This window comes from Streptomyces peucetius, from assembly GCF_025854275.1.
GTDB lineage: Bacteria > Actinomycetota > Actinomycetes > Streptomycetales > Streptomycetaceae > Streptomyces > Streptomyces peucetius_A.
Genome location: NZ_CP107567.1, coordinates 5010886 through 5067338 on the forward strand (window position 1 = coordinate 5010886; position 56453 = coordinate 5067338).

The following is a 56453-nucleotide window of genomic DNA, read 5'->3' on the forward strand; positions in this document are numbered from 1 at the left end:
CGACACGGGTCGCGGAGATGCTGACCCAGCACGCGAAGGTCACCGAGGTTCTCTACCCGGGCCTGCCCGAGCACCCGGGGCACGAGATCGCGGCGAAGCAGATGCGGGCGTTCGGCGGCATGGTGTCGTTCCGTGTGCAGGGCGGCGAGCAGGCGGCGGTGGAGGTCTGCAACCGGGCGAAGCTCTTCACGCTGGGTGAGTCGCTGGGCGGTGTGGAGTCGCTGATCGAGCACCCGGGCCGGATGACGCACGCGTCGGTCGTGGGCTCCGCGCTGGAGGTGCCGGCGGACCTGGTCCGGCTGTCCGTGGGCATCGAGGCGGTCGACGACCTGCTGGCGGATCTGCAGCAGGCCCTGGGCTGACCGTCGGCCCGACGGCCCCACGTCCCGTCAGGTCCCCGGTGCGCGTGCGTGCACCGGGGACCTGCCGCGTCGGGGAACTGATGCGCTCCGCGCAGGGACGGGTCAGACGGCGGCCTTCTCGTCCTGGAGGGATTCGCGGATCATCTGCCGAAGCTCGGGGCTGTCGGCGTGCTCGTGGACGGATACGGCGTGCTCCGCGGCCGCCCGTACGACTTCCTCCTCCTCACCGCTGATGGTGAGGGTGCATCCGGAGACGCTCGGGGTGTTACGGCAGTCGGCGACTTTCCTGGTCATGACGGCCTCCTGGGCTCTCGCATGTGCCGCTCGTACCAGGATAGATCCGCACGAGTCCGTCGCTACCGGCCTCTGTCACCAGCCTTCGAGGGGCGGCGTCGTCTCCGACGGGGGCACCGCCCACGGCTCCGTCGCCGCCGCCCACACCGTGCACGCGATCATCGCCGCGATCAGCAGCAGGAGCCACGCCCTGCGTGTGATCCGCGAGCGGCGCAGCATCCGCGCGCCGAGGGCGGCCGCGCGGGGGCCGAGGTCCGCGGGCACCACCGGGTGGGGGGTGTCCATCATCCGCCGGACCTCGTCCTCCTTGCGCCGGGGGCCGTTCACGACGCCGCCCGCAGTACGGCCCGGCGCGGAGGGCGCGGGGCGCTGCGCATGGTGGAGACGGCCCGGTTGCAGATGGCCCGCACCCGGTCCGCCGGTAGTCCGATGATCGCTGCCGTCTGCTCCTCCGCGACGCCCTCGTACAGGCGCAGTACGAGGATGAGACGTTCCTGCGGGGAGAGGCGGTCCAGCACTCCGCCGCGCACCCGGTGGTAGCGCCAGGCGCTGCGGGCGAAGCGGACGGCCAGCTCCTGGCGGGTCCGGTTGTACGGGTCCTCGCCCCGCAGCCGGTCCCACTCCGCGTACGTACGGGCCAGGGCGCCGGTCAGCAGCCGTTGGGCCTGCGGGTTGGCGGTGGCGGGCTCGGCGGTGAGGAGCGTCGCCGCGTGCAGCAGCCGGCCGGCCGCGCCCGCCACGAAGGCCTGGAACTCCTGGGCACGGCAGCGGTCCATGGCTGAATTCCGCTCGCTCACGTCCTCATTAGGGCCAGACGACGGCCCGGGGTCAAGAGGTCGGAGGCGTATCCGTCTCACCGGCGCCGAGGCCGGCCGCCCGGGCGGAGAGCGAGTCGTTGAAACGGGTGAGCAGGCTGCAGAACGATTCCCGTTCGCTCTCCGTCCAGCCGTCCGTGACCTGGGCCATCAGCTCGCGGCGCGAGTCGCGGACCTCCTGGAGCCGGGCGAGGCCGCGCGGGGACAGCTGGAGCACGACGGCGCGGCCGTCCTCCGGGTGCGAGGTGCGTTTGACCAGGCCGCTGTCGACCAGCGGCGCCACCTGCCGGGTCACGGTCGAGGAGTCGATACCCATCCCGGCGGCCAGTGCCTTGACGCCCATGGGGCCTTCGAGGTCGAGGCGGTTGAGGAGCAGGTACGCGGCACGGTCCATGGAGTTGCGGACCTGGCCGACTCCGCCGAGCCGTGTCTGTTCCGCGCGGCGGGCGAACAGGGCCACCTGGTGCTGAAGGGCATCGAGGAGACCGGGGCCGCCGGGCGGTTCGGAGGAGGGGGTCCCCCGAGAGGCAGACGCAGTGGTCGTCATGTCCTGAGAAGTGGGCATGGCTGCGGGGGCTCTCTTGTGCGGTGGTCGGTTGGTGGGGGACAGAGTACGCGGCCCCGGGGCCATGCGTACCTGCGCTGCACAATCCCGTGCGGGCCCTCGTTCCGGCGGCGGCGCGGGGCATCGTCACAGGGGGCGTGGCCCGCGATGCGGACGCCACGGCTCCAGGGCGCCCGGACTGTCAGACTTGGCAGCATGAGCTTCCGTACGCCCGAGATTCTTCCTTCCGTGATCCTCGACGACGTCCGGGGGGCGCAGAAGATGCTGTCCGGCGTCGCCAGAGTCACGCCGATGGAGGGCAGCAGGCATCTGTCGCAGCTGGTGGGGGCGCCGGTCCACCTCAAGTGCGAGAACCTGCAGCGCACCGGGTCGTTCAAGCTGCGCGGCGCGTACGTGCGGATCGCCGGCCTGCGGCCCGAGGAGCGGGCGGCGGGGGTCGTCGCCGCGTCCGCCGGCAACCACGCGCAGGGGGTGGCGCTGGCGTCGTCGCTGCTGGGCGTGCACTCCACGGTCTTCATGCCCGTCGGCGCCCCGCTGCCGAAGGTCGCCGCGACCAGGGAGTACGGGGCCGACGTCCGGCTGCACGGGCAGGTGGTGGACGAGACGCTGGCCGCCGCGGAGGACTACGCGCGCGAGACGGGCGCCGTGCTCATCCACCCCTTCGACCATCCGGACATCATCGCCGGGCAGGGCACGGTGGGCCTGGAGATCCTCGAGCAGTGCCCCGAGGTGCGGACGATCGTGGTCGGGATCGGCGGTGGCGGGCTGGCGGCCGGCATCGCGGTCGCGGTGAAGGCGCTGCGCCCCGATGTGAAGGTGATCGGTGTGCAGGCGGAGGGTGCTGCCGCGTATCCGCCGTCGCTGGCGGCGGGGCGTCCGGTGTCGATCCGGCAGCCGTCGACGATGGCGGACGGCATCAAGGTGGGTCGCCCCGGTGATGTGCCCTTCAAAATCATTGGCGATCTTGTGGACGAGGTCCGTACGGTCTCGGAGGACGCGCTCTCGAGCGCGCTGCTGCTCTGCCTCGAGCGGGCGAAGATGGTGGTCGAGCCGGCGGGGGCGAGCACGGTGGCGGCGCTGCTGAGCGATCCGAGGTCCTTCGAGGGCCCGGTCGTCGCGCTGCTCTCGGGCGGCAACGTGGACCCACTGCTGATGCAGCGCATCCTGCGGCACGGCATGGCCGCGGCGGGCCGGTACCTGTCGCTCCGGCTGCGCCTGACGGACCGGCCGGGGGCGCTGGCCGGTCTTCTCGGGCTGTTGTCAGTGGCGGATGCCAATGTTCTCGATGTGAGTCATGTACGGACGGACCCCCGGCTCGGGCTCACGGAGGTGGAGGTGGAGCTGCACCTGGAGACCAAGGGGCCCGAGCACTGCGAAGCGGTCGCGGCGACGCTTCGCGCCGAGGGTTACACGGTCATGGGCTGAGCACTTCCGCGGTCCCGTCGGGGAAGAAGCGGAAGGCCGAAATCCATATCGCGATACCCATCGCGGACCCGTCGCGGAGCCGACGCGACACATCTTGAGAAACCGCTTGAGCAACGCGATGTATCGCGTTACGGTGAGCGTCCTGTCATGCTCCGCCGGGCGCGGGCCGCGCATCAAGTCTTTCGCTGCCTTTCGTCGCTTGCGTCATCTTTCGTACGGAACCATCTGTTCACCTGTCACCTTGGGAGAGCCCTATGCCAGGCGCCATCTACGCCGAGGGTCTTGTGAAGACCTTCGGCGATGTACGGGCACTGGACGGCGTCGATCTCGACGTCCCCGAAGGCACGGTCCTGGGACTTCTCGGCCCCAACGGCGCCGGCAAGACCACGACCGTGCGTGTACTGACCACGCTGCTCCAGCCCGACAGCGGCTCCGCCGTCGTCGCCGGCATCGATGTGCTCAAGCACCCCAACGAGGTGCGCAGGTCCATCGGCCTCTCCGGACAGTTCGCCGCCGTCGACGAGTACCTGACGGGCCGTGAGAACCTCCAGATGGTCGGGCAGCTCTACCAGTTGAGCGCCCGCGACGCGAAGGCGCGAGCACTCCAGCTCCTCGAGCGCTTCAACCTGGCCGACGCCGCCGACCGTCCCGCCAAGACGTACTCCGGCGGTATGCGCCGCAGGCTCGACCTGGCCGCGGCCCTGGTCGTCTCGCCGCCCGTGATGTTCATGGACGAGCCGACGACCGGTCTCGACCCGCGCAACCGGCAGCAGTTGTGGGAGGTCATCCAGGAACTCGTCGGCGGCGGTACGACCCTGCTGCTGACCACGCAGTACCTGGAGGAGGCCGACCACCTCGCCGACGACATCTGCGTCGTCGACCACGGCAAGGTCATCGCCCGCGGCACCTCCGACCAGCTCAAGGCCCGCACCGGCGGCGAGCGCGTCGAGGTCGTCGTGCACGAGCGCGAGCAGATCGACCCCGCCCGGGAGGTCCTCGCCTCCTACGGCAAGGGCGACGTCGCGATCGCCGAGCACACCCGCAAGCTCACCGTCCCGGTCACCGGCGGCGCCAAGCTGCTCGCCGAGGTCATCCGCGACCTCGACGCCCGTGGCGTGGAGATCGACGACATCGGTCTGCGCCGCCCCACCCTCGACGACGTCTTCATCTCGCTGACCGGTCACGCGGCGGAGGTCGTCGGCGAGGGGGAGGGCGTCATCGCCAAGCCCGTCCATGGCAGGAAGTCCAGGAAGGAGACCGCGGAGTGAGTCTCAAGGTCGAAGCCGCCGCGATCACGGCCCCTAAGCCCCGCGGGGGCGTAGGGCAGTCGCTGAACGACTCGCTCGTGGTCGCCAAGCGCAACCTGATCCGGATGACCCGGATCCCAGAAATGATCATCTTCGGGATGATTCAGCCGGTCATGTTCGTGGTGCTGTTCAGCTACATCTTCGGCGGCTCCATGCAGATCGGGAGTTCCACCTCGCCGGAGGTCTACCGCGAGTTCCTGATGGCCGGCATCTTCGCCCAGACCGTCACCTTCGCCACGGCGGGCGCGGGCGCGGGCATCGCCGACGACATGCACAAGGGCCTCATCGACCGCTTCAGGTCGCTGCCCATGGCGCGCGGTGCAGTGCTCACCGGCCGGACGCTTGCCGACCTCGTACAGACGGCGCTCACCATCGTCGTACTCGTCATTGTCGCCCTGCTGGTGGGCTGGCGGGTCCATGAGGGCGTCCCTAAGGCACTGGGCGCGTTCGCCCTGCTGCTTCTGCTCGGGTACGCCTTCTCCTGGATCGGCGCGCTGATCGGTTTGACGGTGCGAACGCCGGAGGCAGCCACGTCCGGTGGACTGATCTGGCTCTTCCCGGTCACGTTCATCTCGAACGCGTTCGTAGACTCCAGCAAGCTCACGCCATGGCTGCAGCACATCGCCGAGTGGAACCCATTCAGTGCCACCGTCCAGGCCTGCCGCGAGCTGTTTGGGAACCCGGGCGTCTCGCCGTCGGATGCCTGGCCGATGCAGCACCCAGTGCTGGCGTCGGTCATTTGGTCCGTACTGATCACCGTGGTCTTCCGTACGCTCGCGGTCCGCAAGTACCGCTCGGCGACAGTCTGATCCTTCGGACAGAGGCTGGACCGCGTCATCATGGGTTCCAATTAGCCAGCGCCCAGCTAGCCGAAGAGGGTCTCCAGACGATTACGGAGACCCTCTTCAGGATAAGGGGATTAGCAGAAGGTAATGTATGGAGATGAAGCCTGCCACGTCATGCGTCCATTGACCGTGGCGGCGGTCCATGTCTGAACCGTCGCGCAGTTCGGCCTAGTGGTGGATACCCTTACAGTGCCGGCGTAGGTGTTTATGCACTTCGATGCGAGCGTCACATCGGGCCCCATCGGGTGAACCTGATTGATGTACACGCAGAGTTTGCTCAGCGCGTTAGGGCCATACAGCGTGGCTTCGCCGTAGATGTTGCTGCCGGACTGCCACGGCGTCTTGACCGAACCCGACGCCTGTGCCGCCGCTTCAGCGGTGAACGCGCTACCCAGAACCAGAGTTGCTGCCGCAACTCCCATTCCGAGAACTTTACTTGCCTTCATCGACAATCGACTCCATAACCAGCCGCCATGATTCGGCTTCTAGTGGCCACCTGAGACTTCAGTCAGGCGTCATGCTAGCCGCTTGCGCTCAAGCGGACGCGGGGGTTTCCGGCCCATGCCATGGCGCATTTTTGCAGCTTGCCTCAGTGAACGCTTCTCATCCTGAGCTCCAGGCGATCTCGATGGCGTGAACGGCGGCGACCGTGCGGCCGATGCGGTTGGTGCTGCAGCGGGCTTTGCGGAGGATCCGCCATTGCTTGAGGCGCGCAAAGGCACGTTCGCCCGGCGCCCGCAGCCGGGCGTGGTCCCGGTTGAACTGGGCGTACTTCTCGGGAAGGTCTCGGCCGTAGTAGGGGGTGCGGACGGTGGCTCCGGCTCCGCGGTAGGCCCGGTCGGCAAGGACGAGGAGCTGACGGGACAGACAGGCTTGGATCACACCGTGTGCGCGGGCTGCGGTCAGGTCGTGCGTGCGGCCGGGCAACGCTCGCGAGAACCACAGCGGTGTCCCGTCCGGCGCGGCCACGACCTGCACGTTCATCCCGTGACGGCGGTGCTTCATCGAGTAGTACGGCTCGTCCGCCGCGATGCGGTCGGTGGCGATCAGGGTGCCGTCGAGGATGACGAACCCCTCCGGCGGCAACTCGCGCAGGGCCTCGTGCAGGCTCGGGGCGCGCTCGGCGAGGATGTCGACCGTTTCGCTCACGTAGCGGCCGGCGGTCGCGGTGGAGACGCCGAACCCCGCTGCGACCTGGGCCAGAGTCTCGTTCTTGCGCAGGTGCACCAGGACAAGCAGGGCCTGCCGGAAGCAGCCCAGCCTGCGCCAGCGGGAGTTCAGCTCACACCTTCGGGCGTAGATGAGCCAGGAAACGTGCTCCACGACCTCGTGCGGGACGTCGAGCATGGCACGATGCGGGACCAACAGGGCTCCTGTGTCGAGACGTTGGCGAGTGAGATCACCAGCCGAAACGACCAGGAGCCCTGCCGCGTTACGGCCCCCGACCGCCAGCCGTCATCACCCGCGAACCACAGGATGAGAAGCGTTCAGTGAGGCCTTCTGGTTGTCGCTTGTCGCTTCAAGGCGTCGGAGGCATGGCCCATGCAGCACCCGATCCTGGCCTCGGTGCTGTGGTCGGTGCTGATCCTGCTGGTCTTCCGGACCCTGGCGGTCCGCAAGTACCGTTCGGCCATTGCCTGATCCGCGCGCGGAAGAGGTCGGACCGTCAAGCGGTCCGGCCCCTTTTTCGGCCGTGAGGTCGGTTCTTCGTCATTTCTCGGCAAGATCGGGTCGCGCAGACGTTCGTACGAGAGCCTGCTTCAGGCGCCGGACCGCGTCGGGCCACCGCCGCGGAGCCACCGGCGACGGCATCCTCGCGATCGATCGGAGCGAAGCATTGGCCGCAGGTCTCGCCCACAGACGAACCGTCCGAGCACGCGTCACCGCGCTGTTCGCCGTCCTCACCGCTGCGGGAGCGCTGGTGACGGCCGCCCCCGACCGGGCGGCGGCCGCCGACGCGGTCGCCTCCGCCCGGGTCCCCGCGATCGACCTTCCGGGAGCGGCCGGCACGTCCCGTGCGGAGGCCGAGAAGAACCTGCTCCGGTACTGGACGCCGGAGCGGATCGCGGAGGCGGTGGCGAACGGCGACCGCCGCGCCGCCCCCGTGAAGAGCGGCGGTCCCACGGCCGCGCAGGCCCTCGCACCGGTCGAGGGGCCCGTCCTGGAGCCGGTCGGCAAGGTCCTGTTCACCTACGAGAGCGGGTCACCGGGGTCGTGCACGGGCACGCTGGTCAACACCCCTTCCGGCCGTCTGGTGGTCACGGCGGGCCACTGCATCGAGGAAGGCGGGCCCGAGGGCGAGTGGCACCGGAACATCGCCTTCGTCCCGGGCCACGGCGGGCCCGAGGAACTCGGCGTGTTCACCGCCGCCAACGTCGCGGCCGACGGTCTGTGGGCCAGTGACGCGGACGAGCGGTACGACGTCGGCCTCATACAGCTGAACGACAACGCCGCCGGGGAGTCGGCCGCCGACGTGGCCGGTGCCTTCGACATCCGCACCACCCCCAGCACCACGGCGGACGTGCACATCGTCGGCTACCCCGCCGCCGGCGGCCACGACGGGAACCACCAGGAGCACTGCGAGGACATCACCGAGCCGACTCCGCCTCCCCGTGAGCTGATCATGGCCGAATGCCCGAACATGTACGAGGGGTCCAGTGGTGGACCCTGGCTGTACGAGTTCGACCCGGTCGAGGAGGTGGGTGACATCTACGGAGTGAACGGGATCTTCGACGGACGGTTCGTCGCCACGCCGAAGTTCACCAGCCGGACCCTCCAGCACGTCGCCTGGATGGAGATGGCCGCCTCCCAGGCATGAATGGCGCTGCGCCGGGGACCGGGCGCGAGCGGTCGGTGGAGGGGAAGCCGGGGGACCGGGCCGGGGAGAGGAGTGACGGCCATGCAGGAGGAGCCGCCCCCGAGGGGCCGCAGGCCCCGCCGGAAACGGACGACGGCCGCAGCGGCGTCCGATCCCACCGGCCACTGGACGCCCGAACGGATCGCGGCCGCTCCCGGCGCCGCCTACCCCGGGACCGCTCCCCTCCGGCAGGCCGCTCCGGAGCAGCCGCGCCTGCTCGACACGGCTGCCGGTGTGCCGCCCGGGCCGCCCCCGGGGGACCGGCCCGCGTTCTGGCTGGCGCACGTCGCAGAGCAGGACCACGCGGCGGTCCGCCGGGGGCTGCTGCTGCTCCTGGCGGCGGCACTGGGTCCGGACGCCGGCGACCCGGTCGTCGACGCCGGACGCTGCGAGGAGTGCGGCGTTCCGCACGGCTGCAGCGCCGTCGGCTCGCGCAGCGGCGACCGCCGGGTGTACTTCGGCAGCGCGGCAATGGGCGGGGCGGTGGTCCACGCCCTGGGCCGCACACCCGTCGGCGTCGGCCTGGCGCGCTGTGACGGGTCCGAAGAGGAGGCCGCCCATCGGGCCCGGGCCGCTGCCAGGCGTGCCGCCTGGCAGCAGGCGGCACCCCGTGGAAGGTGCGGACCGCGCGGGCGGACCGGGGAGGACGTCACCCACGATCTGGCGTACATCGCCGTACCGGATCATCTCCGGGCCGCCGCCGTCTGGCAGCGGCCCGGGGACACGGCGCCGGAGTGACGCATGCGGCCCCACGCGGAAGGGGCCGGACCGCGTGACGCGGTCCGGCCCCCTTCCGCCGGTTCTGTCTGCTGCGGCTCTGCTGCGGCTCAGCCGGAGTAGGGCTTGGCCGCGAGGATCTTCACCGAGGCCGTCTTGCCGTTCGGCAGCTCGTACTCCGCGTCCTCACCGACCTTCTTGCCGTTCACGCCGACGCCCAGCGGCGACTGCGGCGAGTACGTCTCGATGTCCGTGCTCGCGTACTCGCGGGACGCCATCAGGAACGTCAGGGTGTCGTCCTCGTCGCCGTCGAACGCGATGGTGACGACCATGCCGGGCTCGACGACGCCGTCGTCCGCCGGGGCCTCGCCGACCTTCGCGTTGTCCAGGAGCTGGGTCAGCTGGCGCACACGGAGCTCCTGCTTGCCCTGCTCCTCCTTGGCCGCGTGGTACCCGCCGTTCTCCCGCAGGTCGCCCTCCTCACGCGCAGCCTCGATCTTCTTGGCGATCTCGGTGCGCGCGGGACCAGACAGATACTCCAGCTCGGCCTTGAGCTGGTTGTACGCCTCCTGGGTCAGCCAGGTGACGTTGTCGCTGGTCTGGGTCACAGGTGCTCCTCGTAGGTACTGGGAATACAAAGCATCGCCCTACCAAGAAGGATGTTCCTCCCTGGGCGGGCGAAACCACGAGCCTAACAATTCCGGCGCGAAAGGGGGAGGACGAAACCCGGCGGGGACGGAGAATCCCGGTTCAGCGCGGCGTGCCCGGTGTCACGCGGCGCCGCAGCCCATCAGTTCTGCCGCCGTGGCCTGCCGGGTCGTACGGATCGTCACGACCTCGTCGAGGCGGCTCTCGCCCGCGTGGCCGATCCGCACGTCCAGCCGGCCCACCTCGCCGCCGTCCTCCGCGAGGGCCCGCAGCGTGCAGCTGCCGGTGGCCTGTTCGTCCTTGCGCACCTCGAGATGCACCTGGACCTCGTCGGCGCCCTCCGTCACATCGAACTTGATCACTTCGGCGCTGATCTCGGTTCCCGCGACGTAGTCGTAGCCGAACCAGCCGACGACGGCGAGCATGCCGGCACCGAGCACGGCGCCCACGGACCGCAGCGTGCGGTCCGCGCGTTCGTCCGCGGACCGCCCGTAGCGCCCCTGGGGGAGCTTGTCGCCGGCAACCGCCATGATCGTTCCTTTCGAGCGCCGGAGGCAGGAATTTTCCCCCCACCGATTCCGTCACTATAGAAGTTGCACGACGCGACTATTCATTGAGGATCGAGTCTTGACTGAGCAGCTGCGACTGATGGCCGTGCACGCCCACCCCGACGACGAGTCGAGCAAGGGCGCGGCGACGATGGCCAAGTATGTGTCCGAGGGGGTGGACGTGCTGGTCGTGACCTGCACCGGGGGCGAGCGCGGCTCCATTCTCAATCCCAAGCTCCAGGGTGACGCGTACATCGAGGAGAACATCCACGAGGTCCGCAGGAAGGAGATGGACGAAGCCCGCGAGATCCTGGGCGTCAAGCAGGAGTGGCTCGGCTTCGTCGACTCCGGCCTGCCCGAGGGCGACCCGCTGCCGCCGCTCCCGCAGGGCTGCTTCGCCCTCGAGGACATCGACAAGGCGGCCGGCGAGCTGGTGCGCAAGATCCGTGCCTTCCGTCCGCAGGTGATCACGACCTACGACGAGAACGGCGGCTACCCGCACCCCGACCACATCATGACCCACAAGATCACGATGGTGGCGTTCGACGGAGCGGGCGACGCGGAGAAGTTCCCCGAGTCCGAGTACGGGCAGGTCTTCCGGCCCCAGAAGCTCTACTACAACCAGGGATTCAACCGGCCCCGCACCGTCGCCCTCCACGAGGCACTGCTGGAGCGCGGCCTGGAGTCCCCCTACGGCGAGTGGCTGGAGCGCTGGAAGGAGTTCCAGCGCGAGGAGCGAACGCTGACCACGCACGTGCCCTGCGCCGACTTCTTCGAGACCCGCGACCGTGCGCTGATCGCGCATGCCACGCAGATCGACCCCGAGGGCGGCTGGTTCCGCGTCCCGATGGAGATCCAGAAGGAGGTCTGGCCGACCGAGGAGTACGAGCTGGCCAGGTCACTCGTGGACACCTCCCTCCCCGAGGACGACCTCTTCGCGGGCATCCGGGACAATGCCTGACATGAGCGCAAGCGCACACCTCGCAATGACTCACATGGCCACCCTCGCCAAGGAGCTCGACGAGAACAAGGTCACCCCGGGTGTCCTGGGGTTCCTCGTCTTCGCGGCGCTGGCGGTGGGTGTGTGGGCCCTGATGAAGTCCATGAACCGCCACATGGGCCGCGTGAACTTCGAGGAGGAGCCGGAGCCGGACACCGCCGGTGCCTCGAGGAAGCAGACCGGGGGTTCGGCGGCCTGACGGGCCCGACGGACTTCGCACCAGCGTGACTCCACGGCACCGCCCGGTGCCGTGGAGTCACGCCGTGTGCCGTTCGGACCGCGGATCCTCGCCGGGCACGACGGCGTAGCCGGGCACGGACGGCCAGCGCACCGTGAGGACCACCGACTCCTCCTCCGCGGCCCATGAGTGGTCGGTCCCGCGGCCCCACACCACGTAGTCCCCCTGCTCCGTCAGCAGGACGTCCCGGCCGGGGAGCCGGACCCGGAAGCGGCCGCTGATCAGGACGAGCAGCGCCGTCCGCAGCTCGCCCGTCACCCACCGCGCACGTTCCTCACCCGCCGGGTGGACGCCCCACTTGATCTCCACGGCTTCGCTGTGCCGCGGATCGCCGGCGTCCTTGAAGTGCCCCAGCAGCCAACCCCGGTCCAGCGCGGCGTCCTTGCCCGCGTTGCCCGTGTACACGCCGTCGTCCGCGTCGCCGTCCTCCATGCGCGGGACGCCACCGCCGAGGTGGCGGAGTGGGTGGGCACGTCACATCACCGCCACTCCCATGACCTCCCGCGCGTGCCGGTCCGGGACCAGGTTCAGGTGCCAGGCCTGCCAGCCGTCCTCCAGGCGGACACCGCGTTCCAGCATCACCGCCAGCGTCTCCGCGCAGTCCTCCAGCTTGGTGTCGCGCGACGCGTGGCGGGCGCTCATCAGCCGGGACAGCTCCTCCTGGGCCACCACCGTGCCGACCTCGATGCCGCCCGGGGAGGCGTACGGGAGGAGGGTGCAGCGCAGGAAGCGGGCCCAGTCGGCACCGCGTTCGTCGCCGTACGAGGTGAACAGGGCCGCCGCCGTGTCGCACAGTTCCAGCGCCTGCGGGGCCCGGTTGTTGCCGGCGTCGATCATCGCCAGTTCCAGGCAGGTCCACGCCTCGCCGTGCGCGACGCCGATGCGGGCGAAGTCGGCGCGGGCGTCGACGAGGAGCTGGCGGGCGAAGCCCGAGTTGCGCAGGCTGCCCGTGCGGGCCGCGAGCTGGTCGCGGGTGGCGCGGCCGGAGTGGTGGCGGGCGCAGGCCAGCCCGTACACGTCCCGCATGCGGGAGAACATCGTGCGGGCGCGCTCCAGTTCGCGTACCGCCTGATCGCGGTCGCCGGACTCCTCCAGCGCCTGGCCCAGGTAGTACAGCGTCCACGCCTCACCGCGCGCGTCCTCGTTGTCGCGGTGCCGGGTGAGGGCGTCGCGCAGGCCGTCCACCGCGGGGGCCGGGTCGCCGTCGACCAGCCTGGCCCGGGCCAGCTGGGTCAGCGCCCACGCCTCGCCGCGGCCGTCACCGGTGCGGCCGTACAGGTCGAGCGCGTCCCGCAGGGACGACTCCGCGCCGGGCACGTCGCCCATGCGCAGACCCACCTGACCCCGGTGGTACAGCGTCCACGCCTCGCCGTGCAGGGACTCGCCCTCCCGGTGCAGCGCCAGCGCCGCCTCCAGCAGTTTCAGCGCCTCCGCGAGGTTCGCCCGGTCGCGTTCCACGGCGGCGAGGGCGTGCAGCGACCAGGCGCGGTCCTCGGCCTGACCGGGCGAGGACTGGAGCTGGATCGCCTCGTGCAGCTTGGCCGCGGCCTCGGTCAGGTTGCCCTGGTGGTGCAGCGTGATGCCCAGCGAGCACAGCGCGAGCGCCGTGCCCGCGTCCTGCTGCGCCTCCCGGTACAGGCCCACGACCGACGACAGCGTCGTACGGGCCGTGTCCAGCTCACCGAGCTGCCGTGCGGCGATACCCGTACGCCAGCGGACCGAGCGCTCCATCAGCCCCTGGTCGAGGCCTTGCGTCAGCTCACTGATCTCGCCCAGCCGGTAGAGGTCGCCGCGCAGCAGGCAGTAGTCGCACAGCGCGCCCAGCAGCCCGAGCACGGCCTGCTGGTCCACGCCCTCCGCGTGGCGCAGCGCCGAGGTGATGAAGCTCGACTCGTCGTCCAGCCAGCGCAGCGCCGCGTCGAGCGAGGGGAAGCCGTACGCGCCGAACTGACCGGCGCGTGTCGACATCTTGCCGTCGACCATGCGGATCACCGCGCCCGCCAGCTCCGCGTAGTTGCGGATCAGCCGCTCCTGCGCGGCCGCGCGGTCCGCGGCGTCCTCCTCCTCCAGGAGCCGGGCCCGTGCGAAGGCCCGTACCACGTCGTGCAGCCGGAAGCGCTCGGATCGCACATGGTCGACCAGACCGGCCTGCGCGAGCTCCGCCAGCAGCCGCTTCGCCTCCTGCTCGTCCGTCGCCAGCAGCGCCGCCGCGGCCGCGGGGCCGAGCGACGCCCGCCCCACCAGCGCCAGCCGGCGCAGCAGCCGCCGGGCCTGCTCTGACTGGTCGGTGTAGCGCAGCCACAGCGCCCGCTCGACCGGTTCGACCGGCCCGTACGCCCCGAGGTCCGCCGCCAGGCGGTCCGCGGAGCGCTCACCGAGCGCGGAGCCCGCGATCCGCAGCGCCAGCGGTAGTCCGCCGCACAGGTCCCGTACGGTGCCGGTCGACCGGGCGTCGTACGGCTTTGCCACCGGGTGCGGCGCGGCGGCCCTCAGCAGCTCCTCCGCACCCGCCTCGTCGAGCGCCTCGACCGGCAGCTGGTGGACCTGCGCCGGGAAGCCGTCGGGCAGGTCCAGCGGCGCGCGGGCGGTCACCAGCACCAGGCTGTCCGACCGCTCGGGGACCAGCGCGCGCACCTGCTCCGGGTCGCTCGCGTCGTCGAGTACCACCGTCACCGGCAGTCCGGTCAGATGCTGGTGGTACAGCTCGCCCAGCCGCCGCGCCTGCTGCTCCGCGGACGACCGCTCCCTGAAGAGCAGCTGCTCGCGCGGCGCGCCCAGCCGGTTCAGCAGATGCAGCAGCGCGTCACGGGTGGGCAGCGGCTGCTCGCCCCCGCCCCGCAGATCGACCACGCACGCGCCGCGGAACAGGTCCTTCAGCTGGTGTGCGGCACGCACCGCGAGTGTCGTGCGCCCCGAACCGGGGTCGCCGTGGAGCACGACCACGACCGGGCGGGTCCGCGTCGACGCGCGGGCCGCGTTCACCCACTGGGTGATCCGCGCCATCTCCTCGCGCCGGCCGGCGAACGGCCCTGCGGCCTCCGGCAGATGGCCGAACGACTGCTCCAGCACCGACCTGCGCCGGGCGGCGGCCGACCGGTCCGCGCCGCGCAACTGCGGCGCGGCGGCGGCCTTCTTGGCGGTGGCCGGCCGTGTCGAGGAGGCCAGCATCCGCTGCTGGTCCAGGAAGGGGCGGATGCCCCGTACCTCCAGGGCCGTCAGCCACTGCAGCCGCAGCTGCTCCGCGCCGCCCGGCTGCGCGAGCGCCCCTGCCCTGCGGTGCGCGGCGGGCCAGTGCGAGGCGGTCACTTTGGCGACGGTCGTGGCGGCCCCGGCGACGGCGACGGCCGCACCGGCGCCGACGGCGGTGCCCGTCGCCGTACCGAGCGCGACGTCCGCACCGAACGCGGCCACGGCCGCGACGGCGGTGACCAGGGCGGGCGCCCCGATGTGCCGACGGCTGAACCGCTCGGACAGCGGCAGTGCCCCGGCCTCGATCTCCGCCAGCGCCTGCTCGTACGCGGCGTACTCCTCGCCCGCGCTCGCCGCCATGGTGTCCAGGGCGGCCCGGCCGCGTGCCAGCAGCGTCCCCGCGTCGGCGCCCGCGCCCGTGCGCCGCACCTCCTCCTCCACCGCCCGTGCCAACAGCCGCTCCGCCTCAGCCCGGTGGCCGTCCCGCATGCGTGTCCCCCGTCCCCGTGGAAAGCCCGGATGCTGAGTCGCTACCCAGATGTCGCGCCGTCAAGTGCGGGGGCTCGGGGAGGATGTGCGCGAGGTTCCGGGGGAAGGTCGGGGCTGCTCGGGGGAGGCCGTGACCGGTCTCGACCCGGCGAAGGGAGTCACTGCCTCCACCGCGCCGGTGAGCAGACCCCGTCGCGGTGGATGCGGGCCACCGGAGCGAGGAGGTACGTGTGACCCAGCGGGACGCCGATCACTGTGTGTTTGCTCGACACCGTGCAAGGGACTGGTCTTCGCGGCAAGGCGGACGCGGTCCTTCCCGGCTCGGGTCGGGTCAGCGCCGAGGGGGACGGCGTCGCCAAGCAGCTCCCCGATACGGAGTGCGAGGTCGAGAAGCCATCAGTCGTTCTGGGGTTCGGCGGCTCAAGGTGCCGGCTGCCCATCTGTGCGCCCGCCTCCGTGGCGCGCAGGCAGGGGCCACCGCGTGTGCGCGAGGATGGAGGTATGGCGAACCGACTTGCGCAGGCCACGTCCCCCTACCTCCTCCAGCACGCCGACAACCCGGTCGACTGGTGGGAGTGGGAGCCCGAGGCGTTCGAGGAGGCGCGGCGGCGCGATGTGCCGGTGTTCCTGAGCGTCGGGTACAGCTCCTGCCATTGGTGTCATGTCCTCGCTCACGAAAGCTTCGAGGACGCCGAGACCGCCGCGTACATGAACGATCACTTCGTCAACATCAAGGTCGACCGCGAGGAGCGGCCGGACGTCGACGCCGTCTACATGGAGGCGGTGCAGGCGGCGACCGGGCAGGGCGGCTGGCCCATGTCCGTGTTCATGAACGCCGAAGGGGAGCCGTTCTACTTCGGTACGTACTTCCCGCCCGAGCCGCGCCACGGCATGCCGTCGTTCCGGCAGGTGCTGGAGGGGGTCGGCGCGGCGTGGACCGACCGGCGGGAGGAGGTCGGCGAGGTCGCGCAGCGGATCACCTCGGACCTCGCCGGGCGCTCGCTCGCGTTCGGCGGCGACGGCGTGCCCGGCGAGGACGAGCTCGCGCAGGCGCTGCTCGGGCTGACCCGGGACTACGACGAGCGGCACAAGGGGTTCGGAGGGGCGCCGAAGTTCCCGCCGTCGATGGTCCTGGAGTTCCTGCTGCGCCACCACGCGCGCACCGGGGCCGAGGGCGCGCTGGAGATGGCGGCGGACACCTGCGCGGCGATGGCCAGGGGCGGTCTCTACGACCAGCTCGGCGGAGGGTTCGCCCGCTACTCGGTGGACCGCGAGTGGGTCGTGCCGCACTTCGAGAAGATGCTCTACGACAACGCCCTGCTGTGCCGGGTCTACGCCCACCTGTGGCGGGCCACCGGCAGTGAGCTCGCCAAGCGCGTCGCGCTGGAGACCGCCGACTTCATGGTGCGGGAACTGCGCACGGCCGAGGGCGGATTCGCCTCCGCGCTGGACGCCGACAGCGACACCCCGGAGGGCGGGCACGCCGAGGGCGCCTACTACGTGTGGACGCCCGCGCAGCTGCGCGAGGTCCTCGGCGACGAGGACGCCGCACGGGCGGCCCAGACGTTCGGCGTGACGGAGGAGGGCACCTTCGAGGAGGGCGCCTCCGTGCTGCGGCTGCCGGGCGAGGAGGCGGACCCGGGCATCAGGAGCAGGCTGCTCGCGGCCCGGGAGCAGCGCCCGCGGCCCGGCAGGGACGACAAGATCGTGGCCGCCTGGAACGGACTCGCGATCGCCGCGCTCGCCGAGACCGGGGCGTACTTCGACCGGCCCGATCTGGTCGAACGGGCCGCCGAGGCGGCGGATCTGCTGGTCCGGGTACACATGGACTTCTCGGCCGGCGGCGTACGCCTGGCCCGTACCTCCAAGGACGGCGCGCCCGCCGCGCACGCCGGTGTGCTGGAGGACTACGCGGATGTCGCCGAGGGCTTCCTGGCCCTGGCGGCGGTCGCAGGCGACGGCTCCTGGCTGGAGTTCGCCGGTTTCCTGCTGGACATGGTCATCGACCGGTTCACCGGGGAGGGCGGGGCGCTGTACGACACGGCGCACGACGCGGAGCAGCTGATCCGCCGCCCGCAGGACCCCACGGACAACGCGGCCCCCTCCGGCTGGTCGGCGGCTGCGGGCGCACTGCTGCTGTACGCGGCGCACACGGGCTCCGAGGCGCACCGCAGCGCCGCCGAAGGTGCGCTCGGTGTGGTGAAGGCGCTCGGGCCGCGGGCTCCGCGGTTCATCGGGTGGGGGCTCGCGGTGGCGGAGGCGCTGCTGGACGGGCCGCGCGAGGTGGCGGTCGTCGGCAGGGCGGGCGACCCGGCGGCGCGCCAGCTGCATCTGACGGCACTGATGGGCACCGCCCCGGGCGCGGCGGTCGCGGCCGGGGAGCCGGACAGCGACGAATTCCCGTTGCTGCGGGACCGGCCCTTGGTGAACGGCAGTTCGGCCGCGTACGTCTGCCGCGGTTTCGTGTGCGATTCACCGACCACAAAAGCAACAGAACTTGCCCGGAAACTCACCGTCTGAGACCAGAACGGCTGAATTTATCGGACCGGCACCGGAGGGAAACCCTCCGCCTCTATTGTCCTGAACGCACAAGCGTTGCCGCGCGTACTGGGGAGTGACGCGCGTGGGGGAAGTACGTGCCGCCGGCCAGGGGGGTCCTGCCGCGGCGCAGAGGCAGGGGGGCCTTTTTCATGCTGTTATCGCTGTTCGTCGCTGCCATTTCACTGGCGCTGTTCTGGATGGCGGCGTTCACGCTGTGGTGGCAGATGCACGCCTGGCGCACGCCGGAAACGCTCGCGGCGACCCGTTTCGACCGGCCCGACGGCAGGGGCGTGCTGTCCTTCTCGCTGCTGCTGCCGGCCCGCCACGAGCAGGCGGTGCTCGAGCACACCATCGAGCGGCTGCTGGAATCCAGCCATTCCAACTTCGAGATCATCGTGATCGTCGGCCACGACGATCCGGAGACGGCCGAGGTCGCCGAGCGCGCCGCCGCGCGCGACCCGGTCCGGGTGCGCGTCATCACCGACATCCACGAGACCAAGAACAAACCCAAGGCGCTCAACACCGCGCTGCCGCACTGCCGCGGCGACGTCGTCGGCGTCTTCGACGCGGAGGACCAGGTCCACCCCGAGCTGCTGGCGCACGTCGACCACGCCTTCACCTCCACCGGGGCGGACGTGGTGCAGGGCGGGGTGCAGCTGATCAACTTCCACTCCAGCTGGTACAGCCTCCGCAACTGCCTGGAGTACTTCTTCTGGTTCCGCAGCAGGCTCCATCTGCACGCGCAGAAGGGCTTCATCCCGCTCGGCGGCAACACCGTCTTCGTCCGTACGACGGTGCTGCGCGAGGCCGGCGGCTGGGACCCGGACTGCCTCGCGGAGGACTGCGACCTGGGCGTGCGGCTGTCGTCCGTCGGCAAGAAGGTCGTCGTCGCGTACGACAGCGACATGGTCACCCGGGAGGAGACCCCCGGCACCCTGATGAGCCTGCTCAAGCAGCGCACCCGCTGGAACCAGGGCTTCCTGCAGGTCTACCGCAAGAAGGACTGGAAGCAGCTCCCGGGCCGCGGGCAGCGCATGCTCGCCCGCTACACGCTGATGACGCCGTTCCTGCAGGCGTACTCCGGCGTCGTCATCCCGCTCAACGTCGCGGTCGCGCTCTTCCTCGACGTCCCGGTCGGGATCGCCATCGTGACCTTCCTGCCGCTGATCACGGCGATGGTCACCTTCGTCTTCGAGATCGTCGGACTGCACGACTTCGGCAAGCAGTACGGGCTGAAGGTCCGCGGAGTCCACTACCTCAAGCTCATCGTCGGCGGCCCGTTCTACCAGGTCCTGCTCGCCGGCGCCGCCGTGCGCGCGGTCTGGCGCGAGCAGCGCGGCCGCAACGAGTGGGAACTGACCAGCCACGTCGGCGCGCATCTCACAGCGGCCACCGAGACCAGAGAGGACGCCCGCCGGTGACGACGATCCTGCCTCCGGCCCCGGAAGCCACGGACCCGGCGCCCGCCCCCGTGCGGACCGCCGCCCCTACGGCACCCGCCCCTGCCCCCCGCGTCGTACGGTTCCGCAGCTCGCGGCCCGACCTGCTGCTCTGTGGTGTGCTGCTGTGCGCGATCCTGCTCGTCCAGGGCTGGAACATCACGCACTTCCCGACGCTCAGCGACGACGAGGGCACCTATCTCGCCCAGGCCTGGGCGGTCCAGCAGGGCGACGGCCTCGCCCACTACACGTACTGGTACGACCACCCGCCGCTCGGCTGGATCCAGATCGCGTTCCTCACCTGGATACCGGCGCTGATCGCCCCGGAGACGATGAGCGTCGCCTCCATGCGGTTCGCGATGCTCGCGGTCGGCGCGGCGTCCGCGGTGCTGCTGTACGTACTGGCGCGCCGGCTGTTCCTGCCGCGCTGGGCCGCGGGGCTGGCGATGGCGCTCTTCGGGCTGTCGCCGCTCTCCGTCGTCCTGCAGCGCGAGATCTTCCTCGACAACATCGCCGTGATGTGGATGCTGCTGGCCTTCTGCCTGGCCGCGTCGCCCAGCCGGCATCTGTGGCACCACTTCGCCGCGGGGCTCACCGCGGCCGTGTCGGTGCTCACCAAGGAGACGATGCTGCTGGTGCTGCCCGCGCTGCTGGTGACCATGTGGCGGCACAGCCACCGTGACACCCGTAAGTTCGCGGTGACCGGCGCGATCACGGCATGCGCGCTGATCGGCCTCTCGTACCCGCTCTACGCGCTGCTGAACAACGAGTTGTTCCCGGGCGAGGGCCATGTGTCGCTGATCGACGGGATCACCTACCAGATGAGCCGCGAGGGCTCCGGCTTCATCCTCGACGAGGGCTCCGGCTCCAACGGGGTGCTCCGTTCCTGGCTCTACTACGACACGGTCCTGCCGCTCGGCGGGCTGGCCGGCGCCGCGCTGCTGCTGCTCACGCTGCGCTGGTCGGTCACGGCGCGGGCGCTGGCGGGCCCGGCGCTGGCGGTGGCGATCCTCGCGGTCGTCTCGATGCGCCCCTCCGGCTACCTCCCGGCGATGTACGTCATCCAGGCCCTGCCGTTCCTGGCGCTGGTCCTGGCGGGCGGCACGGCGATAGTGGCACACGCCCTGCTCAGGCGGCGCTTCGGCCGCGCCCTGCCCACCGGGGAGATCCAAGCCCCGGCGAGGCCGGCGTTGCCCGGTCGCGCCACGCGCCTCGCCGCGGCCACGCTCCTCGCGCTCGCCGCGACCGCGTACCTCGTGCCCCGCTGGTACGACGGCAACCGGGCCGCCCTCACCGTCGACGCCAACGCCCCCTACCGCGCGGCCGCGGCCTGGATGGAGAACGAGGTCGAGGACCCGGCACGGACCCGCGTCCTGGTGGACGACGCCCTCTGGCTGGATCTCGTCCACGACGGTTTCGAACCCGGCACCGGGGCGATCTGGTTCTACAAGGCGGACCTCGACCCCGCCGTGACGAGGACCATGCCGCGCGGCTGGCGCGACCTGGACTACGTCGTGTCCTCCCCGACCGTACGGCGCGACGCCGTCGACCTGCCGAACGTCAGGTCCGCACTGGAGCATTCGACGCCGGTCGCCGTCTTCGGCACGGGCGAGGACCGCATCGAGATCCGCCGGATCACCGCCGCTGGAGGCGCACAGTGACCACACCCCGAACGGGCGCCGGGGAACTCGGCGATCCGGAGCTCAGCGGTGCCCAGCTCGCCGAGCCCGGCGCCGTCACCATCGTCGTCCCGACGTTCAACGAGTCGGGCAACATCCGTGAACTGCTGCGCAGGCTCACCGAGTCGGTGCCCGCCCGGCTGCCCTGCGAGGTCCTGTTCGTCGACGACTCCACCGACGACACCCCGGACGTCATCCGCGACGCCGCGCAGGACTGCCCGTTCCCCGTCGGCGTGCTGCACCGGGACACCCCCGACGGCGGGCTCGGCGGCGCCGTCGTGGAGGGCATACGGAAGGCCGGGTCCGACTGGATCGTCGTCATGGACGCCGACCTCCAGCATCCGCCCGCGCTCGTACCGGAGCTGGTCGCCGCGGGAGAACACGCGGGCGCGGACCTCGTCGTCGCCAGCCGCTACATCCGCGGCGGCAGCCGCGAGGGCCTCGCCGGCGGCTACCGCATCGCCGTCTCACGCGGTGCCACGTGGCTGACCAGAGCCCTGTTCCCGCGGCGGCTGCGCGGCATCAGCGACCCGATGAGCGGCTTCTTCGCGATCCGGCGCAGCGTGGTGACGGCGGACGCCCTGAAGCCGCTCGGCTACAAGATCCTCCTGGAGCTGGCGGTGCGCTGCCGGCCGGAGACGGTCGCCGAGGTGCCGTTCGTCTTCCAGGACCGGTTCGCCGGCGAGTCCAAGTCGACGGCCAGGGAGGGCATGCGCTTCATCAGCCATCTCGCCGGGCTGCGCACCGCGTCCCCGATCGCCAGGATGGTCGCGTTCGGGCTGATCGGGCTGACCGGCTTCGTGCCGAACCTGCTCGCACTGCATCTGCTCACCGGCGCGGGAATGCACTACCTGCCGGCCGAGATCGTGGCCAACCAGTTCGGCGTCGTCTGGAACTTCCTCCTCATCGAGGTGCTGCTGTTCCGCGACCGCAGACGCCACCGGCACTGGGCGGACCGGGCCGGCCGCTTCGCGCTGCTCGCCAATGCCGATCTGCTGCTGCGCATCCCGCTGATCGCACTGTTCGTGTCCTGGCTGGGCATGGCGGTGCTGCCCGCGACGGCGCTGGCGCTGCTGACCACGTTCGTCCTGCGGTTCGCCGCGACGGAGGCGCTGGTGTACCTGCCGCGCCGCAAGAGCGCGGCAGCGCGCGTCGCGAAGGCCGACGCGCCCGCCGGCACCTGAACCGCCGACGCGCCCGGCGCCACCCGGAACGCCTGGAACAGAGCCGTACGAAGGGAACCGCCATGCCTCCACCGCCCAGGACCCGCCGCCGGCGACGCAGGACCGCGCTGCTCGCCGTCGGCGCCATGACCGCCGCGCTGCTGATGACCGCGCCGCAGGCCGCCCAGGCCGGGCCGCCGAACCTGATCTCCAACCCCGGCTTCGAGACGGCCGGCACCGGTGACATGCCGGCCTGCTGGTCGAAGTCCGGCTGGGGGGACAACGACTACGCCTTCGAGACGGTCGCGGACGCGCACTCCGGCACGAAGGCGATGAAGGTGTCCCTCACCCGCCGTGTCGACGGCGACCGCAAGGCCCTGATCACCGAGACGACGGCCTGCGCGCCGCAGGTGACGCCGGAGAAGCAGTACGACCTGTCCCTCTGGTACAAGTCGACCACCCCCGACTCCTCCGTCACGCTCTTCCGGCACGACACCACGGCCGGCTGGCAGTACTGGACGGATCTGAAGACCCTCGAGACGAGCGCCGCGTACCAGCACGCCGAGGTCCGCACCCCCGCCGTTCCGCCCGGTACCGACCGGATCGCCTGGGGCGTGTCCGTGTACGGCACCGGCTCGGTCACCACCGACGACTACGTGATGGAGGAGGTGACGGTCCCCGCCCCGGAACCGGGGTGCACGGGCACGGCCGAGGAGTGTGCGGACGGCCGCTGGGACGTCCTTCCGGTGCAGAACCCGGTGCGTTCCATGCACTCGGTGGTGATGCACAACGGCAAGGTGCTGCTCATCGCCGGCTCCGGAAACGATCCGCAGCTGTTCGAAGCAGGGAGTTTCACCTCCGCGGTCTACGACCCGGCGGACGGCAGCTATCGGGTGATCCCCACTCCGGACGACATGTTCTGCGCCGGACACGTCCAGCTCGAGGACGGCAGGGTTCTCATCATGTCGGGCAACAAGGGCTATCCGTCGGCGGACGGCACCGTGGGCTACCAGGGGTACAAGGACTCCTACCTCTTCGACCCGGACACCGAGACGTACATCAAGACCAACGACATGAACGACGGCCACTGGTATCCGTCGGCGACGATCCTCGGGAACGGTGACGTGATCTCCTTCGGCGGCCTGAAGGAGGACTCGACCGGCTCCGTGACCGCCGAGCGCTTCTCGGCCGCCGAGAACAAGTGGCTGCCGCTGTGGCAGGTCAACCAGACGTGGTCGTACTGGGGTCTGTACCCGTCGATGATCCTCATGCAGGACGGCCGCCTCTTCTACTCCGGCAGCCACGTGTTCGGCAACGGCACGCCCGGCACCGGAGCGGCGATCTACGACTACGACAACAACACCGTCACCGAGGTCCCGGGCCTGCAGAGCAAGGACGAGCGCGACCAGTCGGCGAGCGTCCTGCTGCCGCCCGCGCAGGACCAGCGGGTGCTCACGATCGGCGGCGGCAACATCGACTCAAACCCGGAGGCCAACCGCCTCACCGACATCATCGACCTGAAGGACCCCGACCCGCAGTACGTGCACGGTCCTCTCGTCCCGCAGGGAACGGTCGACATGGGTGCGGGCCCCCAGCCGCAGACCGGCGCGCAGGGCAAGATGTACGTCTCGGCGGTGCTGCTGCCGGACGGCACGGTGCTGGAGACCGGCGGCGCCCTGCACAACAGGGCCAACCCGGTGTACGAGGCGTCGATCTTCGACCCGGTGACCGAGACCTTCGATTCCGTCGCACCCGACCCGGAGGCACGCGGCTACCACTCGTCGTCGTTCCTGCTGCCGGACGGCCGGGTCATGTCGGTGGGGGACAACCCGGGCAACGGCTCGTGGAACCACAACGTGTCGGTCTACACGCCGCCGTATCTGCTCAAGGGGCCCCGGCCGCAGATCACTTCGGTGATCGACGGGGAGTGGACGTACGGGGACACCCAGCGGATCACGGTCGACCGGCCGATCGCGAAGGCGGAGCTGATCCGTCCGGCGGCGGTGACGCACTCCTCCGACCCCAACCAGCGTTTCGTGGACCTGCCGATGACCGTCGACGGCAACAACGTCGACCTCAACGTCACCAGCAACCCGAACCTGGCGCCGCCCGGCTGGTACATGCTCTTCGCCGTCGATGCGAACGGGGTTCCCTCGGTGGCCGAGTGGGTCCACCTCGGCGGTCCGCCGGCCATGGCCCGCGCGGCGGCGGCCGAGCACCCCTCGGCCCACGTCCACGAATTCGCGGACGATCTGTCCGGAGCCACCAAGAAGCCCGGCAAGAAGCGCACTTCGGTCGAGGTCGACCCGCAGATCGCCGGCTGTGACCGGCACTACGGCAACGCGGGCGTCTGCGTCCCGACGGTCTTCCCGAAGAAGGTGAAGCCGACCACCGCGGCCCGGTGCGCCTGGCTGGCCGATCACGACTACGGCCGTCTGCGGGTCAACGGCGGGGACGACCCGCTGCGGCTGGATCCGAACCGGGACGGCGTGGCGTGCGGGAAGGGGGACGTGCGGAGGCGGTGAGCGTCCGCCGCCGAGAGCGGACGTGGTACGAGCCCTGCCGGCGGGACCGGCAGGGCTCGGCCTGCTTGCGCTGCGGGGCCGGTCAGCCGGAGGTGCCCAGGGCCTGCATGTCGATCATGCCGAAGACCTGGTGGACGTAGATGTTGGTCAGCCTGGGGTTGCGGTAGTTCAGTGCCTTGTCGGCGACGACCGGCAGGTGGTATGCCCCGTCGGTGACCGCATGGTTGATCCGGCGGTGGATCTCGGCGGCCTTGCCGGGGTCCTTCTCCGCCGCGGCCCGGTCGAAGAGGCGTCCGAGCTCACCAGGCGCAGGGTGCCGCCCTTCTCGGCGGAGGCGTTGACGACGTGGCCGACCGCGGCGTTGAAACTCGGGTCACGGGTGGAGGCGTTCGCGCCGTTCTTCGTCCCCCCGGGCTTGTCGTCGCCCTGGTTGACGAGCAGGGCGGTGACGCCGCCACCGGTGGTGAGGGCGAGGGCGAGAGCGATCGCCGCGAGACGGCGGCGCCGGGCGCGGCCGGGCCGTCAGGACAGTCGCCTCGGAGGCGATCGAGATGCCGAAGTCGATCACCCGGGGCCCGTCGCCGGCGATCAGCACGTTCGACGGCTTGAGGTCCCGGTGGATCACCTCCGTGCCGTGAATGGCCTCCAGTGCCTCGGCCAGCCCGGCACCCAGGACGAGGAGCGAGCGCCGGGGCCAGGCGCCGTGGGCGCGCACCGCCTCGTCGAGCGGCAGCCCCGGACGTAGGCGGTGGCGAGCCAGGCGGGCGAGCCGGTGGGATCGGCGTCGACCACGGCCGCGGTGAAGAATCCGGTGACGCGCCGGGCGGCCTCCACCTCGCGGGCGAAGCGGCGCTGGAAGTCCGGGTCCTCCGCCAGTTCGGCGCGCACCACCTTGACCGCGACCATCCGGCCGCTGGTGGAGCGCCCGAGGTACACGCGGCCCATCCCGCCGGCTCCCAGGCGCGCGAGAATCCGGTACCGCCCGACCCGGCGCGGATCTGCCGCATCCAGCTCCCGCAACGCCGCCCCCCGCTCCTGACCCCGCCCCGGCGGGATCGTCGGAGACGATTACACCAGATCGTGCCGGGCCGACGCCTTGCGGCAACTTCCTTGCGGCCCCGTCCGGTTGCCGCCCGCCCCGCCGGGAGCGCGGTCCGCGTACCGGGACGGGGCCGGGGCCTGGACGTCCGGCGGCGACGTCAAGGCCCTTCCGGGCCGGTGAGGCGTCAGATGCGGTGCACGGTGTGCAGCGTCCTGGCGTACGTGCCCGTGCCGTCCAGCAGTGACGCGCCGCCGAGGTCGGACATCGTGGGGCCGTTGACCGTCTTGCGGCTGGACAGGAAACGGCGCACGCCGGCCGCGTCCTCGCCGAGGTAGATGCCGACGTGGTCGACCGTGGCGCTCACGCCGTCGTCGCCCGAGTCGGCGTTGAACAGCACCAGGTCACCGGGCTGCAGCTGCGTCGCGGCGGGCGGCGCGGTGCCGTCGGTCCGGTCGATGCGCACCCCGGGCGCGTGGTCCGCCATGTGCCGGGACTTGCGCGGGAGCCGGGTGCCGGACGTGTCCTCGCCCGCGGCCAGCGGAACGCCCATGTGGTAGCCGTAGACCATGCGCGTGTAGCCCGAGCAGTCGAGGTTGCCGCCCTGCTTGCTGGACGGCCCGGTCCAGGTGCCGTCGGGGAAGGTCCAGCCGAGGTTCATGTACTCGTGGAAGTCGGCGCCTTCGTAGCGGTCGCCCTGCGGGTCGAGGTAGCCGTACCCGGCCTCGCCCAGCACCTGCTTGTCCTTCGCCGGTCCCGTACCGCTGGTCACCGCCGGGGCGCCGGCGAGGAACATGGCGGCGTGGGCGAGGACGTCGGGGGCCGTGGAGCCGGCCCAGCCCCGTATCGTCTGCTCCAGCTCCGGCGTCCAGTTGCCGTCGAACGGCTGCGGCAGCACCCGTACCCAGTGCCGGTGCGTGACGCGGGGCGGCGCCTCCCAGGTGGCGGCGTCCACCTGGAAGCGGCTGACGATCAGCTTGACGGGCAGGTTGGTGCAGCCGTCGTTGGCCAGCGCCCGCAGACCCACCCGGCCGGCGCCGAAGGTGGAGTCGGTGACCTCGACGGCCCAGCCGGACGGCTCGGCGAGGTCCGACCGCCAGGCCTTGACCCGGATGAGGGTGCCCTCGCGGCGCACCCGGATCGTCCAGTCGGTCCCGGCGGGCACGTCCGCGGCGAGGGTGAGCGCGGTGGCCAGCTGGGTGACCTGGTCGTCGACCTCCTTCTCGACCCGCAGCTGCACGGCGCCCGAGGTGACGAACGACAGTCTGGCCCGGTAGTTGTTGTGCGAGTTCCGGTAGCCGAAGGACAGCGCGTACGAACAGGCCTGACCGGTGGGCACCTTGTCGAACCGGGCCACGGAACGGACGTCGACGTCGGTGATGCCGTCGTCGCGCACACTGGCGTGGCGGCTCGCGTAGTCGGTGGTGAGGGTGATGATGCCGCTGCCGGGCACGACCGAGTAGTCGGTCTCGTCGGGCCCGAGCGTGGACCAGCTGCCGCCGCCCGGTGTGCTGCCCCAGTAGCGGCGCTCCGCCTCAGGCAGTGACAGGTCCGGCAGGGTGCGCCCGAAGTCGTCCACGAAGGGCTTCTTGTTCTCGGTGAACGTCCTTTCCGGGCCGGGCAGTAGGACGGTCCGCGCGCCGTGGGTCAGCAGGGCGACGCGTTCGCCGCCGGAGGTGATCTCGGTACGCTCCGGAGTCCCCGGCAGCACGGTGGCGGTGAGCGGAGTGTGCAGCGTCAGCCGGGAGAAGTGCGAGGCGTCCAGCGGGGCCTGCGTCACGGACGACAGGGCGGTGCCCGGGCCGGCGGGGGCCGCGAAAGGCTCGACGGCCGTGGCCGGCCCCGCGGCGCGGGCGGGGGCCGCGGTCAGGGCGCCGAGCGGGACGGAGGCGGCGGAGGCGGCGAGGACGGCGAGGAGGCCGCGCCGTGAGGTGTTCGACATGGAGTCATGATCGGGCAGGGGGGTGCCGCCCGGTACGGCAGCCCCGGGAAACAACTTGCTCTCGGCGCCCGGGTGTCAGAGCCGCAGGCCGCCCTCGAGCACGTCCAGCGTGCGGTGCACGACGGCGACCAGGTCGTCCTGCTGGCCGCCCTCGCCCCAGTGGATCAGCGCCTCGCGCAGCGCGCCCATGACGGCGGCGGTGAAGACCCGTACCTCCAGGTCGTCCGGTTCCCGGCCCGCCCGGTCGGCAATGGGGCGGGCGAGCAGCTGGGAGGTCTCCGCCATCGTCTCGGTCATCCGGGCGCGCAGGGCCGGAACCTCCAGCATGAGCCGGGTCCGCTGCTGCATCTCCTCGGGTTCGTTCTCGAGGATCGCGGCGACGGCCCCGGTCAGGATGACCCGCAGGGACTCGAGCGGCGGTTCGTCCGCGGGCCTTGCCCGCAGCACCGCCTCCATGACCGGGTCGTATTCGTCGGTGAGGACGATGTCTTCCTTGGTGGGGAAGTAGCGGAAGACCGTCGAGGGGGAGACCTCGGCCGCCGCCGCGATCTGCTCGACGGTGGTCGCGTCGTAACCCTGCTCGGCGATCAGCCGGTACGTGGCCTTGCGGATCGCGATACGGGTCTTGAGCTTCTTGCGCTCCCGCAGCCCCATCGGGGGCTGGTGCTGTTCGAAGGGCAGAGGTGCGGTGGCGGCCATGGTCGTCATTGTCGGGCATCGGCCGCCGCCGGGGCCACGTCCGGGGCTCCGGGGACGAGGGCCTTTCGCGGCTTCGGCAGCAGGGCGGCCGCGAGGAGCGCCGTGACCAGTGCGGCGATCCCGCAGACGAGCAGTACCACGCCCATGCCCCTCACGTATGCGGCGTCCGCCGCAGCCGTGAGCGCCGGGTCACCCAGCAGATGCGCCGCGACCACGGAGTCACCGGCCGCCTCGGGCGCGTCCGCCGGCAGCCGGTTCTCGTAGACGGCCGCCAGCAGCGACCCGATGAGCGCGATCCCGACGGCGCTGCCGACCTGGCGGACGGTCGTCAGCAGCCCGGAGCCGGAGCCCGCGCGGTCCGGCGGCAGGGCGTCGATCGCGGCCGTCATCGCGGGCACCATCGAGAAGCCGAATCCCAGTCCGGCGACCGACAGCCACACGGCGGTGAAGCCGTAGCCGCCGCCGACGGTGATGCGGCTGCCGAGGAAGCCCGCGAACGCGAGGACGACCAGTCCGGCGACGATTACCGCGCGGGCGCCGAACCGTTCGGCCAGCGGGCCGCTGCCCTTGGCGGCGACGACCAGTCCGCCCATCATCGGCAGGATCCGCAGTCCGGTGCCGAGGGCGTCGTTCCCGAGAACGGCCTGGAGGTACGGCGGGAGGACGAACATCAGCCCCGCGAGCACGAACATGGCCAGGGTCACGGTCAGGGTGTTGAGCAGGAACGGCCGGTCGGCCAGGAGAGCCAGGTCGAGCATGGGGCGTGCGGAGCGCTTCTCCCGTACGACGAGCACGGTGATCAGCGCCGCGCCGGTGGCGAGGGCGGCGAGGACGACCGGGTCGGTCCAGCCGCGGACGGGCGCCTCGATGATCCCGTAGATCAGTGTGCCGAGACCGCCGGCGGTCAGGGCCGTGGCGAGGGCGCCGACCCGGGGCGATGCCGGGTCGCGGGTCTCGGGGAGCAGGAACAGGCAGGCGGTGATTCCGATCGCGACCATCGGGATGTTGACGACGAAGACGGAACCCCACCAGAAGTGGTCCAGCAGCCACCCGCCGACGACGGGCCCGAGCGGCAGCCCGAGCGCGGACGCGGCGGTGACGATGCCGACGGCCTTGGCGCGCTCCTCAGCCGAGAAGAGCGAGGGCACCACGGCCATGCCGAGGGGCATCACGAAGGCGGCGCCGACGCCCATCGCCGCGCGCGCGGCGATGACGGTGGTGACGTCACCGGCGAGCGCGCCCAGGACCGAGCCGGCCAGGAAAATCCCCAGGCCCGTCACCAGCATCCGCCGGCGGCCGAACCGGTCGCCGACGAGCCCGGCGGGCAGCATCAGGGCGGCGAAGACCACGACGTAACCGTCCGCCATCCACTGCTGCTCTCCCGTGGTGGCGCCGAGCTGTTCCGCCATGGTCGGCAGGGCGACGTTGAGGATGGTCATGTCGAAGCCCAGGACGAGCAGGCTCGCGACCATCGCGGCCAGCGCCCACCAGCGCCGGGGGCCGGGTGCGGACATGGCGCACCTCCTTCGGAGAGTAAGTGTCAAGTGACAGTAACTCTCAAAAGGAGGTGGGCGTCAATGTTTGCCTGTATGTCCGCCGGTTCCCTCCGGCTCAGGAGCGCTGGTACGCCACCAGGGAGATCCCCACGTAGTGGACGACGAACGCCGCGAGCGTGAGGGAGTGGAACACCTCGTGGAAGCCGAACCAGCGGGGTGACGGGTTCGGCCGCTTGATCCCGTAGATCACTCCGCCCGCGCTGTAGAGCAGTCCGCCGACGATCACCAGGACCAGCACGGCGATGCCGCCCTCACGCATGAAGTCGGGCAGGAAGAACACCGCTGCCCAGCCCATCGCGATGTAGCAGGGTGTGTAGAGCCAGCGCGGGGCGCCGACCCAGAAGACCCGGAACGCGATGCCCGCCACCGTAGCCGCCCAGACCGCCCAGAGCAGCACCCGCCCGGTGGAATCGGGGAGCAGGAGCAGGGTGAGCGGGGTATAGGTGCCCGCGATGATCAGGAAGATATTGGCGTGGTCCAGCCGGCGCAGCACCGCCGTGGCGCGGGGTCCCCAGTTCCCGCGGTGGTAGAGCGCGCTCACGCCGAAGAGCAGGCAGGCGGTCAGCGCGTAGATGCCGCAGGCGATCTGGCCGCGGGTCGAGTCCGCCAGTGCCGTGAGGACGATCCCGGCGATCAGTACGGCGGGGAACATGCCCGCGTGCAGCCAGCCGCGCAGCCTGGGCTTAACCGGGGGTGGATCGATCTCGGTCACTTCGGGCCTGGCTGCATCCATGCCCGCATGCTACCTACGCGACCGTAGGTGACAGCGGGGAGTGGCCATGCTCACGTGAGAGGGCCTCTGGACATATGGGCATTCGCCATCGATGATCAGATGAGTGCGGTCGGCACCGGATGAGCGCCAGCCAAAAGTAGGTACGAAGCATCCGGGTCGCAGCCCCCACGGGGCACAAACCAACAAACCCCTCTTTTAGGAGCGATCGTGGCGCGCGACATCGCGGCTCCCAACGTCCCCACCCAGCACCAGGAACTGATCTCCTGGGTCGATGAGATCGCAGCCATCACGCAGCCGGACGACATCGTCTGGTGTGACGGCTCGGAGGCCGAGTACGAACGGCTGGCCGAGGAGCTGGTGGCCAAGGGCACGTTCAAGAAACTGGACCCGATCAAGCGCCCCAACTCGTACTACGCCGCCTCCGACCCCACCGACGTCGCGCGCGTCGAGGACCGCACCTTCATCTGCTCCGAGAAGGAGGAGGACGCCGGCCCCACGAACCACTGGAAGGCCCCGGCGGAGATGAAGGACATCTTCGCGGGCGAGAAGGGGATCTTCCGCGGCTCGATGAAGGGCCGCACGATGTACGTCGTGCCCTTCTGCATGGGCCCGCTCGGCTCTCCGCTGTCCGCCATCGGCGTCGAGATCACCGACTCCGCGTACGTCGCCGTGTCCATGCGCACCATGACCCGCATGGGGCAGCCCGTCCTCGACGAGCTCGGCACCGACGGCTTCTTCGTGAAGGCCGTGCACACGCTCGGCGCCCCGCTCGAGGAGGGCCAGGAGGACGTCCCGTGGCCGTGCAACTCCACCAAGTACATCTCGCACTTCCCCGAGACCCGTGAGATCTGGTCCTACGGCTCCGGCTACGGCGGCAACGCCCTGCTCGGCAAGAAGTGCTACGCGCTGCGCATCGCCTCCGTCATGGCACGTGACGAGGGCTGGCTCGCCGAGCACATGCTGATCCTCAAGCTCACCCCGCCGCAGGGCGAGTCGAAGTACGTGGCGGCCGCCTTCCCGTCCGCCTGCGGCAAGACCAACCTCGCCATGCTGGAGCCCACGATCTCCGGCTGGACGGTCGAGACCATCGGCGACGACATCGCCTGGATGCGCTTCGGTGAGGACGGCCGGCTCTACGCGATCAACCCCGAGGCCGGTTTCTTCGGCGTCGCGCCCGGCACCGGCGAGCACACCAACGCCAACGCCATGAAGACCCTCTGGGGCAACGCCGTCTTCACCAACGTCGCGCTCACCGACGACGGCGACATCTGGTGGGAGGGCATGACCGAGGAGGCGCCCAAGCACCTCACGGACTGGAAGGGCAACGACTGGACGCCGGACTCCGGCGTCCCGGCGGCCCACCCCAACGCGCGCTTCACCGTGCCCGCCTCGCAGTGCCCGATCATCGCGCCCGAGTGGGAGGACCCCAAGGGCGTGCCGATCTCGGCGATCCTCTTCGGCGGCCGCCGCGCCTCCGCCGTCCCGCTGGTGACCGAGTCCTTCGACTGGAACCACGGCGTCTTCCTCGGCGCGAACGTCGCCTCCGAGAAGACCGCCGCCGCCGAGGGCAAGGTCGGCGAGCTGCGCCGCGACCCGTTCGCCATGCTGCCGTTCTGCGGCTACAACATGGGCGACTACATGGGCCACTGGATCAAGGTCGGCGCGGGCGCCGACGCCGCCAAGCTGCCCAAGATCTACTACGTGAACTGGTTCCGCAAGAACGAGGCCGGCAAGTTCGTCTGGCCGGGCTTCGGCGAGAACAGTCGCGTCCTGAAGTGGATCGTGGAGCGCCTCGAGGGCAAGGCCGAGGGCGTCGAGACCCCGATCGGCATCCTGCCGACCCCGGACGCGCTCGACACCGAGGGCCTGGACCTGCCGGCCGAGGACCTCGACTTCCTCCTCAAGGTCGACACCGAGGTCTGGCGCGAGGAGGCCGCCCTGGTTCCCGAGCACCTCAACACCTTCGGCGACCACACGCCGAAGGAGCTGTGGGACGAGTACCGCGCCCTGGTCGCCCGCCTGGGCTGACCCGGCGAGCCTCGTGGCGGGTCAGTCCGACATCCGCCCTGACCTGTGGGGGTCATCTCCGACCCGCCACGTAAAGACGGCCCCCGAAGCTCCCTCAGGCTTCGGGGGCCGAAACATCCCTGAACACGCCGTAACCCGCAACCTGGAGATTCGCCCGACGCAAGCCGGGCGCCGAGGAACTCGTGGACGCCCGACCCAGCTGTCGGCGCAATGAAGTGGCACCCGGTCCGCGGCCTCCCCGGCTACGGACCGGGGCCGTCAGGGGGCGCCGACCAACGTGCGGCTCTTCAGGGCGGCGGTGTGGGCGTCCATCCGCTCGGCCGACAGGATCGCGGCGGCCGTGTCGGCGCGGGAGGCGGCGACGACCAGGGCGCGGCCCGCGAGGGCGAGGGCGCGACGGTGCAGGGCGGCGGGTTCGGCGTTGCTCAGGGACGCGTGACGGGCGGGCGGTGTGCCGCGCAGCCGGGATACCTGGGCGGCGATCTCTTCAGCGGGTCCGTCGAGACGGAGCTCGTCGGTGACGGCGAGGAGCGCGGCGAGATGTCCCGCGAGCTGGATGTCCAGCTCCTCCTCGCGGCTGCGATGGGGGTACTGCGCCTCGTCGGCCATCGAGTGGACCGACTTGGTGCGGATCGGCTCGTACATGGGGATGGCCTCCTGCTCCGGTCAGGAGACCATCCTACACTGGACTCAGTCTAAAATTGAGTGGGGTCGGAACTTTGTCAGGTCGGTGACACGCTCAGTGCTGGCTGTAACCGTCCAGGAAGCTGCCGATCCGGGTGACCGCATCCGCGAGGTCCTTCGCCGGCGGCAGTGTGACGATGCGGAAGTGGTCCGGTTCCGGCCAGTTGAAGCCCGTTCCGTGCACGACCATGATCTTCTCGGCGCGCAGCAGATCGAGCACCATCTGTCGGTCGTCCTTGACCTTGTAGACCGAGGGGTCCAGGCGCGGGAAGAGGTAGAGCGCACCCTTCGGCTTCACACACGTGATGCCGGGGATCTGCGTCAGCAGGTCGTACGCCGCGTCACGCTGCTCCAGCAGTCGCCCGCCCGGCAGCACCAGCTGCTCGATCGACTGCCGGCCACCGAGCGCTGTGGCCACCGCGTGCTGGGAGGGCATGTTGGCGCACAACCGCATATTGGCCAGGATCGTCAGCCCCTCGATGTACGAGGAGGCGTGTGCCTTGGGCCCGCACACCGCGAGCCAGCCGGAGCGGTACCCGGCGACGCGGTAGTTCTTGGAGAGCCCGTTGAAGGTGAGAACCATCAGATCGGGGGCGATCGCGGCGGTCGGGGTATGCGTGGCGCCGTCGTAGAGGATCTTGTCGTAGATCTCGTCGGAGCAGACGACGAGATTGTGGCGCCGGGCGATCTCGGTGAGGCTGCGGAGCATCTCGTCGTCGTAGACCGCGCCGGTGGGGTTGTTCGGGTTGATGACCACGATCGCCTTGGTGCGGTCGGTGATCTTGCGCTCGATGTCCGCGAGGTCGGGCATCCAGTCCGACTGCTCGTCGCAGCGGTAGTGCACGGCGGTACCGCCGGACAGCGACACGGAGGCCGTCCACAGCGGATAGTCGGGCGCGGGCACGAGCACCTCGTCGCCGTCGTCGAGCAGGGCCTGCATCGACATCTGGATCAGCTCGGATACGCCGTTGCCGAGGTAGATGTCCTCGACGTCGAGGTCGATCCCCTTGGTCTGGTAGTGCTGCATGACGGCACGGCGGGCGGAGAGCAGCCCCTTCGCGTCGCCGTATCCGTGTGCGCCGCCGATGTTGCGCAGGACGTCCTCGAGGATCTCCGGCGGGCACTCGAAGCCGAAGGCCGCAGGGTTGCCCGTGTTCAGCTTGAGGATGCGATGACCCGCCGCCTCGAGCCGCATCGCCTCCTCGAGGACCGGGCCCCGGATTTCGTAACAGACGTTTGCGAGTTTCGTGGACTGGATCACCTGCATGACGCGAGCTTACGGGCGCCGCGAAGTGATCGCTTCGAGTTTCGGGCCACGAACCCACGGTATGAATGTCCGCTTTGTTGCTTCCGGTGGCAGGGCAGCCCGGAACCCTTGGAATGCGTTCCATGAGCAGTCGGACAACCTGTGATTCAGCTGGTGGGCCACCAGATGTTGCGCTCGTCACCCCTGGGGTACCGGCGGGTGGTGGCGAACTGCACTCCGCCGACATCGAGCCGGCTGGACATCCAGCGGCGGGTGAGTGCCGGTGCGGCACGGTGGCCGGCTCCCGGTGGGGTACTGCTCGTCGAAACGAGCGAGCGGCAGGCCCCGCGAACTGTTGCCGCATTCGCCGATCACGGTCTCTGCCCCCCGCGCAGCCGTCCGTGAGAGCTGGACGCCACCGTGGTGATCGGGACCAGGCCCGTATGGGCGAGGAAACGAACAGCGGCACGGCCCCGAGGGAGCGCGTTCGCTCCTCGGGGCCGTGCCGCCAACGCGCCCAAGGGCGCGTGTGGAGTGTCAGCCGTTGATCGAGCTGTTGCCGCTCACCGGGTTCAGCAGGCCGAGCACGTTGACCGAGTTGCCCGTGAGGTTCAACGGAACGTGGAGCGGAACCTGGATGACGTTGCCGGACAGGACACCCGGGGAACCGGCGGCAGTACCCAGGGCACCCGCGTCGGCCATGGCGGGCGCGGCGCTGCCGAGCGCCATGAGGAGACCGGCGCCAACGGCTGCGGCCTTTGTGTACTTCATCTCGATCCTTTCAGCACGGGCGCTGTACGCGGTACGGCCTTCGTGCCGCGCAGCTGCATTTCAGCCATGCAGACATGCGCCTCAGCAGATCTAATAACGAATCGGTTCCCGCTGGGAAACCGCCGCACGACTACCGGTTCGAAAAGTCACTCGTATGCCCCGCGGATAATTTGTCGAACAGGTGCATGGAAATTCCGGGGAGGAAATCCACCGATTCTGCCGGAGTTCCATTGCCGCGCGGAGCTGCCCCCGTGCGCGTGCGCGCACGGGGGCAGCTCTTCGGCCTGCGGTGATCAGCGGGTGGAGGTGCCGTTCTCCGAGAGCACCGGGATGTCGCTGAGCATGTGCGACAGGGGCTCGTCACCCTTGGCCTGGGTGGAGTTCTCGACGCACTGCTGGTTCTGCGGGGCCGACAGGACCGGGATGTCCTCGACACTGACCGGAACGACGCCGACGAGGGAGCCGAGGTTGGCCTTGGCGGGCAGGCCGACGCAGGGCTTGTTGAGCGAGCCCTGGATCAGGCTCATCTGCGGGCTCATGGTGCCGTAGGTGGCGGAGTTGCCGTACTGCTGCATGGCGCCGACCCCGCTTGCGGTGGAGGTGCTCTGGTCGTCGCCGACGGCCAGAGCCTGCGGGGCCATCGCCGCGCCGGCGCCCACCATCGAAGCGGTGACCATGGCCGTCGTCAGAATGTTCTTGATCACTTGACTTGTCCCTTTTTGGTTTGAACGCGCGAACGCGGTGCAGCCTGGTCAACTGGTCCCGGGGGCTTTGGTTTCGGGTGTTCACCCGAATGCCCCAGGCGGCTCAATGTGCGCCATCGGCGGTACTGTGTTCACCCGTTTCGCCGAATGGATACTTCGCCCCGAGGGCCCCTTTCGGTTGCGGCACAATGGGCCAATCCATCGGGTCGAATGAGCGGTGAACCCAATATGACAATTACATCTGCCGGATATGTGTCCGCCGAACAGAGAGGGAGGCGGAGGGCCGTCAAGGGACCCGGCCGGAGCACGGTCGGCGCGAGTGGGGCCTTCGCCTGGATGCTGGTGGCCACCGGTGCGGCCGGGCTGGTCGCGGCGTGGGTGATCACGATCGACAAGTTCAAGCTGCTGGAGGACCCGGGCTTCACGCCGGGCTGCAGTCTCAATCCTGTGGTGTCGTGCGGCAACATCATGAAGAGCGAACAGGCGGCCGTCTTCGGCTTCCCCAACCCGATGCTGGGGCTCGTCGCCTATGGCATCGTGATCGCGATCGGGGTGGCGCTGCTCGCGGGAGCGCGGTACCGAAGGTGGTTCTGGCTGGGCTTGAACGCCGGCTCGGGGTTCGGAGTCATCTTCTGCACCTGGCTGCAGTACCAGTCGCTGTACGCGATCAACGCGCTGTGCCTGTGGTGCTCGCTGGCGTGGGTCGCCACGATCACCATGCTCTGGTACGTGACCTCGCACAACGTCCGCAACGGCATCCTGCCCGCCCCGGCCGCGCTGCGCGGCTTCTTCGGCGAGTTCACCTGGGTGCTCCCCGTGCTGCACATCGGGATCATCGGGGTGCTGGTCCTGACCCGCTGGTGGGACTTCTGGACCGGCTGACCCTCGCGTACGTGAGCACCGACGCACGCGTACGGGAGCACAACGGCAGGAGCCCCGGCAGCCTCTCGGCGCCGGGGCTCCTGCGGTGATCAGGGGGTCCTACGTTGTTCGTGGGTTGGACGGGCCGTCGTAAGGTCCAGAGGCCCAGAGACACCGGGTGTGGCTTTCAGGGGGTTGCCCTCGATGGTTCCCGCCACCTGGCCGCCCGGTGTCTCACGACGACTCGGCCGCTGATTAGGAGCTGCGAGCCCCTGCGGGTGCATCGCTGAGTAGGACCACGCTGGCGAGGTCGTCCGGGAGGACAACGCATATCGAACGACCGGAGGAACAGGTGGCCCAGATCTGGGCGGGTACGGACATCGGCAAGACGCACCATCACTGCGTGGTCCTTGACGCCGAGGGCAAGCGGCTGCTGTCGCGGCGGGTGCTGAACGACGAGCCGGAGCTGCTGGCTCTGCTCGCCGATGTGCTGGCGATCGACGAGGACGTGGTGTGGGCGGTCGACGTCGCCGACGGCATGGCCACTCTGCTGATCAACGTGTTGCTCAACCACGGGCAGCAGCTCGTCTACATACCCGGCCTGGCGGTCAACCGGGCATCCGCCGGCTACCGGGGCGTGGGCAAGACTGACGCCAAGGACGCGACCGTCATCGCCGACCAGGCCCGGATGCGACGGGACCTGACGATCCTGCGGCCGGACGACGAACGGGCCGTCGAACTGCGGATCCTCACGGACCGCCGCGCCGACCTCAACGCGGACCGCACCCGCCGGATCAACCGCCTTCGTGGCCAACTCACCAGCATTTTCCCGGCGTTGGAACGCGTACTGGATCTCGGCAACGTCGGCCCGCTGATCCTCCTGACCGGCTACCAGACCCCGGCCGCCCTGCGCCGAACCGGCCGCAGCCGACTGGAGACCTGGCTCAGGAACCGCAAGGTCCGCAGCGCCGAAGCCCTCGCCGAGGCCGCCCTCGAAGCTGCCGGGCGCCAGCACACCGCCGTCCCCGGGGAGAAGATCACCGCCCAGGTGATCCACACCCTGGCGAAGGAGGTGATGAGCCTCAACGAGCAGATCGCCGAGATCGACAAGCTCATTGCGGCCCGGTTTCGCGAACACGAGCTCGCCGAAGTGATCTCCAGCATGCCCGGCATCGGCCCCCTCCTGGGCGCCGAGTTCCTTGCCGCCACCGCGGGCGACATGAGCCGCTTCGGCAGCTCCGACCGCCTGGCCAGCTTCGGAGGCGTGGCTCCGGTGCCCCGGGACTCCGGCAACGTCAGCGGCAACCTGCATCGCCCCCGGCGTTACCACCGCGGCCTGCAGCGCGTCTTCTACACCTCCGCGCTGATCAGCATCCGCAACTGCGACGCGTCCCGCCGCTTCTACGAACGCAAACGCTCCGAAGGCAAGCGGCATACGCAGGCGGTCCTCGCCCTGGCCCGCCGACGGGTCAACGTCCTGTGGGCCCTGATCCGTGACGGACGGTGTTTCCAACGCGAACTCCCGGTCACAGTCCCGGCTTGACAACATCATTAGGAGGTGGAGGTGCCGTTCTCCGAGAGGACCGGGATGTCGCTGAGGATGTGCGACAGGGGCTCGTCGCCCTTGGCCTGGGTGGAGTTCTCGACGCACTGCTGGCTCTGCGGGGCCGACAGGACCGGGACGTCGTGAACGGTGACACAACCGGCAGCCCGATCGGATCGGTCATCTCGGTTCACTCCAACGGCCTTGTGCCGTACGGCCCGTATCGGTCGGCCGATGGCAATGAGTTACGGGAAGGGCGGATCAGCCGCCGAGCGAGACGCCGCCCAACATGGGGGTGGTCGCGGCGGCAGTCTTCACCACCTGCTTGGGCGCGTTGCCCTTGATGGTGTTCAGATCGGTGGCGACGTCGCCCGCCTGGTCAAGGACGGCCCCGGCGTGGGTGGCGTCCTCCAACTGCGGGAGGGAGGAGGCGATCTCGCCGAGACCGCCGTTCAGGCTCATGGGGGGCATGCCCGCTGAGCCGGCGGCGAACGCGGGAGTGGCCGCCCCCAGCGCTGCCACGGAACCGGCAAGGATGACAGCAGTCCTCGAGTACTTCATGTTTTCGCATCCCTCTTCCTGGCGGGGTTCTCCGCCGTCGGCAGGGAGTAACGAGCCGGGCTCGTACGGGAAACCCCTTCGATCCGGTGATTCAGTCACCCGTATGCGGACGAGTGCAGCACACGTCGCCGGGGTCCGCGGACGGTTGCGCCGCAGGTCGGGCGGCGGTCCGGGTGCCCCGCTCCGCAGCGCCCCACCGGGCGTGACGCTGCCCGCCCTTGATCGTTGACGGGTGGCATCAGGCCTTGCCCGGCCATGGCCCGCCGGGGCGGGGGCCGTTGGCGGTTGCTGTCGGTGGGCGGCCCCCGGGATCGGGCTGGGGCCAGGCGGTGTGCCGGTCGTGGAGCCAGCCCCGGCGCGGCGGGGGAGTGGGACGGACCCGCTGTTCCTCCGCCGACGGGGACGGGAACAGGGTGAGCCGTGTCCACTCCCCGTCCGGCCGACCCGGCATGGTCCGGCCCTCGGCCGCCCACTCGCGCGCCAGCTGGTCGTAGATCGGGCTGCCGCCGGGCGGCGGTGCCGCCGGTGCCGGCTCCGTTCTCGTCTGCACGCGCTGCCACTGAGCCGGAGCGGTAGTCCTTGCCATACCACGGCCAACGCGCACGCCGTATCCGAGGTCACTGCCACGCAGGTACGTTGGGGTACGGGAGGAACGGCCTTTCGAGCCCGTCGCCCAGGCGTAGTGAGATGCACCCCCTGCGAGACGTGGCGTGCCGTCGGCGTTTCCCTCCGCGCGGAACAGCCCGCTTCGGCGAACATCTTCAGTTCGCCGTTCGCCGTTCGCTGTTCGTCGCTCGCCGCCGAAGCCTTGCCAGTCGGCGAACACCACGACGACCGACTGATGTTCGAGACCTCACGGCCCCCGCCCCCTACGGCCGCACTGCACCGCCGGAACCGTCGAACGCACGCGGGACCCAGTGAGGGTCCGGCCCCCGAACCCGTTCACCCGGGCAGGTGAACGAGGCAGCGGCCGGGGGGCGGCAGGGCACTAAGGTGCCGAGCCATGACCACTGCCAAGCCCCCCAAAACGGCCGTCGACCGAGCCGAGTTGGGCACCCTCGCCCTGCTCGCCTGGACCGGTGACCCGGCCCAGGGCCACGACACGCCGTATCTGATCGCATACTCCCTCGGCGACGGCACCGGCGGCGGCGAGGCGGCGGCCGCCGCCTCCCTGGCGGTGATCGAACAGCTCGGGCTCACTACGGGCGACGTCATGCACGACCACACCGTCGTAGGCGTCTCCCCGATCCAGCTGCTCGTCCAGGGTGGCCAGGCCGTCGTCAACATGCGCTACCTGAGCGCCCAGTGCCCCGTCCCTGCCGAATGGCTGGCAGCCGCCGAACGGCGAGGCCATGTGCACTTCATGATCTCCGGACGCGCGTGGCCCGAGGCGAAGCCCGGCGTGCCCGTCACGGAGGAGATTTTGCGGGCCCACCTCGGCGACGAGGACGTGCTCAATGACACGGCCCACGTCCTGCTGCCGGTGTCCCAGCTGCGACGCTGACAGCCGACGGCCCCGCACACAGCCGCTCACCGTCGCTCGAACGCGAACGGCAGCGTACGGATCCTGTTGTCGAAGCCGGAGTCCACCGGGCCCGGACGGCCGGCCGACCGAAGTTCACTGTGCCGACCGAGCATTTCGTGGAGACTGCGCCTTCATCTCCCTCCGCACGAGATGGGCGCCGAGGCAGCAGTGGCGAGCCCCGGTGCCTCACTCGCAGCGCCGCCCACCCAGCGGCGCGACGAGCTGCACGGCGGCCCCGCGGCCACACCGCTGCAGGCCGCGCTGATTGCCCCGGTGGTGCAGAGAACCCCGTCGGCAGGTCTGCTGCTGTGCTGCGTTCGCGGGCCGGGCCTCGACCGGACGACCAGCCCTTTCGCCGCGCTCTTGTTGTCAACGCCGAAGCACCGATACGTCGCAGGAGCGAACCACCGGGGAAGGCGGCGACACGAACCGGAGCACCAGCAGTTCTGCGGTGCCCAGCGGTGAGCGGCTCCGCGACGCGGAGGCCCGCGAGGCCGCGGAGGCCTGAGACGCGGGTGGCAACCGCCGTACCGAGCGTCGAGGTACGGATCGACGGCGACGCCCGCTGTACGTCATGCGGTGCGTGGACGCGCTACGCCTGATTCAGGTCACAAGGGCAGGCCGGGAATCACCGGACGGCCCGTTCCTGTGCGGACTCATCCGCACAGACCGCGGCCTCCCCTGCGTGGTGCAGGGGAGGCCGCAGCGTTCATCAGCCGTGCGGTACTCAGATGCCGTCGCTGTTCGTGCACCCGTTGCCGAAGGCCGGGTTGAGCAGCCCGATGACACTCACCGAGTCGCCGCAGACGTTGAGCGGCACGTGGACCGGGACCTGGGCGGCGTTGCCCGAGGCGACACCCGGGGAGCCGGTGGCCGTGCCGAGCGCTCCGGCGTCGGCGGCAGCCATGCCGGCACCGCCGGCGAGGATGGCACCCGTGCCGGCCACAATGGCGGCGGCCTTCGCGATACGCGACATCAACTTCTCCTTGCAAGACGAGAGGCGGCCGCAGGGGCTGCGGCCTTGACGTCCCGTTCAACGCAGAAAACGGACGCGGGTAACGGATCGCCGCAAAGTCAGACACCAACGGTTTGGTCGACACCCTCGCGGGGGAAGCGGCCGGAGGAGACCGAGCAGGAACAACGTCGAGGGTTGCATCGACGGCGGTGCAGGCCCTCGTCGCCGAGGCCTCCGCGGTTCACGGCCGGCTGGCCCCGCGACGAGACGGACAGTATCTCGGTCGCCGGGCTGCGGGCCCGTGCGGCACCGCGACAGAGAATCCCGGGCTTTTGAGAGCAGTCGAGAGCGAGTGCGCTGGTCTCCGCCAACCCCACGCGGGGACGCCATGGTTGGTGACGAGCAAACGACCCCTCGATGTCGCCGACAGCGGATCGGAGGACTCGTGGTCCTGGCCCAGGGCGTCTGGGCCGGCGAACTGGCCGTGGCTCCAGCCGCTTTCACTGTCGGCTCATCGGATTGGCATTCGACCATGACCGCACCGACCCGAGCGATCACGATTCTGAATCCAGTCAACGAATGACTGAAGAGCTCGCCCAAGCGCCTTGTGGCTCGCCGGGATTCACGACATCGGCCTCAAAGGAGCTGTGCTCTGATGCGTACGTTCGGGTGGTATGTGTGGTCGAAGTGCCCGACAACGGGTGATGTCGTAACGGTCACCTCGTAACTTTGGTGACAATGACGGGGGTTCGGACTCCGGTCTCGTCGGCACCGCTCTCGAGACCTCGTGTCAGCCATCTGACATCGGCCGGATCCATCCCTTCCCACGCCAACTCCATGAGATGTGACCAAGTGAAACGTAGTCGATTGTGGACAGGGTTCGCCGTAATGGCAATGGTCGCCGTCGGGGTAACGGCATGGGTGGTTCTCTCCCGGCCGGCCGCGAACCCGGAATCCGAGGGAAAGTCAGCGGCCCAGACCGTTGCGAAGGCGCAGGCACTCGTGCAGGCCGGCCTTATGCAGTCGCAGTACGAGGACTTCTCTGGGGCGGCCCGCACCTTCAAGCGTGTTCTGGAGCTGGATCCGGAAAACAAACTGGCCTGGTTCAACCTGGGCGTCATCGCACAGCGTGACGGCAGGACGGCTGATGCGCGTGAGGCTTATGACAGGGCATTGGGGATCGATCCGAAATTTACGTCTGCCCTCTTCAATGAAGCGGTGCTGCTCGAGTCGAGTGATCCCGATCGGGCTGTCACGCTCCTGAAACGCGCTGTTGCCGCCGACCCGAAGGCCTCCACGGCCTACCTGCGCCTCGGGCAGGCCCTGGCGAAGAAAGGTCGCGACGACGATGCCGAGGACGCATTCCGTCGTGCCGTTGCGACCGATCCCGAGCTGCACTCTCTCGTACCGGAATCGTTCCAGGATTCCGTAAGCCCATCACCGTCAACGAGCCAAGCAGGTACCACCAGATGACGTCGACTGCGACACCGAGGTTCTCCGTCTTCACTCCCACCCACAGGCCGCGATTCCTTGATGAGTGCCTGGCGTCCCTGCAGGCGCAGACCTGCGCGGACTGGGAGTGGATCGTCCTGCTCAACAACGGCGCCCGATGGCGGCCGGAGCGCCCCGATGAGCGTGTCCGCGTGGAGATCGCGGACGAAATCCACGGCGTCGGGGCGGCCAAACGCAGGGCCTGTGAACTGGCGCGTGGAGAGATCCTCGTAGAACTCGACCACGACGATCTGCTGGCGAAGGGGTGCCTGGCTGAGCTCGCCGAGGCATTCGACGCTCATCCCGACGCTGTTTTCGTCTACAGCAACACCGCGCAGATCACCGAGGACGGAAAGCGCGACGAGACCCGCTTCAACGAGGCGCACGGCTGGCAGTACGAAGATGTGGACGTCGACGGCCGCCGGCTGATGCAAGCCATGTCCATGGACCCGACGCCGCACAACGTTTCGTACATCTGGTACGCCCCCAACCACGTACGGGCGTTCCGCAAGGACGTCTACGAAAAGGTCGGCGGATACGACGCCACCCGTACGGTCCTGGACGACCAGGACCTCATGTGCCGCCTCTTCCAAGCCGGCGACTTCCACCACATTCCTCGCTGCCTGTACCTCCAGCGGATCCACCCCGCGAACACGCAGCGCGATCCGGAGATCAACGCGCACATCCAGCGTGAGACCGTCGCCCTGTACGACAAGTACATCGAGGCCAACGCCCTGGCCTGGACCCAGCGTCGCGGACTGTACGCGCTGGACCTCGGTGCAGCCCACCGGAAGCCGCCCGGCTATCTGGGGGTGGACCAGTATCCGGGAGAGGGCGTCGACATCGTCGCGACCCTGCCCGGGAAGCTGGACCTGCCCGACAACTCGGTGGGTCTGATGCGGGCGGTGGACTTCCTCGAGCACGTGCCCGCGAAGGTGCCCCTGATCAACGAGCTGTACCGGCTGCTGGCACCCGGGGGCATGCTCCTCACCATGACCCCCAGCGCCGACGGCCGCGGCGCGTACCAGGATCCGACGCACGTGGCCTTCTACAACGAGAACTCCTTCTGGTACTACACGGACAACCAGTACCGGACCTTCGTGCCCGAGATCCAGGCCCGGTTCCAGAATTCACGACTGGTCACCTACTACCCGACCGACTGGCACTCCAAGAACAACATCTCCTACGTCGTGGCGAACCTCATCGCGGTGAAGGAGGGCGCCGCGCGGTGCGGCGGACCGCTGCGGGTCTAGGGAGGCCCCGGACATGTCCGGCAAGGCGCCCGGCGGGCTGTCAGCTCCTGCCGGGCGCCTTCTTGCCGGACGGGGCGAAGGCGCGGCGAGTGCACCGGGGCCCCGGCCGGCCGTGCTGGTCGACCACCTCGTGCACGGCCCGGCGCTGTGCCGCCGGGCAAAGGGCGGCCGCGAAGTCGGGGCCGTGCGCTCCGTGGAGCCAGGCGGTGCCCACGGTGCAGCCGGTGTGCGGCAGCGATCGGGGACGGTTGCCGACAGGACCTGCACGACGCCTCACGGACTGCCGTCCCAGCTGTTCACGCCAGGGTGGGTCGGCACTCATGGAGGGTCGTCCACTCGGGATGCCCAGCAACCAGGCTCTGTCCGGCGGACGTTCTCAGCCCGGACCCCTTCCGAGTCCGCCATGACGTCGAAGCTGACCTTGTCGCCCGTCATCAATCCACGGGCGCGACAGCACATCTGGATGGCAGAAAAGTACACAATGGCGTCCGGCTCCCCGCCGTTCCTCACGATGACACCGTACCCCTCGTCCGGGCCGAACCACTTCACAGTCCCTCTTGGCACGCCCTCAACCCCTTCAAGCAGCCGGATGTGAACTCAGGACTGCGGGTCAGGTCCTTGCGGTTCGCCCAGGCGCGACATTCCCCCATGCGAGCGAACGCGATTCCGGCCGGGAATCACGGGACAGCTCGCCGGCGATGTCGACGCACCGTCATCGGCACGGTGCGGTGCGGGCCCATGCCTGCCCTGCCGTCAGTTCTCATCGATCACGGGCATCGGATCCCATCGCTGTGCCGGCTCCGGAGGAAGCTCGGCTGCCGCGTCATGCCCACCAGCTCGACGCGGCCGCCGATGCTCTCCAAGCGGTACGCGAACGGCCGCCCATGGGGACAGCCGGAGAAGTCGACGGCGAAGCCGTCGTTCTGACAGCCGCCCGGACGGCGGGCCGGGCAGATGCCCTGAATCCGCGACGGCGCCGGAAATGCGGACGGTGCCCCGAGACCGAGGCCTCGGGGCACCGCCAATTCCTTCCGGTACCTGTTACGCGTCGTGGCAGATCGCGAAGGCGATGACCTCGCCGACGGTGGCGGAGGCCTGCCATCCAGTGGCAGGGTCGCCGACCGGCGCACTCTCCGAGACGTTGACGGCCTCGCCGATAAGGGTCTGGAACCCCTGGTAGCCGCCACCGGTGGCGACGTCGTCACCGGCGCAGAGGGCAGTCGACTGCGGCCCCTGGGGTCCGGCCACGACGTAGGTCTCAAGCGTGTCAGCACCCTGCGGGCCCTGCGCACCCTGCGCACCCTGCGCACCCTGCGCACCCTGCGGGCCCGGCGCACCCTGGAAGCCCTGCGCACCCTGCGCTCCCTGCGGGCCCTCCTCGCCCGGCACACCCGGCGCGCCCTGGAAGCCCTGCGGGCCCTGGAAGCCCCGCGGGCCTCGCTCGCCCTTCGGGCCACGGTCGCCCTTCGGGCCGCGGTCGCGGTCGGCGCTGGTGGCACTAGTGGCGCCAGCGGGGCCCGGCAGCCCCATGCTGTGCTGGGTGCCGGACCGCTGGATGGCGTCGGCGACGGCCGTCGTGCTCGGGACGACATTGAGCGCAACGGCAAGGGTCCCCGCCGAAACCAGAGTTGCGGACCTCATGCGTGAACTTCGGGTCGTTTTACGGCTCACAAGAGAACCTTCCTCACGGAACTGGAGTGATCACATCGCAAGCGTGCCCACTTCTTAAGCGCGCTTGATTCGCCTGCGTGTCGCGTCGCCCACGGCCACGGACAGGACCATCCTTCACTTTTCGGCCACCGAATGATCACGGGTTGGCCGTGTTGCGGATGAGGATCACCCGGGCGGCCGTAAAACCTCACAAGAATTCGCATACAGGTGAATGGATTTGGCGGGTGGAGACAGGCATGCCTTGGCGAGGAATCCCGCGGGCAATAGGCCATGGGCTCGTCGAAGACCGGCAGCAATTTCTTGGATACCGCCCGCTTCAACGGCCGAAGTCGCGAGCCGGTGCCGCCGGCCGGCAGAATTCCTCGCACGGCGTCACCATGGAGCTCGTAACCTGCGGACGGTCTCCACAAGCAGCACGGCTCCGGCCTGCGACACCACCGCGCGCGAGGCTATGCGGAGGCCGCGCGGCGTACGGACCGGCCCGCGAGCACGTCCGTGCGGGCCCCGTCGTCGATGACGAACCGGCCGTCGATCAGCACGTACGGAATGCCCACCGGCAGCGTGCGCGGCTCCGCGAAGGTCGAGCCCGCCGCCACCGTCTCCGGGTCGAACAGCACCAGGTCGGCGCGGTAACCCTCGCGGACCAGGCCGCGGTCGGGCAGCCGCAGCCGGGCGGCCGGCCGCGAGGTCAGGTGCGCCACGGTCTCCTCCAGCGACAGGATGCCCAACTCGCGCGCGTACCTGCCCAGGTACTGGGGGAAGGTGCCGTATGCCCGCGGATGCGGTTTGTCGCCCTGGAGGATGCCGTCGCTCCCGCCGGTGTGGACCCGGTGGCGCATGATCTGGCGCACGTTCTCCTCATGGCCCACGTGCTGCAGGATCGTCGAACCGAGCCGGTCCTCCATCAGCAGCCGCCGCGCCGTCACCCACGGCTCCTCGCCGCGTTCGTCGGCCGACTGCCGGATCGTCCGGCCGACATGGCCCGCGACGGCGGGGTTGCTCACGCCCGAGATCTCGATCGTGTCCCACTCGATCGGCACACCGTGGCAGCCGTCGGAACCGACGACCTCGAGGTGGTGCCTGATCCTCTCCGCGGTCTCCTCGTCCCGCAGCCGCGCCAGCACCGCGTCGGGCCCGCCCTCGCCCGCCCAGCTCGGCAGCATCGCCACGAGCGTGGTGCAGCCCGGGGTGTACGGGTACGTGTCGAGGCTGATGTCCGCGCCGCCGTCCAGCGCGTCGTCCAGCAGCGCGAGCAGATCGGGCGCCTTGCCCTTGTTCACGCCGAAGTTCATGGTGGCGTGCGCGAGATGCAGGGCACAGCCGGCCCGGCGGGCGAGGTTCACCATCTCCTCGTACGCCTGGAGCGCGCCGGCGCCGTAGGAACGGTGATGGGGGCAGTAGTAGCCGTCGTAGCGGGCCACGACGTGGCACAGCTCGGCGAGTTCCGAGTCGTCCGCGTACATGCCGGGCGTGTACGTCAGCCCCGAGGACATGCCGACCGCGCCCTGCTCCATGCCCTCGGCCACCAGTTGCTTCATGCGGCTGAGCTCGGCGTCGGTGGGCGGCCGGTCCTGCCAGCCCATGGCGTGCATCCGGACGGTGCCCTGCGGGATCAGATACGCGGCGTTGACGGCGATGCCCCGGCCGCCGAAGTTCCGGTCGAGACGGTCCAGGTACTCGCCGACCGTGCGCCAGTCGAAGTCGATGTCCGACCCGTCACCGTTCCAGCCGGTGATCGCCTTGCGCACGGCGGCGAGCGTCGTGTCGTCCACGGGCGCGTACGACAGGCCGTCCTGCCCGAGCACTTCGAGGGTCACACCCTGGGCCGCCTTCGCGGTGTGCTCCGGGTCGCGGAGCAGCGCGAGATCGGAGTGGGCGTGCATGTCGATGAAGCCGGGGGAGAGCGCGAGGCCGTGGGCGTCGAGCGTCCGTCCGCCTGTCGGCGCGGGCGCTCTGCCGTCCCTGCGTATCTCGGCGATACGGCCGTCCTGGATACCGACGTCGGCACGGTACGAGGCGCCGCCGGTGCCGTCGATGACGCGGGCGTCGCAGATGACGAGGTCCATGGGGCGCCTTTCGGGGGTGCGGTCGTGCGGCTTGCGGGTGCGGGTGGGCTGCGCCTGCGGCGGGCTCGTCCCCCTCCCCGCCCCTCCCTGCTGTACCGATGTGCGGCTCCGCCGCGTGGCGGGGCAGGTTCCGGGCCCCGGTACCACGCTTTCGCGCGGTGGCCTCAAACGCCGGCCGGGCTGGACTTCGCTGCGCGAAATCAGCCTCGCGGGGGTACGCCCCCTACGCCCGGCGGCTGGAAGGTGCCCCCACCCACGGCGGCCGGGCCGTAGGGGGAGTTCGAGGCGCGGGGGTCCGGTGGGGGTCCCCCTCAGGCCGCCAGGCCTAGGGAGGAGCCCCCGGTTTCGGGAAGCGGGCGGGGTGGGGAACGGCTCGCGCAGCGTCAGAAGAAGGTGCGGACGAAGTCCGACACCGCGCCGTCCGCCTCCACCACCGGAATCAGCTGCCACTTGTCGAACGACGTGCACGGATGCGACAACCCCAGCCCCACCCAGTCGCCGACCTCCAGCTCCGTGCCGCCCGGCGTCGTCCGGAGCCAGCCGTGCTGGTCGGAGAGGCCGGTCACCGTGATGCCGTCGGCCGGGCGGGTCTCGCCCGTGCGGGCGGAGCGGACGACCTGCGCCTTCGGGAGGTCGAGGTCGTACGCGGCGTCCCGCTTGCCCGCGTTGACGAACGCCTGCTCGTCCGTGGGGCGTGAGACCACCTGGGCCCACAGCCGGAAGGCGGGCTGGAGCGCCCCCTCCTGCGGGACCCGGTTGAAGGGCGTGAGGTGCCGGTAGTGGCCGTCGTCGTGCGAGACGTACGCGCCGGAGCGGAGCAGCTTCAGGACCGGGGCGGAGAGCTCCGGGATGTCCGCGAAGACGTCGGCGACCGCGTCGAACCACGCGCTGCCGCCCGCGCTGATCACGATCTCCTCCACACCCCCGAAACGCCCGGCCTTGTCGAAGTCCGCGGCCAGGGCGACGAGTCTGCGCAGCCAGGCGTGCACGCGGTCGCCGTCGGCCTGCGGGACCTCGCCCTCGTAGCCGGCGACGCCGACCAGGCGCAGTGTCGCCGGCCGGGCGGCGACCGCGTCGGCGACGGCCGCGCAGTCGGCCTCCGTGCGGGCTCCGGTGCGGGCACCGTCACCCGCGCCCAGCTCGACGACGACGTCCAGCGGGCGGGACACTCCGCGCAGAGCCTCGTTCATCAGCTCGACGCCGCGGACGGAGTCGACGTAGCAGATGAACCGGCATTCCGGGTCGGCGTCGAGTTCTCCGGCGATCCAACGCAGGGCGGCCGCGTCGACGACCTCGTTGGCGAGGAAGATCCGGCGGATCCCGTAGGCGCGGTAGACGCGGGCCTGGTGGGGGACGGCCGCGGTGATGCCCCAGGCGCCGTACTCGAGCTGGCGTGCGAAGAGCTGCGGGGACATGGACGTCTTGCCGTGCGGGGCGAAGGCGAGGCCGTGGCGCTCGGAGTAGGTCTCGAGCAGTGCCAGATTGTGTTCGAGGGACTCGGCGGACAGGGCCAGAACGGGAGTCGTGAAGCCGCCGGTGAAGAGATTGCGGCGGGAGGCTGCGAGCTCGCCGACGGTGAGGCCGGCCGCGTCGGGCGGGAGCGCCTTGAAGCGGTGGTCGACCGGTTCGTCGGCGAGCTGTGCGACGGCGTCGTCGGCTGCCATGGATGCCCTCCTCTGTGGCGTTGCGACATGTGCAACACCCATTGCGTATTTCGCTTACCGCTGTCTAACATCCGAGCCGACGCGGGGTCAATGGGCCCGGCGACCGACCAGCGAGGAGCCCCCGCGATCATGACCGCGAGCGTGCACGGACCCGTGGACGTCGTCTGCCTCGGCGAGTCCATGGTCACGTTCCTGCCCACCCGGGCGGGGCGCCTGGCCGACGTGCCGTCGTATCTGCGCGGCATCGGCGGCGCGGAGACCAACGTGGCCTGCGCGCTCGCGGCCGCCGGCCATCGCACCCGCTGGGTGGGCCGGGTCGGCGCGGACGGTTTCGGTGAGTACCTGGTGGAGGCCATCGGCGCGTACGGGGTGGACACGTCGGCGGTGGCGCGTGACCCGTCGCGCCCGACGGGTGTCTACTTCCGCACGGCGACCGACCGTGCGACGGACGCGCACGAGGTCGTCTACTACCGCGCCGGTTCGGCGGCGTCGGCGATGTCCCCCGCGATCGTGCCGTACGACGCCCTGTGGTCGGGCCGGGTGCTGCACGTCTCGGGCATCACGGCCGCCCTGTCGCCGGACTGCCTCGCCCTGATGCGCGACCTCACGGCCCGGCGCGAGGACCGCCCGCTGGTCTCGTTCGACGTGAACCACCGCCCCGGGCTGTGGCGCGACCCGGCAGCGGCCCGGGTCCTGCTGGACCTGGCCCGGGGGGCGGACGTCGTGTTCGTCGGCGAGGACGAGGCGGAGGAGGCGTGGGGCCTGCGGGGCCCGGACGCCGTCCGCGAGGCGCTGCCGGAACCGGCTGTGCTGGTCGTGAAGCGCGGCGCGGCGGGGGCGGTGTCGTTCACCACCACCACCACCACCACCAGCACCAGCACCACCGGCACCGGCGACGCCGTCGCCCGCGCCCCCGCGCCCCGTGTCACCGTCACCGCCCCCGTCGGCGCCGGTGACGCCTTCGCCGCCGGGTTCCTGGCCGCGACACTGCGCGGACTCGGCGGGCGGGAGCGGCTTCGGCACGGGCACCTGTGGGCGGCCGCAGCCCTCACCGTCCCGGGGGACCTGGCGCCGCCGCCCGCCGCCGCGCACGCCGACCGGCTCGTCGCCCTGGACGACGACGCCTGGGGGAGACTGCACCTCGGCCCCGGGTGGACAGGGAACGGGGACGATCAGGAGGTACGTACGCCATGAGCCAGACCGTCGACCGCGCACTGAGCATCCTTCCGCTGCTCGCGGAAGGCCCGGCCGACCTCGGACAGGTCGCCGACCGCCTCGGAGTCCACAAGTCCACCGCGCTGCGGCTGCTGCGCACACTCCACGAGCACGGTCTCGTCTACCGCCAGCAGGACCAGCGCTACCGCCTCGGCGCCCGGCTGTTCGCGCTGGCGCAGGAGGCCGTCGAGAACCTCGACGTACGCGAGATCGCCCACCCCCATCTCGTCGCCCTCAACGAGCAGATCGGGCACACCGTCCATCTCGCCGTGTACGAGGAGAGCGAGGTCCTCTACATCGACAAGGTCGAGAGCCGCTACCCGGTACGGATGTACTCCCGTATCGGCAAGCCCGTCGCGATCACCGTCGCGGCCGTGGCGAAGCTGCTGCTGGCCGACCTGCCGGAGGCGGAGCGGCGCGCCGTCGCCGAGAAGCTCGACTTCCCCATGTACACGTCCCGTTCGATCCCGAACGCCGCCGCCTTCCTCAAGGAGCTGGCGACCGTGCGCGAACAGGGCTGGGCCACCGACCTGGGTGGCCACGAGGAGTCCATCAACTGCGTCGCGGCCCCCATCCGCGGCGCGGACGGCCGGGTCGTCGCCGCCATGTCGGTGTCCGCACCGAACGTCGTCGTCACGGCCGACGAACTCCTCACCCTCCTCCCGCTGGTGCGCCGCACCGCCGACGCCATCACCCGGGAGTACTCAGGACAGACACCCCGACAGGAAGCACGCCCATGACCGAGAAGACAGCCCTCACCCCGAGCACCCACACCGCTCCGCCCGCCCGGTTCTCCCACGGTGTCCGCAAGGGCAACATCCTCCAGGTCGCCGGACAGGTCGGCTTCCTCCCCGCAGTGGAGGGCCAGGCGCCCACGCCGGCCGGCCCGACCCTGCGCGAACAGACCCTCCAGACCTTCGCCAACGTCAAGGCGATCCTCGAGGAGGGCGGCGCGAGCTGGGACGACGTGATGATGATCCGCGTCTACCTCACGGACACGGCCCACTTCGCCGAGATGAACGAGATCTACAACGAGTACTTCGCCGGCCTGACGGTGGCCCCCGCCGCCCGTACGACCGTCTACGTCGGCCTCCCGGCCGGACTGCTCATCGAGATCGACGCCCTGGCAGTCCTGGACTGATCCCTCTGTACCGGCAGTTGCACGGCACGGCGCTCCTTCCCCAGGCGCCGTGCCGCGATCCCCCTTGCCCGGAACCGCGAAACCGCCTGAAACGGATGCTCCCCCATGTTCCTCGCCGCTGACGCGCCCCCACCACCCACTCCCCACACGGGAGGACTGCTCACGCTCATCGACGGCACCGTCGGTCTGCTGACCGTCGCCGCCCTCGGTATCGCCCTGCTCCTCGTCCTCATCATCAAGGTCCGGCTCCAGCCGTTCGTCGCGCTGCTCGCGGTGTCCATAGCCGTCGGACTCGCCGCCGGGCTGTCCGTCACCGAACTCTTCGGAACGGTGCAGAAGTCGGCGGTCGTCTCCGTCATCGAGTCCGGCATGGGCGGCATCCTCGGCCATGTCGCCATCATCATCGGCCTGGGCACCATGCTGGGCGCGATCCTCGAGGTCAGCGGCGGAGCGGAGGTCCTGTCCTCCCGGCTGCTGGGGCTGTTCGGAGAGAAGCGCGCCCCGCTCGCCATGGGCCTCACCGGCCTGATCTTCGGTATCCCGGTCTTCTTCGACGTCGGCATCTTCGTCCTCGCGCCGATCGTCTACGCGGCGGCCAAGCGCTCCGGCAAGTCGATCATCCTCTACGCGATGCCGCTGCTGGCCGGTCTGTCCATGACGCACGCCTTCCTGCCGCCGCACCCCGGCCCGGTCGCCGCCGCCGGTCTGTTCGACGTCTCGCTCGGCTGGGTCATCCTGATGGGCATCCTCGTCGGCCTTCCCGCCGTCGTCGCCGCCTGGGGATACGCCGCCTGGATCGGCAAGCGGCTGTTCGTCGAGGTCCCGCAGGACATGCTGGAGGCCGCCCAGGACGCCAAGGCCGCCGTCGCCGCCGAGCAGGCGGCCGCGGGCAGGCAGCCCCAGGAGGCGCCGGTCGCGCTCGGTACCGTCCTCACCATCATCGGTACGCCGCTAATCCTGATACTCGCCGCGACGTTCTCCTCCATCGCGCTGGACGAGTCGACGCTGCGCTCGGTCGTCGAGTTCTTCGGCAACCCGTTCGTCGCCCTGACGATCGCGCTGGTCATGGCGTACTGGCTGCTGGGCATCCGGCGCGGCTGGTCGCGCAAGTCTCTCGAGTCGGTGTCGACCCAGTCCCTGAAGCCGGTCGGCAACATCCTGCTCGTCGTCGGCGCCGGCGGCGTCTTCGGCGCGGTCCTCAAGGCGAGCGGTGTCGCACAGGCGCTGTCCGACACCTTCAACGACGTCGGACTGCCGGTCGTCGTCCTCGCGTACCTGATCTCCCTGGTGCTGCGCGTCGCCCAGGGCTCGGCGACGGTCGCGATCGTCACCACGGCCGGCATCGTGCTGCCGCTCGTCGAGAACGCCGGTCACTCGCAGGCGTTCCTCGCACTGGTCATCATGGCCATCTCGGCCGGCTCGATCTTCGCCTCGCACGTCAACGACGGCGGATTCTGGATCGTCGCCAAGTACTTCGGAATCTCGGAACGCGACACGCTCAAGTCGTGGACGGTCCTCGAGTCGGTGCTCTCGGTCGCCGGCTTCGTGGTGGCCGCGGCGCTGAGCCTGGTCGTGTAGCGGGCGGAGTACGGGGGAGGGGCTGGGCGGGCCTCTCCCCCGCGCCTCTAGAGTCGGCGTGTGCCGACATACGAACATGTGCGTGACTGGGTCCGGGGCAAGTACGGCCCGCGGTATGCCGAACGGCGGATCACGGATCTCGGGTACGCCTACTCGGTCGACAGCCAGCCCGACGCGGCTCTCGCCGGCGACACGTCCGCGGTGACCTACGGCAACGGACCGGACCTCGTGGTGAAACGCACCGGCGCCGTCTGGCAGTTCGGGTCCAGTCCGGTGATGCTGCCGCTCTACGCAGCCCGGTCGGAGGACGAACTCCGCCGGTCGATGGCCGCCTTGCTGCCGGGGGTGGACCCGGACCGGCCTCACGAGACCGTCCCGCAGCAGTGGTCGGCTCCGCCTGGGTCCCCGTATCCGCCGCCCCCGCCCGCAGGCCCTCCGGCGTACGCGCCGGGGGCACCCGCGTCCGCGTATCCGCCGTACCCGCCCGCCGGGCCGTACCCGCCCGCCGGGCCCGCGCCGATGTACCCGACTGCCGGTCCTGCCGGGCCGTATCAGCAGGCGCCCGTCATGCCCGAGTTCGTGGCCGCCGATGTGCACCACGCCGTTCTGGTCGACGCCACCGGGATCTCCTTCGACCAGCGGGACGTCGTCACCGACTTCACCTGGCACGACATCCAGGCCGTCCACCACACCGTCCGCGGGCTCTGCCTACTGGTCGGCGTCACGCACCGGAACGGCATGTTCTACGAGTGCCGCGTCGGCGCGAGGCGCCAGGCACGGCTCCGGGAGCGGGCCGCGCAGCTGGCGCAGGTGCTCCACTACTACCGGCCGGGCACGGGAGTGTGACGAACCGCGCTCCGGCCGGGTGCGGTCAGCCGAGGCAGAGGACGAGAAGGCAGACCTCCGTGGGCGAGGTGCTCGCCGTCTGTGCCGGGGGTGCCTGCGGCTCGTCGGCCGCCGGGGCGGAGGTGGCGGGCGGCTGCTCGGCGGGTGCGGCCGGCGCCGTCGTGGTGGGTTGCGCGACGGGGGCCTCCGGGGCCTGTGGCACCTCCGACACCGTGCGCACCGTACGGACCGGGTTCGATGCCGGGGCCGTGGGGGCGGTCGCGGTCCGCTGCCGTGGGACGGCCGGCGTCGTCGCGGCCGGCGCGGGCGGCTGCGGCGCCCGCGACGCGCGCTCCAGCGGCTGCTGCGTCGACGACATGGCGGCCCGGTGCGACACGGCGGCGTCCGGGACCGTCGTGTCCGGTGCCGCGGCCGCGTGCGCCTGGTCCTTGCCGGACTCCGACGGCAGGGCGGCCACCGTGAGCGCGCCGCCGACGAGCGCGATCGCCGTACCGGCGGCCGCCCGTCGCTTGTTCTTTTTCCAGCGGGCCAGTTGCCGCCGCCGGGCCGCCCGGCCCTGGGCGTTCTGGCCGGCGGGCACGCTGTGCGGGGGGCCGGCCGGCGGGACGGCCGGTGCCTCCGCGATGCCGTACGGCTCCTCCGCCGGGGTGGTCGCCCCTGCGGACAGCACGGGCGACGGGGCTATGTCCGGTGCGTACGCGCCGCAGCCAGGGCACACCAGGGCCCCGTTGAGGTGCCGACGGCAGGTGGAGCAGTAGTCCATGTTCTTCTTCCTGTGCTGACTGCGCCGCCGGGAGGGCCCTGACGTCGGCGCCCTTTCACGAGTGCGTGCTGGGTCCGGTCGGCGAGCCACGCTAACGGCCGGTCCCGTAGGCCGTGCGCAGCCCTTGTGACGCTTTTGGAAAGATTGGCGGCGGGCCCCATGGGCCCGCCGCTCACCCGCACCCGTCCGGGCAGGACCGGGCGGGCCTCAGGTCAGGAGCAGTACTGCTGCTCCTTGCCGATGGACCGGTACATGCAGTCGGAGTTCTCCAGCAGTTGGAGCACCGCGTCGCGGTTGCGGCTGGTCTCGCGCTCGATCACCTCGTCGGGCGGGTAGAAACCGCCGCCGCCCCAGCCCGACGGGTACATCTCGAAGGTGTAGCCGAAGATCCGCTGGTCTCCCCACAGCCAGTCGTCGATCGACCCGTCGGTGATGTAGAGGTCGCTCGACTGCTCGGCCGTGTATCCGTTGCTGGCGCCCATCTTCCGCCCGACGGCGGCGAAGGCGTCCCGGTCGTCCTGGGTCATGCCGGGCGCCGTGTCCGAGTACGTCCAGCCGTACGGCCAGAGCACCAGCTCGCTGTAGGTGTGGAAGTCGATGCCCGTGGCGATCTGCTGCTTCCCGCCGACGACCCGGCTGCGGACGAAGTCGGCGACGACCTTCACCTCGGGCGCGGACTCGGCGGCCCGGCCGCGGTAGGTCTCGGAGCCGGGCGAGCCCGAGGAGCCGCCGCAGCAGCCCCACTTGTAGTCCCAGTTGCGGTTCATGTCCGTGCCCACGTACGAGGAGCCGGAGTTGGGCTGCCGGTTCTTGCGCCAGCTGCGGTAGTTGCCGGTGGCGATGTCGTACTCGCCGCCGTCCGGGTTGAGGTCCGGGACGATCCAGATCTCGCGTCCGTTGACGGCGTTCGTGATCCGCGTGTCGCTGCCGTAGTCCTCGCCGAACTCGCGCAGCAGGTACAGCGCCATCTCGACGGTGAGGTGTTCGCGGGCGTGCTGGTGGTGGGTGAAGAGGACCTCGGGCTCGTTCTCGTCGGCCGCCACGTTGTCGCTGATCTTGACGGCGACGATGTCGCGGCCCTGGTAGCTCTTGCCGATGACGCGCTTGCTCATGATCTCCGGGTGCTGCGCCACGCGCTGGTTGATCTCCGCCGTCATCTCGGCGTAGTTGTGGTAGCGGGAGTCGGCCGACGGGAAGTCGAACGGCTTCACGTCCGCCGCCGCCCTGTGCTGCGGCGGTGCGGGCAGCGCCTCGAGCGTGTGCCCGAGGGCG

At 70.4% G+C, this 56453-nt stretch carries 52 protein-coding genes and 3 pseudogenes (2 of these 55 only partly in view); 25 read left to right on the forward strand and 30 right to left on the reverse strand.

What is annotated here, in order from left to right; genetic code table 11:
- Positions 1–362 carry the 3' end of a cystathionine gamma-synthase gene (locus tag OGH68_RS23175; protein WP_264246887.1) on the forward strand. Its footprint begins 793 nt before the window's first position, so only the last 362 of its 1155 coding nucleotides appear in the window; the start codon falls outside the window, past its left edge; its stop codon occupies positions 360–362.
- A 102-nt stretch (positions 363–464) separates the two neighbouring features.
- Here the strand turns inward: OGH68_RS23175 and OGH68_RS23180 are convergent, their stop codons facing one another.
- The 4 genes from OGH68_RS23180 to OGH68_RS23195 all read right to left on the reverse strand — a co-directional run bounded on the left by OGH68_RS23180 (position 465) and on the right by OGH68_RS23195 (position 2018).
- Positions 465–656, reverse strand: coding sequence for a DUF1059 domain-containing protein (locus tag OGH68_RS23180; protein WP_264246888.1), 192 nt, complete (start codon positions 654–656; stop codon positions 465–467).
- Positions 657–731: 75 nt separating this feature from the next.
- Entirely contained in the window at positions 732–983 is a 252-nt protein-coding gene (locus OGH68_RS23185; RefSeq protein ID WP_264246889.1) for a hypothetical protein, read from the reverse strand.
- The gene (locus OGH68_RS23190; protein ID WP_413471019.1) at positions 980–1432 is read right to left on the reverse strand and encodes a sigma factor-like helix-turn-helix DNA-binding protein; all 453 of its coding nucleotides are present in this window, start codon (positions 1430–1432) and stop codon (positions 980–982) included. Before OGH68_RS23190 ends, OGH68_RS23185 begins: the two co-directional genes overlap by 4 nt.
- A gap of 52 nt (positions 1433–1484) precedes the next feature.
- Positions 1485–2018 carry a MarR family winged helix-turn-helix transcriptional regulator gene (locus OGH68_RS23195; RefSeq protein WP_264246891.1) on the reverse strand — a complete coding sequence of 178 codons (534 nt, stop codon included), beginning with the start codon at positions 2016–2018 and terminating at the stop codon, positions 1485–1487.
- A 213-nt stretch (positions 2019–2231) separates the two neighbouring features.
- On the opposite strand from OGH68_RS23195, the gene ilvA reads away from it, so the two are divergent.
- The 3 genes from ilvA to OGH68_RS23210 all read left to right on the forward strand — a co-directional run bounded on the left by ilvA (position 2232) and on the right by OGH68_RS23210 (position 5577).
- The gene (gene ilvA / locus OGH68_RS23200; RefSeq protein ID WP_264246892.1) at positions 2232–3461 is read left to right on the forward strand and encodes a threonine ammonia-lyase; all 1230 of its coding nucleotides are present in this window, start codon (positions 2232–2234) and stop codon (positions 3459–3461) included.
- 254 nt (positions 3462–3715) lie between these two features.
- Positions 3716–4729: an ATP-binding cassette domain-containing protein gene (locus OGH68_RS23205; protein ID WP_264246893.1), complete on the forward strand. Its 1014-nt coding sequence runs from the start codon at positions 3716–3718 to the stop codon at positions 4727–4729.
- Positions 4726–5577: an ABC transporter permease gene (locus OGH68_RS23210; RefSeq protein ID WP_264246894.1), complete on the forward strand. Its 852-nt coding sequence runs from the start codon at positions 4726–4728 to the stop codon at positions 5575–5577. Before OGH68_RS23205 ends, OGH68_RS23210 begins: the two co-directional genes overlap by 4 nt.
- 110 nt (positions 5578–5687) lie before the next feature.
- Here the strand turns inward: OGH68_RS23210 and OGH68_RS23215 are convergent, their stop codons facing one another.
- Both OGH68_RS23215 and OGH68_RS23220 read right to left on the reverse strand, forming a co-directional pair.
- Positions 5688–6059, reverse strand: a complete 372-nt coding sequence (locus OGH68_RS23215) for a hypothetical protein (protein ID WP_264246895.1) — start codon at positions 6057–6059, stop codon at positions 5688–5690.
- A 157-nt stretch (positions 6060–6216) separates the two neighbouring features.
- Positions 6217–6960 carry a transposase family protein gene (locus OGH68_RS23220; RefSeq protein WP_413471087.1) on the reverse strand — a complete coding sequence of 248 codons (744 nt, stop codon included), beginning with the start codon at positions 6958–6960 and terminating at the stop codon, positions 6217–6219.
- Positions 6961–7131: 171 nt separating this feature from the next.
- On the opposite strand from OGH68_RS23220, the pseudogene OGH68_RS23225 reads away from it, so the two are divergent.
- The 3 genes and pseudogenes from OGH68_RS23225 to OGH68_RS23235 form a co-directional block, all read left to right on the forward strand.
- Positions 7132–7254: pseudogene (locus tag OGH68_RS23225) on the forward strand (ABC transporter permease); the annotation flags it as partial.
- 196 nt (positions 7255–7450) lie between these two features.
- The gene (locus OGH68_RS23230; RefSeq protein ID WP_264246896.1) at positions 7451–8431 is read left to right on the forward strand and encodes a trypsin-like serine peptidase; all 981 of its coding nucleotides are present in this window, start codon (positions 7451–7453) and stop codon (positions 8429–8431) included.
- An 81-nt stretch (positions 8432–8512) separates the two neighbouring features.
- Positions 8513–9208 (forward strand): hypothetical protein, encoded by a 696-nt coding sequence (locus OGH68_RS23235; RefSeq protein WP_264246897.1) that lies wholly within the window; start codon positions 8513–8515, stop codon positions 9206–9208.
- A gap of 89 nt (positions 9209–9297) precedes the next feature.
- On the opposite strand, the gene greA is transcribed toward OGH68_RS23235, so the two are convergent.
- Both greA and OGH68_RS23245 read right to left on the reverse strand, forming a co-directional pair.
- Entirely contained in the window at positions 9298–9795 is a 498-nt protein-coding gene (greA, locus tag OGH68_RS23240; RefSeq protein WP_264246898.1) for a transcription elongation factor GreA, read from the reverse strand.
- 162 nt (positions 9796–9957) lie between these two features.
- A complete protein-coding gene (locus tag OGH68_RS23245) occupies positions 9958–10365 on the reverse strand; it encodes a DUF4307 domain-containing protein (protein ID WP_264246899.1) in 408 nt (135 codons plus the stop codon).
- Positions 10366–10462: 97 nt separating this feature from the next.
- Between OGH68_RS23245 and mca the strand changes: the two genes are divergently transcribed.
- On the forward strand, positions 10463–11344 hold the full coding sequence (gene mca / locus OGH68_RS23250; protein ID WP_264246900.1) for a mycothiol conjugate amidase Mca: 882 nt from the start codon (positions 10463–10465) through the stop codon (positions 11342–11344).
- A complete protein-coding gene (locus tag OGH68_RS23255) occupies positions 11337–11582 on the forward strand; it encodes a hypothetical protein (RefSeq protein ID WP_264246901.1) in 246 nt (81 codons plus the stop codon). Before mca ends, OGH68_RS23255 begins: the two co-directional genes overlap by 8 nt.
- A gap of 57 nt (positions 11583–11639) precedes the next feature.
- On the opposite strand, the gene OGH68_RS23260 is transcribed toward OGH68_RS23255, so the two are convergent.
- Positions 11640–12053 (reverse strand): signal peptidase I, encoded by a 414-nt coding sequence (locus OGH68_RS23260; RefSeq protein ID WP_264246902.1) that lies wholly within the window; start codon positions 12051–12053, stop codon positions 11640–11642.
- A gap of 42 nt (positions 12054–12095) precedes the next feature.
- On the reverse strand, positions 12096–15299 hold the full coding sequence (locus OGH68_RS23265; RefSeq protein ID WP_264246903.1) for an ATP-binding protein: 3204 nt from the start codon (positions 15297–15299) through the stop codon (positions 12096–12098).
- A gap of 501 nt (positions 15300–15800) precedes the next feature.
- Between OGH68_RS23265 and OGH68_RS23270 the strand changes: the two genes are divergently transcribed.
- The 5 genes from OGH68_RS23270 (at position 15801) to OGH68_RS23290 (ending at position 24646) form a co-directional block, all read left to right on the forward strand.
- Positions 15801–17819 (forward strand): thioredoxin domain-containing protein, encoded by a 2019-nt coding sequence (locus OGH68_RS23270; RefSeq protein ID WP_264246904.1) that lies wholly within the window; start codon positions 15801–15803, stop codon positions 17817–17819.
- Positions 17820–17989: 170 nt separating this feature from the next.
- The gene (locus OGH68_RS23275) at positions 17990–19261 is read left to right on the forward strand and encodes a glycosyltransferase (protein ID WP_264246905.1); all 1272 of its coding nucleotides are present in this window, start codon (positions 17990–17992) and stop codon (positions 19259–19261) included.
- A complete protein-coding gene (locus OGH68_RS23280) occupies positions 19258–20940 on the forward strand; it encodes an ArnT family glycosyltransferase (RefSeq protein WP_413471020.1) in 1683 nt (560 codons plus the stop codon). Before OGH68_RS23275 ends, OGH68_RS23280 begins: the two co-directional genes overlap by 4 nt.
- Positions 20937–22142, forward strand: coding sequence for a glycosyltransferase (locus OGH68_RS23285; RefSeq protein ID WP_264246906.1), 1206 nt, complete (start codon positions 20937–20939; stop codon positions 22140–22142). Before OGH68_RS23280 ends, OGH68_RS23285 begins: the two co-directional genes overlap by 4 nt.
- 62 nt (positions 22143–22204) lie before the next feature.
- The gene (locus OGH68_RS23290) at positions 22205–24646 is read left to right on the forward strand and encodes a galactose oxidase-like domain-containing protein (RefSeq protein ID WP_264246907.1); all 2442 of its coding nucleotides are present in this window, start codon (positions 22205–22207) and stop codon (positions 24644–24646) included.
- A 520-nt stretch (positions 24647–25166) separates the two neighbouring features.
- On the opposite strand, the pseudogene OGH68_RS23295 reads toward OGH68_RS23290, so the two are convergent.
- The 5 genes and pseudogenes from OGH68_RS23295 to trhA form a co-directional block, all read right to left on the reverse strand.
- Positions 25167–25591 (reverse strand): annotated as a pseudogene (locus OGH68_RS23295) (protein kinase domain-containing protein); the annotation flags it as partial.
- Between the two features lie 281 nt (positions 25592–25872).
- Entirely contained in the window at positions 25873–27627 is a 1755-nt protein-coding gene (locus OGH68_RS23300) for a C40 family peptidase (RefSeq protein WP_264246908.1), read from the reverse strand.
- A gap of 75 nt (positions 27628–27702) precedes the next feature.
- Positions 27703–28326 carry a TetR/AcrR family transcriptional regulator gene (locus OGH68_RS23305; RefSeq protein ID WP_413471021.1) on the reverse strand — a complete coding sequence of 208 codons (624 nt, stop codon included), beginning with the start codon at positions 28324–28326 and terminating at the stop codon, positions 27703–27705.
- Between the two features lie 5 nt (positions 28327–28331).
- A complete protein-coding gene (locus OGH68_RS23310) occupies positions 28332–29840 on the reverse strand; it encodes an MFS transporter (RefSeq protein WP_264246910.1) in 1509 nt (502 codons plus the stop codon).
- 97 nt (positions 29841–29937) lie between these two features.
- Positions 29938–30615: a PAQR family membrane homeostasis protein TrhA gene (trhA, locus tag OGH68_RS23315; RefSeq protein ID WP_264246911.1), complete on the reverse strand. Its 678-nt coding sequence runs from the start codon at positions 30613–30615 to the stop codon at positions 29938–29940.
- A gap of 207 nt (positions 30616–30822) precedes the next feature.
- On the opposite strand from trhA, the gene OGH68_RS23320 reads away from it, so the two are divergent.
- Entirely contained in the window at positions 30823–32643 is a 1821-nt protein-coding gene (locus OGH68_RS23320) for a phosphoenolpyruvate carboxykinase (GTP) (RefSeq protein WP_264246912.1), read from the forward strand.
- Positions 32644–32901: 258 nt separating this feature from the next.
- Here OGH68_RS23320 and OGH68_RS23325 read toward each other — a convergent pair whose 3' ends face one another.
- The 4 genes from OGH68_RS23325 to OGH68_RS23340 form a co-directional block, all read right to left on the reverse strand.
- Entirely contained in the window at positions 32902–33288 is a 387-nt protein-coding gene (locus OGH68_RS23325; protein WP_264246913.1) for a hypothetical protein, read from the reverse strand.
- A gap of 94 nt (positions 33289–33382) precedes the next feature.
- Positions 33383–34594 (reverse strand): pyridoxal phosphate-dependent aminotransferase, encoded by a 1212-nt coding sequence (locus tag OGH68_RS23330; protein WP_264246914.1) that lies wholly within the window; start codon positions 34592–34594, stop codon positions 33383–33385.
- A 516-nt stretch (positions 34595–35110) separates the two neighbouring features.
- A complete protein-coding gene (locus OGH68_RS23335; protein ID WP_319020236.1) occupies positions 35111–35344 on the reverse strand; it encodes a chaplin in 234 nt (77 codons plus the stop codon).
- 293 nt (positions 35345–35637) lie between these two features.
- A complete protein-coding gene (locus OGH68_RS23340; protein ID WP_264246915.1) occupies positions 35638–36048 on the reverse strand; it encodes a rodlin in 411 nt (136 codons plus the stop codon).
- A 228-nt stretch (positions 36049–36276) separates the two neighbouring features.
- Here OGH68_RS23340 and OGH68_RS23345 point away from each other — a divergent pair, with 228 nt between their 5' ends.
- Positions 36277–36930, forward strand: coding sequence for a vitamin K epoxide reductase family protein (locus OGH68_RS23345; RefSeq protein WP_264246916.1), 654 nt, complete (start codon positions 36277–36279; stop codon positions 36928–36930).
- 331 nt (positions 36931–37261) lie between these two features.
- A complete protein-coding gene (locus OGH68_RS23350) occupies positions 37262–38452 on the forward strand; it encodes an IS110 family transposase (RefSeq protein WP_264241780.1) in 1191 nt (396 codons plus the stop codon).
- An 8-nt stretch (positions 38453–38460) separates the two neighbouring features.
- On the opposite strand, the pseudogene OGH68_RS23355 reads toward OGH68_RS23350, so the two are convergent.
- The 3 genes and pseudogenes from OGH68_RS23355 to OGH68_RS23365 all read right to left on the reverse strand — a co-directional run.
- Positions 38461–38607: pseudogene (locus OGH68_RS23355) on the reverse strand (RdlA protein); the annotation flags it as partial.
- A gap of 106 nt (positions 38608–38713) precedes the next feature.
- Positions 38714–39013: a hypothetical protein gene (locus OGH68_RS23360; RefSeq protein WP_264246917.1), complete on the reverse strand. Its 300-nt coding sequence runs from the start codon at positions 39011–39013 to the stop codon at positions 38714–38716.
- Positions 39014–39251: 238 nt separating this feature from the next.
- Positions 39252–39563 carry a hypothetical protein gene (locus tag OGH68_RS23365; protein ID WP_264246918.1) on the reverse strand — a complete coding sequence of 104 codons (312 nt, stop codon included), beginning with the start codon at positions 39561–39563 and terminating at the stop codon, positions 39252–39254.
- Between the two features lie 453 nt (positions 39564–40016).
- Between OGH68_RS23365 and OGH68_RS23370 the strand changes: the two genes are divergently transcribed.
- Positions 40017–40517, forward strand: coding sequence for a DUF5949 family protein (locus tag OGH68_RS23370; RefSeq protein WP_264246919.1), 501 nt, complete (start codon positions 40017–40019; stop codon positions 40515–40517).
- Positions 40518–41265: 748 nt separating this feature from the next.
- Here the strand turns inward: OGH68_RS23370 and OGH68_RS23375 are convergent.
- On the reverse strand, positions 41266–41514 hold the full coding sequence (locus OGH68_RS23375) for a chaplin (RefSeq protein WP_264246920.1): 249 nt from the start codon (positions 41512–41514) through the stop codon (positions 41266–41268).
- Between the two features lie 867 nt (positions 41515–42381).
- On the opposite strand from OGH68_RS23375, the gene OGH68_RS23380 reads away from it, so the two are divergent.
- Both OGH68_RS23380 and OGH68_RS23385 read left to right on the forward strand, forming a co-directional pair.
- Entirely contained in the window at positions 42382–42966 is a 585-nt protein-coding gene (locus OGH68_RS23380; protein ID WP_264246921.1) for a tetratricopeptide repeat protein, read from the forward strand.
- Complete coding sequence (locus OGH68_RS23385) at positions 42963–44237, forward strand: glycosyltransferase (RefSeq protein ID WP_264246922.1); 1275 nt, start codon at positions 42963–42965, stop codon at positions 44235–44237. The genes OGH68_RS23380 and OGH68_RS23385 overlap by 4 nt, the downstream gene beginning before the upstream one ends.
- 318 nt (positions 44238–44555) lie before the next feature.
- Here the strand turns inward: OGH68_RS23385 and OGH68_RS23390 are convergent, their stop codons facing one another.
- The 5 genes from OGH68_RS23390 to OGH68_RS23410 all read right to left on the reverse strand — a co-directional run bounded on the left by OGH68_RS23390 (position 44556) and on the right by OGH68_RS23410 (position 49638).
- Positions 44556–44801, reverse strand: coding sequence for a cold shock domain-containing protein (locus OGH68_RS23390; protein WP_319020237.1), 246 nt, complete (start codon positions 44799–44801; stop codon positions 44556–44558).
- A 477-nt stretch (positions 44802–45278) separates the two neighbouring features.
- Positions 45279–45878 (reverse strand): collagen-like protein, encoded by a 600-nt coding sequence (locus tag OGH68_RS23395; protein WP_264246924.1) that lies wholly within the window; start codon positions 45876–45878, stop codon positions 45279–45281.
- A 26-nt stretch (positions 45879–45904) separates the two neighbouring features.
- Positions 45905–46276: a sugar phosphate nucleotidyltransferase gene (locus OGH68_RS36485; RefSeq protein WP_413471022.1), complete on the reverse strand. Its 372-nt coding sequence runs from the start codon at positions 46274–46276 to the stop codon at positions 45905–45907.
- An 81-nt stretch (positions 46277–46357) separates the two neighbouring features.
- Entirely contained in the window at positions 46358–47974 is a 1617-nt protein-coding gene (locus tag OGH68_RS23405) for an N-acyl-D-amino-acid deacylase family protein (protein ID WP_264246925.1), read from the reverse strand.
- Between the two features lie 383 nt (positions 47975–48357).
- The gene (locus OGH68_RS23410; RefSeq protein ID WP_264246926.1) at positions 48358–49638 is read right to left on the reverse strand and encodes an alanine racemase; all 1281 of its coding nucleotides are present in this window, start codon (positions 49636–49638) and stop codon (positions 48358–48360) included.
- Positions 49639–49767: 129 nt separating this feature from the next.
- On the opposite strand from OGH68_RS23410, the gene OGH68_RS23415 reads away from it, so the two are divergent.
- From OGH68_RS23415 to OGH68_RS23435, 5 genes are all read left to right on the forward strand, one after another.
- Entirely contained in the window at positions 49768–50832 is a 1065-nt protein-coding gene (locus OGH68_RS23415) for a sugar kinase (protein ID WP_264246927.1), read from the forward strand.
- Positions 50829–51593, forward strand: coding sequence for an IclR family transcriptional regulator (locus tag OGH68_RS23420; protein WP_264246928.1), 765 nt, complete (start codon positions 50829–50831; stop codon positions 51591–51593). Before OGH68_RS23415 ends, OGH68_RS23420 begins: the two co-directional genes overlap by 4 nt.
- On the forward strand, positions 51590–51994 hold the full coding sequence (locus OGH68_RS23425) for a RidA family protein (protein ID WP_264246929.1): 405 nt from the start codon (positions 51590–51592) through the stop codon (positions 51992–51994). The genes OGH68_RS23420 and OGH68_RS23425 overlap by 4 nt, the downstream gene beginning before the upstream one ends.
- Before the next feature lie 105 nt (positions 51995–52099).
- Positions 52100–53572 (forward strand): GntP family permease, encoded by a 1473-nt coding sequence (locus OGH68_RS23430; RefSeq protein ID WP_264246930.1) that lies wholly within the window; start codon positions 52100–52102, stop codon positions 53570–53572.
- A gap of 60 nt (positions 53573–53632) precedes the next feature.
- Positions 53633–54418 (forward strand): hypothetical protein, encoded by a 786-nt coding sequence (locus OGH68_RS23435; protein ID WP_264246931.1) that lies wholly within the window; start codon positions 53633–53635, stop codon positions 54416–54418.
- A 25-nt stretch (positions 54419–54443) separates the two neighbouring features.
- On the opposite strand, the gene OGH68_RS23440 is transcribed toward OGH68_RS23435, so the two are convergent.
- Positions 54444–55181, reverse strand: coding sequence for a hypothetical protein (locus tag OGH68_RS23440; RefSeq protein WP_264246932.1), 738 nt, complete (start codon positions 55179–55181; stop codon positions 54444–54446).
- A 212-nt stretch (positions 55182–55393) separates the two neighbouring features.
- Positions 55394–56453, reverse strand: partial view of a M14 family metallopeptidase gene (locus OGH68_RS23445; RefSeq protein ID WP_264246933.1) — the 3' portion only. It continues 281 nt past the right edge of the window; only the last 1060 of its 1341 coding nucleotides appear in the window; its start codon lies off the right edge, out of view; it ends in the stop codon at positions 55394–55396.

What these genes read in the sequence shown, in the direction of transcription:
- OGH68_RS23425 (WP_264246929.1), top strand. Translation starts at nt 51,590, where the DNA reads ATGACCGAGAAGACAGCCCTCACCCCGAGCACCCACACCGCTCCGCCC.
- OGH68_RS23290 (WP_264246907.1), top strand. Translation starts at nt 22,205, where the DNA reads ATGCCTCCACCGCCCAGGACCCGCCGCCGGCGACGCAGGACCGCGCTG.
- OGH68_RS23440 (WP_264246932.1), bottom strand. Translation starts at nt 55,181, where the DNA reads ATGGACTACTGCTCCACCTGCCGTCGGCACCTCAACGGGGCCCTGGTG.
- OGH68_RS23405 (WP_264246925.1), bottom strand. Translation starts at nt 47,974, where the DNA reads ATGGACCTCGTCATCTGCGACGCCCGCGTCATCGACGGCACCGGCGGC.
- OGH68_RS23360 (WP_264246917.1), bottom strand. Translation starts at nt 39,013, where the DNA reads ATGAAGTACTCGAGGACTGCTGTCATCCTTGCCGGTTCCGTGGCAGCG.
- OGH68_RS23195 (WP_264246891.1), bottom strand. Translation starts at nt 2,018, where the DNA reads ATGACGACCACTGCGTCTGCCTCTCGGGGGACCCCCTCCTCCGAACCG.
- OGH68_RS23305 (WP_413471021.1), bottom strand. Translation starts at nt 28,326, where the DNA reads ATGGCCGCCACCGCACCTCTGCCCTTCGAACAGCACCAGCCCCCGATG.
- OGH68_RS23265 (WP_264246903.1), bottom strand. Translation starts at nt 15,299, where the DNA reads ATGCGGGACGGCCACCGGGCTGAGGCGGAGCGGCTGTTGGCACGGGCG.
- OGH68_RS23410 (WP_264246926.1), bottom strand. Translation starts at nt 49,638, where the DNA reads ATGGCAGCCGACGACGCCGTCGCACAGCTCGCCGACGAACCGGTCGAC.
- OGH68_RS23300 (WP_264246908.1), bottom strand. Translation starts at nt 27,627, where the DNA reads ATGTCGAACACCTCACGGCGCGGCCTCCTCGCCGTCCTCGCCGCCTCC.
- OGH68_RS23190 (WP_413471019.1), bottom strand. Translation starts at nt 1,432, where the DNA reads ATGGACCGCTGCCGTGCCCAGGAGTTCCAGGCCTTCGTGGCGGGCGCG.
- OGH68_RS23255 (WP_264246901.1), top strand. Translation starts at nt 11,337, where the DNA reads ATGCCTGACATGAGCGCAAGCGCACACCTCGCAATGACTCACATGGCC.
- OGH68_RS23420 (WP_264246928.1), top strand. Translation starts at nt 50,829, where the DNA reads ATGAGCCAGACCGTCGACCGCGCACTGAGCATCCTTCCGCTGCTCGCG.
- OGH68_RS23380 (WP_264246921.1), top strand. Translation starts at nt 42,382, where the DNA reads ATGGCAATGGTCGCCGTCGGGGTAACGGCATGGGTGGTTCTCTCCCGG.
- OGH68_RS23335 (WP_319020236.1), bottom strand. Translation starts at nt 35,344, where the DNA reads ATGAAGTACACAAAGGCCGCAGCCGTTGGCGCCGGTCTCCTCATGGCG.
- OGH68_RS23325 (WP_264246913.1), bottom strand. Translation starts at nt 33,288, where the DNA reads ATGTACGAGCCGATCCGCACCAAGTCGGTCCACTCGATGGCCGACGAG.
- OGH68_RS23215 (WP_264246895.1), bottom strand. Translation starts at nt 6,059, where the DNA reads ATGAAGGCAAGTAAAGTTCTCGGAATGGGAGTTGCGGCAGCAACTCTG.
- OGH68_RS23205 (WP_264246893.1), top strand. Translation starts at nt 3,716, where the DNA reads ATGCCAGGCGCCATCTACGCCGAGGGTCTTGTGAAGACCTTCGGCGAT.
- OGH68_RS23415 (WP_264246927.1), top strand. Translation starts at nt 49,768, where the DNA reads ATGACCGCGAGCGTGCACGGACCCGTGGACGTCGTCTGCCTCGGCGAG.
- OGH68_RS23220 (WP_413471087.1), bottom strand. Translation starts at nt 6,960, where the DNA reads ATGCTCGACGTCCCGCACGAGGTCGTGGAGCACGTTTCCTGGCTCATC.
- OGH68_RS23395 (WP_264246924.1), bottom strand. Translation starts at nt 45,878, where the DNA reads ATGAGGTCCGCAACTCTGGTTTCGGCGGGGACCCTTGCCGTTGCGCTC.
- OGH68_RS23245 (WP_264246899.1), bottom strand. Translation starts at nt 10,365, where the DNA reads ATGGCGGTTGCCGGCGACAAGCTCCCCCAGGGGCGCTACGGGCGGTCC.
- OGH68_RS23345 (WP_264246916.1), top strand. Translation starts at nt 36,277, where the DNA reads ATGACAATTACATCTGCCGGATATGTGTCCGCCGAACAGAGAGGGAGG.
- OGH68_RS23275 (WP_264246905.1), top strand. Translation starts at nt 17,990, where the DNA reads ATGCTGTTATCGCTGTTCGTCGCTGCCATTTCACTGGCGCTGTTCTGG.
- OGH68_RS23385 (WP_264246922.1), top strand. Translation starts at nt 42,963, where the DNA reads ATGACGTCGACTGCGACACCGAGGTTCTCCGTCTTCACTCCCACCCAC.
- OGH68_RS23370 (WP_264246919.1), top strand. Translation starts at nt 40,017, where the DNA reads ATGACCACTGCCAAGCCCCCCAAAACGGCCGTCGACCGAGCCGAGTTG.
- OGH68_RS23260 (WP_264246902.1), bottom strand. Translation starts at nt 12,053, where the DNA reads ATGGAGGACGGCGACGCGGACGACGGCGTGTACACGGGCAACGCGGGC.
- OGH68_RS23330 (WP_264246914.1), bottom strand. Translation starts at nt 34,594, where the DNA reads ATGCAGGTGATCCAGTCCACGAAACTCGCAAACGTCTGTTACGAAATC.
- OGH68_RS23430 (WP_264246930.1), top strand. Translation starts at nt 52,100, where the DNA reads ATGTTCCTCGCCGCTGACGCGCCCCCACCACCCACTCCCCACACGGGA.
- OGH68_RS23235 (WP_264246897.1), top strand. Translation starts at nt 8,513, where the DNA reads ATGCAGGAGGAGCCGCCCCCGAGGGGCCGCAGGCCCCGCCGGAAACGG.
- OGH68_RS23375 (WP_264246920.1), bottom strand. Translation starts at nt 41,514, where the DNA reads ATGTCGCGTATCGCGAAGGCCGCCGCCATTGTGGCCGGCACGGGTGCC.
- trhA (WP_264246911.1), bottom strand. Translation starts at nt 30,615, where the DNA reads ATGGATGCAGCCAGGCCCGAAGTGACCGAGATCGATCCACCCCCGGTT.
- OGH68_RS23180 (WP_264246888.1), bottom strand. Translation starts at nt 656, where the DNA reads ATGACCAGGAAAGTCGCCGACTGCCGTAACACCCCGAGCGTCTCCGGA.
- OGH68_RS23270 (WP_264246904.1), top strand. Translation starts at nt 15,801, where the DNA reads ATGGCGAACCGACTTGCGCAGGCCACGTCCCCCTACCTCCTCCAGCAC.
- ilvA (WP_264246892.1), top strand. Translation starts at nt 2,232, where the DNA reads ATGAGCTTCCGTACGCCCGAGATTCTTCCTTCCGTGATCCTCGACGAC.
- OGH68_RS23310 (WP_264246910.1), bottom strand. Translation starts at nt 29,840, where the DNA reads ATGTCCGCACCCGGCCCCCGGCGCTGGTGGGCGCTGGCCGCGATGGTC.